This window comes from Corynebacterium sp. UD i78, from assembly GCF_056280545.1.
Map to the genome: position 1 here is coordinate 3197506 of NZ_JBWCED010000001.1, position 48057 is coordinate 3245562.

Annotated in this window: 47 protein-coding genes, 1 tRNA gene and 1 pseudogene; 32 read left to right on the top strand and 17 right to left on the bottom strand. The window is 67.9% G+C overall.

Features of this window, described 5'->3' with window-relative positions; genetic code table 11:
• Positions 1 to 43 precede the first annotated feature (43 nt).
• The 15 genes from hpt to ACZ9GM_RS15035 all read left to right on the top strand — a co-directional run bounded on the left by hpt (position 44) and on the right by ACZ9GM_RS15035 (position 12467).
• On the top strand, positions 44 to 646 hold the full coding sequence (gene hpt / locus ACZ9GM_RS14965) for a hypoxanthine phosphoribosyltransferase (protein WP_476038374.1): 603 nt from the start codon (positions 44 to 46) through the stop codon (positions 644 to 646).
• A 37-nt stretch (positions 647 to 683) separates the two neighbouring features.
• Positions 684 to 3095: an ATP-dependent zinc metalloprotease FtsH gene (ftsH, locus tag ACZ9GM_RS14970; protein ID WP_291476253.1), complete on the top strand. Its 2412-nt coding sequence runs from the start codon at positions 684 to 686 to the stop codon at positions 3093 to 3095.
• Complete coding sequence (gene folE / locus ACZ9GM_RS14975) at positions 3092 to 3709, top strand: GTP cyclohydrolase I FolE (RefSeq protein WP_291476252.1); 618 nt, start codon at positions 3092 to 3094, stop codon at positions 3707 to 3709. Before ftsH ends, folE begins: the two co-directional genes overlap by 4 nt.
• Complete coding sequence (gene folP / locus ACZ9GM_RS14980; protein WP_291476251.1) at positions 3709 to 4605, top strand: dihydropteroate synthase; 897 nt, start codon at positions 3709 to 3711, stop codon at positions 4603 to 4605. Before folE ends, folP begins: the two co-directional genes overlap by 1 nt.
• Complete coding sequence (gene folB, locus ACZ9GM_RS14985; protein WP_291476250.1) at positions 4598 to 4981, top strand: dihydroneopterin aldolase; 384 nt, start codon at positions 4598 to 4600, stop codon at positions 4979 to 4981. Before folP ends, folB begins: the two co-directional genes overlap by 8 nt.
• A complete protein-coding gene (gene folK / locus ACZ9GM_RS14990; RefSeq protein ID WP_291476249.1) occupies positions 4978 to 5523 on the top strand; it encodes a 2-amino-4-hydroxy-6-hydroxymethyldihydropteridine diphosphokinase in 546 nt (181 codons plus the stop codon). Before folB ends, folK begins: the two co-directional genes overlap by 4 nt.
• Entirely contained in the window at positions 5520 to 6053 is a 534-nt protein-coding gene (locus tag ACZ9GM_RS14995; protein WP_291476248.1) for a DUF3180 domain-containing protein, read from the top strand. The genes folK and ACZ9GM_RS14995 overlap by 4 nt, the downstream gene beginning before the upstream one ends.
• Before the next feature lie 10 nt (positions 6054 to 6063).
• Positions 6064 to 7212 (top strand): DUF6779 domain-containing protein, encoded by a 1149-nt coding sequence (locus tag ACZ9GM_RS15000; RefSeq protein ID WP_291476247.1) that lies wholly within the window; start codon positions 6064 to 6066, stop codon positions 7210 to 7212.
• Positions 7209 to 8144: a Rossmann-like and DUF2520 domain-containing protein gene (locus ACZ9GM_RS15005; RefSeq protein ID WP_291476246.1), complete on the top strand. Its 936-nt coding sequence runs from the start codon at positions 7209 to 7211 to the stop codon at positions 8142 to 8144. Before ACZ9GM_RS15000 ends, ACZ9GM_RS15005 begins: the two co-directional genes overlap by 4 nt.
• Before the next feature lie 42 nt (positions 8145 to 8186).
• Entirely contained in the window at positions 8187 to 9104 is a 918-nt protein-coding gene (gene panC, locus ACZ9GM_RS15010) for a pantoate--beta-alanine ligase (RefSeq protein WP_291476245.1), read from the top strand.
• Between the two features lie 10 nt (positions 9105 to 9114).
• Entirely contained in the window at positions 9115 to 9528 is a 414-nt protein-coding gene (panD, locus tag ACZ9GM_RS15015) for an aspartate 1-decarboxylase (RefSeq protein ID WP_014009032.1), read from the top strand.
• A 44-nt stretch (positions 9529 to 9572) separates the two neighbouring features.
• The gene (locus ACZ9GM_RS15020) at positions 9573 to 9869 is read left to right on the top strand and encodes a DUF503 domain-containing protein (RefSeq protein ID WP_291476244.1); all 297 of its coding nucleotides are present in this window, start codon (positions 9573 to 9575) and stop codon (positions 9867 to 9869) included.
• 278 nt (positions 9870 to 10147) lie between these two features.
• Positions 10148 to 10627: an RrF2 family transcriptional regulator gene (locus ACZ9GM_RS15025; RefSeq protein ID WP_291476243.1), complete on the top strand. Its 480-nt coding sequence runs from the start codon at positions 10148 to 10150 to the stop codon at positions 10625 to 10627.
• A gap of 54 nt (positions 10628 to 10681) precedes the next feature.
• Positions 10682 to 11890, top strand: coding sequence for a globin domain-containing protein (locus ACZ9GM_RS15030; RefSeq protein WP_291476242.1), 1209 nt, complete (start codon positions 10682 to 10684; stop codon positions 11888 to 11890).
• 13 nt (positions 11891 to 11903) lie between these two features.
• Positions 11904 to 12467 carry a GNAT family N-acetyltransferase gene (locus ACZ9GM_RS15035; protein ID WP_291476241.1) on the top strand — a complete coding sequence of 188 codons (564 nt, stop codon included), beginning with the start codon at positions 11904 to 11906 and terminating at the stop codon, positions 12465 to 12467.
• 4 nt (positions 12468 to 12471) lie between these two features.
• Here the strand turns inward: ACZ9GM_RS15035 and ACZ9GM_RS15040 are convergent, their stop codons facing one another.
• Positions 12472 to 13050 carry a HEAT repeat domain-containing protein gene (locus tag ACZ9GM_RS15040; protein WP_291476240.1) on the bottom strand — a complete coding sequence of 193 codons (579 nt, stop codon included), beginning with the start codon at positions 13048 to 13050 and terminating at the stop codon, positions 12472 to 12474.
• A gap of 35 nt (positions 13051 to 13085) precedes the next feature.
• Positions 13086 to 13370, bottom strand: a pseudogene (locus tag ACZ9GM_RS15045) (MerR family transcriptional regulator); the annotation flags it as partial.
• A 481-nt stretch (positions 13371 to 13851) separates the two neighbouring features.
• Here ACZ9GM_RS15045 and ACZ9GM_RS15050 point away from each other — a divergent pair.
• From ACZ9GM_RS15050 to ACZ9GM_RS15065, 4 genes are all read left to right on the top strand, one after another.
• Positions 13852 to 14259: a hypothetical protein gene (locus ACZ9GM_RS15050; protein WP_476038281.1), complete on the top strand. Its 408-nt coding sequence runs from the start codon at positions 13852 to 13854 to the stop codon at positions 14257 to 14259.
• A gap of 391 nt (positions 14260 to 14650) precedes the next feature.
• The gene (gene lysS / locus ACZ9GM_RS15055; protein ID WP_291476238.1) at positions 14651 to 16273 is read left to right on the top strand and encodes a lysine--tRNA ligase; all 1623 of its coding nucleotides are present in this window, start codon (positions 14651 to 14653) and stop codon (positions 16271 to 16273) included.
• A 151-nt stretch (positions 16274 to 16424) separates the two neighbouring features.
• Positions 16425 to 17843, top strand: coding sequence for an acyl-CoA dehydrogenase family protein (locus tag ACZ9GM_RS15060; protein ID WP_291476237.1), 1419 nt, complete (start codon positions 16425 to 16427; stop codon positions 17841 to 17843).
• Positions 17844 to 17871: 28 nt separating this feature from the next.
• Positions 17872 to 19077 (top strand): acyl-CoA dehydrogenase family protein, encoded by a 1206-nt coding sequence (locus tag ACZ9GM_RS15065; protein ID WP_291476236.1) that lies wholly within the window; start codon positions 17872 to 17874, stop codon positions 19075 to 19077.
• Positions 19078 to 19784: 707 nt separating this feature from the next.
• On the opposite strand, the gene ACZ9GM_RS15070 is transcribed toward ACZ9GM_RS15065, so the two are convergent.
• Positions 19785 to 21563, bottom strand: a complete 1779-nt coding sequence (locus ACZ9GM_RS15070) for an AMP-binding protein (RefSeq protein WP_291476235.1) — start codon at positions 21561 to 21563, stop codon at positions 19785 to 19787.
• A 345-nt stretch (positions 21564 to 21908) separates the two neighbouring features.
• On the opposite strand from ACZ9GM_RS15070, the gene ACZ9GM_RS15075 reads away from it, so the two are divergent.
• Positions 21909 to 24545, top strand: coding sequence for an ATP-dependent Clp protease ATP-binding subunit (locus ACZ9GM_RS15075; protein ID WP_291476234.1), 2637 nt, complete (start codon positions 21909 to 21911; stop codon positions 24543 to 24545).
• 46 nt (positions 24546 to 24591) lie between these two features.
• On the opposite strand, the gene ACZ9GM_RS15080 is transcribed toward ACZ9GM_RS15075, so the two are convergent.
• Complete coding sequence (locus ACZ9GM_RS15080; protein WP_291476232.1) at positions 24592 to 25560, bottom strand: HhH-GPD family protein; 969 nt, start codon at positions 25558 to 25560, stop codon at positions 24592 to 24594.
• Between the two features lie 92 nt (positions 25561 to 25652).
• On the opposite strand from ACZ9GM_RS15080, the gene ACZ9GM_RS15085 reads away from it, so the two are divergent.
• Both ACZ9GM_RS15085 and ACZ9GM_RS15090 read left to right on the top strand, forming a co-directional pair.
• On the top strand, positions 25653 to 26333 hold the full coding sequence (locus tag ACZ9GM_RS15085; protein WP_291476231.1) for a carbonic anhydrase: 681 nt from the start codon (positions 25653 to 25655) through the stop codon (positions 26331 to 26333).
• Positions 26334 to 26419: 86 nt separating this feature from the next.
• Positions 26420 to 27133, top strand: a complete 714-nt coding sequence (locus tag ACZ9GM_RS15090; RefSeq protein WP_291476229.1) for a hypothetical protein — start codon at positions 26420 to 26422, stop codon at positions 27131 to 27133.
• Between the two features lie 6 nt (positions 27134 to 27139).
• Here ACZ9GM_RS15090 and radA read toward each other — a convergent pair whose 3' ends face one another.
• Entirely contained in the window at positions 27140 to 28600 is a 1461-nt protein-coding gene (radA, locus tag ACZ9GM_RS15095; RefSeq protein WP_291476227.1) for a DNA repair protein RadA, read from the bottom strand.
• A gap of 97 nt (positions 28601 to 28697) precedes the next feature.
• Positions 28698 to 29303 carry a hypothetical protein gene (locus ACZ9GM_RS15100; protein WP_291476225.1) on the bottom strand — a complete coding sequence of 202 codons (606 nt, stop codon included), beginning with the start codon at positions 29301 to 29303 and terminating at the stop codon, positions 28698 to 28700.
• A 144-nt stretch (positions 29304 to 29447) separates the two neighbouring features.
• Between ACZ9GM_RS15100 and ACZ9GM_RS15105 the strand changes: the two genes are divergently transcribed.
• Positions 29448 to 30032, top strand: a complete 585-nt coding sequence (locus tag ACZ9GM_RS15105; protein WP_041629784.1) for a CarD family transcriptional regulator — start codon at positions 29448 to 29450, stop codon at positions 30030 to 30032.
• A gap of 54 nt (positions 30033 to 30086) precedes the next feature.
• On the opposite strand, the gene ACZ9GM_RS15110 is transcribed toward ACZ9GM_RS15105, so the two are convergent.
• Together ACZ9GM_RS15110 and ACZ9GM_RS15115 are read right to left on the bottom strand one after the other, a co-directional pair.
• Positions 30087 to 30689: a neocarzinostatin apoprotein domain-containing protein gene (locus ACZ9GM_RS15110; RefSeq protein ID WP_082796519.1), complete on the bottom strand. Its 603-nt coding sequence runs from the start codon at positions 30687 to 30689 to the stop codon at positions 30087 to 30089.
• 70 nt (positions 30690 to 30759) lie between these two features.
• The gene (locus tag ACZ9GM_RS15115; protein WP_073884465.1) at positions 30760 to 31626 is read right to left on the bottom strand and encodes a fumarylacetoacetate hydrolase family protein; all 867 of its coding nucleotides are present in this window, start codon (positions 31624 to 31626) and stop codon (positions 30760 to 30762) included.
• Positions 31627 to 31650: 24 nt separating this feature from the next.
• Between ACZ9GM_RS15115 and cysS the strand changes: the two genes are divergently transcribed.
• Positions 31651 to 33069, top strand: a complete 1419-nt coding sequence (gene cysS / locus ACZ9GM_RS15120) for a cysteine--tRNA ligase (RefSeq protein ID WP_476038282.1) — start codon at positions 31651 to 31653, stop codon at positions 33067 to 33069.
• Positions 33070 to 33253: 184 nt separating this feature from the next.
• Here the strand turns inward: cysS and ACZ9GM_RS15125 are convergent, their stop codons facing one another.
• Positions 33254 to 34645 carry an MFS transporter gene (locus ACZ9GM_RS15125; RefSeq protein WP_476038283.1) on the bottom strand — a complete coding sequence of 464 codons (1392 nt, stop codon included), beginning with the start codon at positions 34643 to 34645 and terminating at the stop codon, positions 33254 to 33256.
• Positions 34646 to 34728: 83 nt separating this feature from the next.
• On the opposite strand from ACZ9GM_RS15125, the gene rlmB reads away from it, so the two are divergent.
• The 4 genes from rlmB to ACZ9GM_RS15145 all read left to right on the top strand — a co-directional run bounded on the left by rlmB (position 34729) and on the right by ACZ9GM_RS15145 (position 38295).
• Positions 34729 to 35685, top strand: a complete 957-nt coding sequence (gene rlmB, locus ACZ9GM_RS15130; protein ID WP_476038284.1) for a 23S rRNA (guanosine(2251)-2'-O)-methyltransferase RlmB — start codon at positions 34729 to 34731, stop codon at positions 35683 to 35685.
• Between the two features lie 61 nt (positions 35686 to 35746).
• Entirely contained in the window at positions 35747 to 36877 is a 1131-nt protein-coding gene (locus ACZ9GM_RS15135) for an oxidoreductase (RefSeq protein ID WP_073884469.1), read from the top strand.
• A gap of 78 nt (positions 36878 to 36955) precedes the next feature.
• Positions 36956 to 37564, top strand: a complete 609-nt coding sequence (locus ACZ9GM_RS15140) for a hypothetical protein (protein WP_291476219.1) — start codon at positions 36956 to 36958, stop codon at positions 37562 to 37564.
• A gap of 68 nt (positions 37565 to 37632) precedes the next feature.
• Positions 37633 to 38295 carry a hypothetical protein gene (locus ACZ9GM_RS15145; RefSeq protein WP_476038285.1) on the top strand — a complete coding sequence of 221 codons (663 nt, stop codon included), beginning with the start codon at positions 37633 to 37635 and terminating at the stop codon, positions 38293 to 38295.
• A 6-nt stretch (positions 38296 to 38301) separates the two neighbouring features.
• Here the strand turns inward: ACZ9GM_RS15145 and ACZ9GM_RS15150 are convergent, their stop codons facing one another.
• Genes ACZ9GM_RS15150 through ACZ9GM_RS15160 form a run of 3 tightly spaced genes read right to left on the bottom strand, consistent with a single transcriptional unit; the run spans position 38302 to position 40957 of the window.
• Entirely contained in the window at positions 38302 to 39216 is a 915-nt protein-coding gene (locus ACZ9GM_RS15150) for a metal ABC transporter permease (RefSeq protein ID WP_476038286.1), read from the bottom strand.
• Entirely contained in the window at positions 39213 to 39917 is a 705-nt protein-coding gene (locus ACZ9GM_RS15155) for a metal ABC transporter ATP-binding protein (protein WP_476038287.1), read from the bottom strand. Before ACZ9GM_RS15155 ends, ACZ9GM_RS15150 begins: the two co-directional genes overlap by 4 nt.
• Positions 39914 to 40957, bottom strand: a complete 1044-nt coding sequence (locus ACZ9GM_RS15160; RefSeq protein WP_476038288.1) for a metal ABC transporter solute-binding protein, Zn/Mn family — start codon at positions 40955 to 40957, stop codon at positions 39914 to 39916. Before ACZ9GM_RS15160 ends, ACZ9GM_RS15155 begins: the two co-directional genes overlap by 4 nt.
• Before the next feature lie 198 nt (positions 40958 to 41155).
• On the opposite strand from ACZ9GM_RS15160, the gene ACZ9GM_RS15165 reads away from it, so the two are divergent.
• Positions 41156 to 41362 carry a hypothetical protein gene (locus tag ACZ9GM_RS15165; RefSeq protein ID WP_476038289.1) on the top strand — a complete coding sequence of 69 codons (207 nt, stop codon included), beginning with the start codon at positions 41156 to 41158 and terminating at the stop codon, positions 41360 to 41362.
• Positions 41363 to 41386: 24 nt separating this feature from the next.
• On the top strand, positions 41387 to 42562 hold the full coding sequence (locus ACZ9GM_RS15170) for a LacI family DNA-binding transcriptional regulator (protein ID WP_073884476.1): 1176 nt from the start codon (positions 41387 to 41389) through the stop codon (positions 42560 to 42562).
• On the opposite strand, the gene otsB is transcribed toward ACZ9GM_RS15170, so the two are convergent.
• Genes otsB through thrE form a run of 5 tightly spaced genes read right to left on the bottom strand, consistent with a single transcriptional unit; the run spans position 42537 to position 47193 of the window.
• On the bottom strand, positions 42537 to 43331 hold the full coding sequence (gene otsB / locus ACZ9GM_RS15175; protein WP_476038290.1) for a trehalose-phosphatase: 795 nt from the start codon (positions 43329 to 43331) through the stop codon (positions 42537 to 42539). The genes ACZ9GM_RS15170 and otsB overlap by 26 nt on opposite strands.
• A 16-nt stretch (positions 43332 to 43347) precedes the next feature.
• On the bottom strand, positions 43348 to 43803 hold the full coding sequence (locus ACZ9GM_RS15180; RefSeq protein WP_476038291.1) for a hypothetical protein: 456 nt from the start codon (positions 43801 to 43803) through the stop codon (positions 43348 to 43350).
• Positions 43800 to 45338 (bottom strand): alpha,alpha-trehalose-phosphate synthase (UDP-forming), encoded by a 1539-nt coding sequence (locus ACZ9GM_RS15185; protein ID WP_073884479.1) that lies wholly within the window; start codon positions 45336 to 45338, stop codon positions 43800 to 43802. Before ACZ9GM_RS15185 ends, ACZ9GM_RS15180 begins: the two co-directional genes overlap by 4 nt.
• A 7-nt stretch (positions 45339 to 45345) precedes the next feature.
• Positions 45346 to 45672 (bottom strand): hypothetical protein, encoded by a 327-nt coding sequence (locus tag ACZ9GM_RS15190; protein ID WP_073884480.1) that lies wholly within the window; start codon positions 45670 to 45672, stop codon positions 45346 to 45348.
• 45 nt (positions 45673 to 45717) lie between these two features.
• On the bottom strand, positions 45718 to 47193 hold the full coding sequence (thrE, locus tag ACZ9GM_RS15195) for a threonine/serine exporter ThrE (protein WP_291476211.1): 1476 nt from the start codon (positions 47191 to 47193) through the stop codon (positions 45718 to 45720).
• A gap of 153 nt (positions 47194 to 47346) precedes the next feature.
• Between thrE and ACZ9GM_RS15200 the strand changes: the two genes are divergently transcribed.
• Positions 47347 to 47419 (top strand) — tRNA-Thr (locus tag ACZ9GM_RS15200).
• A gap of 269 nt (positions 47420 to 47688) precedes the next feature.
• The coding region (locus tag ACZ9GM_RS15205; RefSeq protein WP_476038292.1) for an N-acetyltransferase family protein at positions 47689 to 48057 on the top strand (369 nt) is incomplete at its 3' end.

Here is a 48057-nt window from a genome sequence, read left to right on the forward strand (position 1 = left end):
ACGCAACACCCACCGACGTGTGGTCCGGCGGCGTGACGGCGCGCTGGAGACCACACACCTGAGGAGACTGGACACCGTGACCTCCGAGATTCCCGACCACCCTTTCGGCGACGATATCTCCGGGATCCTCATCGACGAGCCGACGCTGCAGCAGCGCGTCCGTGAACTCGCCGACGAGGTCAGTGACCGGTACCGGGACGCCCCGGAGGACCTCGTTCTCGTCTGCGTCCTCAAGGGTGCCGCCGTGTTCATGTCCGACTTCTCCCGCGCCCTGTCGGTGCCCGCCCAGCTGGAGTTCATGGTCGTCTCCTCCTACGGTTCGGGGGCGGAATCCTCCGGGACCGTGACCATCGTCAAGGACCTGGCTACGGACATCGCGGGCCGGGATGTGGTTATCGTAGAGGACATCATCGATTCGGGTAGGACACTGTCCTGGCTGGTCAAGGATCTGGAGGGTCGCGGACCGAAGAGTCTCGAGGTCGTCGCCCTGCTCCGTAAGCCTGACCGGGTCGTCGTCGACGTGGCGTGCTCCGCCCTGGGTTTCGAGGTTCCCGACGAGTTCATCGTCGGCTACGGGCTGGACTACGCCGAGCGCTACCGGACGCTGCCGTGGATCGGCGCACTGCGTCCCGAGGTGTACAGCTGATTCATCCGGCCCACCCCTGCGATACCCTAGGGAGACTATGACTAAGAAGAAGGTCCTGCGGATTGCCGCGGTCGTCGCCGCGATCCTCGTCGCCATCTACGCGTTCAGCGTTCTCACCGACTCCACCCGCGGGTACTCCGACGTCGACACCTCCGTCGCCGTGAAGCAGCTCGACGACAAGAACGTCAAGGAGGTGCAGATCAACGACCGGGAGCAGCAGCTCCAGATCACGTTGAAGGACACGATCAGCGTCGACGGGGACGACGACATCGAGAAGATCATCACGAAGTACCCGGCCCGTGCCGCGGAATCCATCTTCGACAAGGTCGAGGCGTCGGATGCCGAGTCCTACCAGACCAGGGTATCCGAGGATTCCTTCCTCGGCTCACTGCTGGTCATGCTGCTGCCGATCCTCATCATCGGTGGTCTGCTGCTCTTCTTCCTCACCCGTATGCAGGGTGGCCCCGGCGGTGCCTTCGGCATCGGCAAGTCGAAGGCCAAGGAACTCAACGTCGACAATCCGGACACGACCTTCGACGACGTCGCCGGCGCCGACGAGGCTGTCGAGGAGCTCGACGAGATCCGCGACTTCCTGCAGAACCCGGGACGTTATGAGGAGCTCGGGGCGAAGGTTCCACGCGGCGTCCTGCTCTACGGTCCGCCCGGTACCGGTAAGACGCTGCTGGCACGCGCCGTCGCCGGTGAGGCCGGTGTCCCCTTCTACACGATCTCCGGTTCGGACTTCGTCGAGATGTTCGTCGGCGTCGGTGCCTCGCGCGTGCGCGACCTGTTCAAGACCGCCAAGGAGAACAGCCCCTGCATCATCTTCGTCGATGAGATCGACGCGGTCGGTCGCCAGCGTGGCGCCGGCATGGGTGGCGGTCACGACGAGCGCGAGCAGACCCTCAACCAGCTCCTCGTCGAGATGGACGGCTTCGACGACCGTGAGGGCGTCATCCTCATGGCCGCGACGAACCGGCCCGACATCCTCGACCCTGCGCTGCTGCGCCCCGGCCGCTTCGACCGGCAGATCCCGGTCGGCAACCCGGACCTGGCCGGCCGCGAGCAGATCCTGCGTGTCCACGCGAAGAACAAGCCCCTGGCCCCCGACGTGGACCTGAAGTCCCTGGCCAAGCGGACCGTCGGTATGTCCGGTGCGGACCTGGCGAACGTCCTCAACGAGGCCGCGTTGCTCACCGCCCGCGTCGACGGCAATGTCATCACCGGCGATGCACTGGAGGAGGCGACCGACCGCGTGATCGGTGGTCCGCGCCGCACCTCGAAGATCATCTCCGAGCACGAGAAGAAGGTCACCGCCTACCACGAGGGCGGCCACACCCTCGCCGCCTGGGGCATCAAGGACATCGAACGGGTCTACAAGGTCACGATCCTGGCCCGTGGCAAGACCGGCGGTCACGCCATGGCCGTGCCCGAGGACGACAAGGGCATGTACACCCGCTCCGAGCTCTTCGCCCGACTGGTCTTCGCCATGGGCGGACGCTCCGCCGAGGAGCTGGTCTTCGGAAGCCCGACCACGGGTGCCTCCGCCGACATCGAGCAGGCGACCAAGATCGCCCGCGGCATGGTCACCGAGTACGGCATGAGCCCGCAGCTCGGCGCGGTGAAGTACGGCGAGGAACAGGGCGATCCGTTCGCCGGACGCCCCGGCCAGGGCACCCTGGACTACTCGCCGGCCGTCGCTGCGACGATCGACGACCAGGTCCGGATGCTCATCGAGAAGGCCCACGTCGTCGCCTACCGCATCCTGCGTGAGAACCGGGACTACCTCGACACCCTGGCGACCAAGCTCCTGGAAAAGGAGACGCTGCGTCGTCCGGACCTGGAGGCCATCTTCGGCGAGATGCCCTCGGTCGAGGTCAACGACATCTTCGACGGCCAGGACGTCGAGTTCCCGAAGGATTTCCGTGAACCGGTGAAGACCCCCAACGAACTCGCCAAGGAACGTGGCGAGGAGCCGCCGGTGCGTCCCGATTTCTACTCCGAGGCGCGCAAGGCCCGGATGGAGCGTCGCAGGGCGGCTCAGGAGGCCAAGCGTGCTGAGCAGCTTGAACAGACCCAGCAGCGGCAGCAGGGGGGCGACCGGGTGCCGCCGAAGTTGCCCGGTTTCCCGCCGCAGCAGCAGGGACAGCAGGTCCAGCAGCCCGGTCAACCCCGCCAGGACCACCTCTGGGGTGGTCAGGACCGGACCAACCCGCCCGGCGATCCGCTGAACAACCCCTCCGGCCAGGCCACCCCGCGTCACCCCGGTGAGCAGAACTACGGGTCCGGCCCCGAACGGGCAACCGGCCAGGGCGAGATGCGTGGTTTCCGTCTGCCGGACAATGAGCAGCCCGACCACCCGTGGGCCACCGACGACGCCCCCACCGGACGCCACCACCGGGTTGCCCCGGAGCAGAACACCGACGACACGACCGAGGACGACCGTTGAGTAACACTGAATCCACCGACCAGCCGGTCTCCCAGATCACCGGTCGCCCCTTCGACCGGGAGCGGGCGGAAGCAGCCGTGCGCGAGCTGCTGTTCGCCGTCGGTGCGGACCCCGACCGCGAGGGTCTGCAGGAGACCCCGGCACGGGTCGCCCGCGCCTACCGTGAGATCTTCGACGGTCTCTTCCGTGACCCGGCGGAGGTCCTCGACAAGACCTTCAACGAGGACCACCGCGAACTCGTCCTGGTCAAGGACATCCCGATCTACTCGACCTGTGAGCATCACCTGGTGCCCTTCTACGGTCACGCCCACATCGGCTACATCCCCGGCGAGGACGGCACCGTCACCGGACTGTCGAAGCTCGCCCGCCTCGTCGACGGCTTCGCGAAGCGTCCCCAGGTCCAGGAACGCCTCACCAGTCAGGTCGCCGACGCCGTCGCCACCCGTCTCAACGCGTCCGCCGTCATCGTCGTCCTCGAGTGCGAGCACCTGTGCATGGCTATGCGCGGTATCCGCAAACCCGGCGCGACGACCGTGACCTCGGCCGTGCGCGGTGGCTTCCGGGACGATGCCCGCACCCGTGCCGAGGCCTTTGCCCTGATCCGGGGGAACTGATGCCCCGCACGCTCGTGATGGGGATCCTCAACGTCACCGAGGACTCCTTCTCCGACGGTGGTGAGTGGAACTCCACGGAGCGTGCGCTCGCCCACGCCCGCGAGATGGTCGACGCCGGTGCGGACATCATCGACATCGGCGGGGAATCCACCCGTCCCGGAGCCACCCGCGTCGACCCGGACGTCGAGCGTGACCGGGTCGTCCCGGTCATCGCCGCCCTGCACGCCGACGGCATCACCACCAGCGTGGACACGATGCGCGCCGCCACTGCGGGCGCCGCGGTCGCCGCCGGTGTCGACATCGTCAACGATGTCTCCGGTGGGCTGGCGGACCCCGGGATGTACCGGGTCATCGCCGACGCCGACCGGACACGGCCGGTGGGGCGGCCGGTGGACTACTGTCTCATGCACTGGCGGACCGGGCGCTTCGCCTCCGCCGAAGGACGTGCCGACCACGGGGGAGATGTCGTCGCCGACGTCACCGGGCTGCTCGGTGACCTGACGGAGGCCGCCCGGGACGCGGGTATCCCCGCCGATCGGCTGATCCTGGACCCCGGTATCGGGTTCGCCAAGGACGCCGACGACAACTGGGCACTGCTGCACGACATGCCCGGCTACACCGCGACCTGGGCGGAGCAGGGGTACCGCACCCTCATCGGGGCGTCCCGCAAGCGGTTCCTCACGGCTCTGAGACCGGGTCCGGACGGGGAACCCGGCACCCCGACCTCCGCCGATGACGCCACCGCGGCGGTCTCGGCACTGGCCGCACAGGCAGGCGTGTGGGCCGTGAGGGTCCATGACGTCGCCGCGACCCGGGCGGCCGTCGATGTCGCCCATGCGGTGGCACTGGCACACGGACCGGCGCTGCCGGAAGGATGGAGGGCCCGACGTGGCTGACCGTATTGAACTCGACGGACTGGAAGCCTACGGCTACCACGGTGTCTACGACTTCGAGAAGGACAAGGGCCAGAAGTTCATCACCGATCTCGTGGTGTGGACCGACTTCTCGGCCGCCACCGCGTCCGACGAGATCGCCCAGACGATCTCCTACGTCGACCTCGCCGATATCGCCGTGGGGGTCATCGAGGGGCCGTCACTCGACCTCATCGAGACCCTGGCGGCCACTGTCGCCGACCGGATCAACGACCTGACCGGGGTGATCGCGGTCGAGGTGACCGTCCACAAGCCGGACGCCCCGATCCACCACCCCTTCACCGATGTTCGTGTCGTCGCCCGACGGTCCCAGAAGTCCGCTCCGAGGACGGGGAAGTGAGGGCCGTCCTCGCCTTCGGTGCGAACCTGCCCGGTGACCTCGGGGACCCGGCGGCACAGATCGCCCACGCGGCGGCGTCACTGGCGTCCACCGCGGGGATCCGCGTCCTCGCGTCGTCCCGGATGTTCGCCACCCCGCCGTGGGGTGTGGCCGACCAGGCCGAGTTCCGCAACTGTGTCCTCATCGCAGATGTGGAGGACGCCCTGTTCACCCCACTGGATCTGCTGCACCGCTGCCAGGCGGAGGAGCAGGCCGCCCACCGGGTCCGTGCCCGGCACTGGGGACCGCGCACACTGGACGTCGACCTGGTCGCGCTGTACTCGGACACGGGGGAGGAGATCCGCAGCGACGGCCGGTGGGGTGAGGAGCTCGTCGTGCCCCATGCGTGGGCCCATGCGCGCGCCTTCGTCCTGGTCCCCTGGCAGGACGCTGACCCTTCGTCCACGCTCGGTGGAACACCCCTGGCGGACCTCATCGCCGCCTGTCCTGAGGAGGATGTGTCCGGAGTGCGTGCGCTGCCCGACGTAGCATGGGCTCCATGAAGCAGAAGAACGGACAACCGGGTCAGTCGGGCGGACCCGGCATGTCGCTGACCCCGGTCAGTGCCCTGCTCGTCGCGGCCGGTGCCTCGGCACTGGTCGTCGGGGTGGCCGCGGTCTACTTCTACGGGGACTTTCCGCCGGCCCGGGTCCGGAATTCCGTGGCGATGTGGATCATCGCCGGTGTCGCGGCGGTGACCGCGGTGGCGGTGCGGCGGCGGATCGCCGACGGTGAGGTGGGTCAGGACCGCAGCCAGATGGCTCCTGTCTTCATTGCCCGGGCGGCGGTGCTGGGCAAGGCCTGCTCGTGGTTGGGGGCGTTCGTCGGTGGCGGTTACCTGGGGCTGACGGTCTACGTCGTCGTCGAGTACTCCTCGTTGCTGGCGGCCCAGGAAGACACTCCCGGGGCGGTGACCTGTGTGGCCGCCGGGGCTGCTGTGGCGGTCGCCGGCGTGGTCCTGGAGCGCTGTTGTCTGGTTCCGCCGGGCGACGCGGATCCGGATGGACGCCGGTCAGGGGCACAGGCAATGTAGTGTGGGCGACATGAGTTCCGCGTATCCGTCTCCTGATCCGCACCGACTCCCGGATCCGTCGAGCGCACGGCCCACCCGGGCACCGGGTGGTGTCTCGAAACTGCTGATGTACTTCCTCTTCGTCCTGGCACTGTTCGCGACGGTGATCATGTTCTTCGTCGACAGTGACGTGTGGATGAACATCGCGGTCATCGCAGCGCTGTGGGCGGCGTTCATCGGTGCCGTCCTCGTGTCCCGGTACTCGGGTGCGCTGGGGGAGGAATCCTCCCGCAACCGGGAGCGGGACGCCCGACGTGTCGCCGAGTTGGACGCCGAGCGTGCCGAGCACCGGCGTCGTGAGGCGGAACTGGAGAAGTCCTACGCGGACCGTGGTGACACGGGACGCGACGAGACACTCGAGTCCATCCGCCTCGAGCTCGCCGCACTGCGGGAGCAGCTCTCGGACCTGTCCGGACTGGATCTCACCGAGGACCAGGTGGCCGTCCGCGCCCGTGCCGAACGGATCATCGAGCTGGAGCGTCATTCCACGCCGCCGACGGCCGCGAACACCGCGAAGGCCGGGGGCACCGACACATCGTCCGATGCGTCGGGTCGGTCCCCGTTCGCGTCACGCTCCCCGTTCCAGCGTGAGCAGGAGGAGTCGGAGGCGGCCCCGGAGACCGGTCGTACGCACCAGGCGCCGGAGTCCCACCAGGGTGGACGCCGTGGCGGCTTCGCCACCGGTACCTTCTCCGCGGTGAACTGGTCCGGTACCGATTCCGAGGAGACCAGCATGCTCCCGCTGGTCGTGGACACCCGGGACAGCCGGTACAGCGACGCTGGAGAGTCTGCTCCGGAGCCCGTGACGGAGAAGCCCGCTGAGCGGACCTGGGCCCCACGGCAGCCGGAGAAGGCGGCCCCCGAAGCGACGGCTGCAGAGGCTGCAGAGGCTGCAGAAGCGGAGCCGGAGGAGTCCGCCCCGTCCTTCACCGCTCCCACTGCCGGCCATCACGAGGCTCCCGAGGAGGAGATCGGCCACCACCGTCGCCGTCGGGCCGAGTCTCCGGCCGTTACGGAGGATTCCCATGGACGCCGTCGCGCCGATGAACGTCCGGAAGACGGAAACAGCTCCGTCACTGTCGCGCAGCTCATGGCGCAGCTGAAGAAGAACGCCAAGTGACCGGAGGCGACGTCAGCGCACCCCACCCCGACCGACAGGAACCGCGCCTGTCGGTCGGGGTCATTTCTGCCGGTTCCGTGGGGACTGCGGTGGCCTCGGTTCTCCAGCGGGCCGGGCACCACATCCACGGTGTCGTCGCCCGCTCCGACGTCTCCGCTGCCCGGGCCGCCGAGCGGTTGCCCGGTGTGCCGGTGACCGACATCGCGGATGCGGCGCAGGCGGCACTGGTCGTCCTCGCCGTGCCGGATCCGCAGTTGCCCGCAGTCGTGGAGCAGGTCGCCGAGGTGACCCGTCCCGGCCAGATCGTGGTCCACACCGCCGGGGCCCTGGGCTGCAGCGTCCTGCAACCGGTGACGGACACCGGGGCGCTGCCCCTGGCACTGCACCCGGCGATGACTTTCACCGGGCGTCCGGAGGACACCGGCAATCTCGCGGGCTGCGCCTGGGGCGTCACCGCGGACTCGGACACCGGGGCCGCGGTCGCGGAACTGCTCGTCGGTGCCTGCGGTGGTATCGCCGTACCGGTCGCCGAGGAACACCGGACGCTCTACCACGCTGCGATGGCGCACGGCTCGAACCACCTGGTCACCCTGGTCAGCGAGGCATTGCGCGTCCTCGACCACGCGCTGGCGGATCCGGGGGAGGGACAGTCGGGTGTCCCGGTGGCGGAGGATCCGGACTCGGCGGTGCTGCTGCGCAGGATCCTGCCCGCGACACTCGCCGGAGTGCTCGACCGTCGGACGGCCGCACTGACCGGCCCGACCGCCCGTGACGACGCCGCCACCGTGCTGCGTCACCTCGACGCGCTCGGTGCGGTGGACGACGAGGGGCAGACGCTCGCGGCGTCCTACCGGGCGGCGGCACTGCGCACCGCGCGGTCCGTAGGGTCCCTCAATGTGGAGCGGGCACTGGACGGGGACTACTCTTATTGATCCGTTACAGCATCACACTCTGATCGCGAAGGAGCGGCAACGGTGAGTTTCACCCCCGGACAGGCCACGGTCTACACCGGCATCGAGGAGATCGGGGAGCTGACCCGGGCGATCCGCAAGGTCGGGCGTCCGGTCGTGCTCGTGCCCACGATGGGTGCGCTGCACGAAGGCCACCTGTCACTGGTGCGCAACGCCCAGCGCATCCCCGGGGCCCTTGTCGTCGTGTCGGTCTTCGTCAACCCGCTGCAGTTCGGCGAGGGTGAGGACCTGGACGCCTACCCGCGTACCCTCGACGCCGACGTCGAGAAGCTGCGCGCGGTCGGGGTGGACGCCGTGTTCGCGCCCAGCGTCCGCGAGATGTACCCCAACGGACCGCGGACCACGGTGCATCCCGGCCCGGTCGGTGAGATCCTCGAGGGTCGCACCCGGCCGATCCACTTCGCCGGGATGCTCACCGTGGTGCAGAAACTCATGCACATCACGAGCTGCTCGGACGCCTTCTTCGGTGAGAAGGACTACCAGCAGCTGGTCCTCATCCAGCAGATGGTGACCGACCTCAACCTCGGTGTGCAGGTCCACGGGGTCCCGATCGTCCGCGAGGCCGACGGCCTGGCGAAGTCCTCGCGCAACATCTACCTCGCCGAGACCGAGCGTGAACTGGCGCTGACCCTGTCGGCGGCCCTGACCGCCGGCGCCCATGTCGCCGAGGACGGTGCGGAGGCTGTGCTGTCCACCGCCCGGGCGATCCTGGACTCCGTCCCGGAGATCGAGGTCGATTACCTGGAGCTGCGCGGCGCGGACCTCGGGGACGCCCCGGAGACCGGTGACGCCCGACTGCTGGTCGCGGCGAAGATCGGCGACACCCGCCTGATCGACAACGTCGGCGTGCCTGTGGGGATCGGGTTCCGGAACCTGGGCGACGATCCCGTTGCGGCCACGGACGCCGCAGCAGCGCAGTAAGGTTGTCCGCGTGTTGAGAACCATGATGAAGTCCAAGATCCACCGGGCGACGGTCACCCAGGCTGACCTGCACTACGTGGGTTCCTGCACGATCGACGCCGATCTCATGGAGTCCGCCGACATCCTCGAGGGTGAGCAGATCGACATCGTCGACGTCGACAACGGCGCCCGGCTGACCACCTACGCCATCACCGGTGAGCGGGGCTCGGGGATGATCTCGATCAACGGCGCCGCCGCCCATCTGGTGCACCCCGGCGAACTTGTGATCATCATCGGCTACGGCCAGTACACCGCCGAGGAGCTCAAGGACTACAACCCGCGGGTCGTCTTCGTCGACGGGGAGAACCGCCAGGTGTCGCTGGGGGACGATCCGGCGGACGTGCCGGTGGGATCCGGCCTGATGAACCCCCGGTTCCCGGCGTAGGTCCCTGTTCACCGGTCCCCGGGTGCGCTGGGCTTTCCGCCCATATGTGGACCGGAACCTGTGAACTCGATGTTCTCCTCGGGGATGTGCATTCCCTCAAACAGAAGCGCTCGGTGGTGCGCCCGCTCGTCGCGGAGATCCGCCGGAAGTCCGATGTCTCGGTGGCCGAGGTGGACCACCGTGATCTGCACCGTCGGACGATGATCGGGGTATCCGTGGTCAGTGGGGACCGGGAGCGCGTCGTCGAGGTACTGGACGCGGTGGAACGGCTCGTGGCGTCCCACCCGGAGGTGCAGCTGCTGTCGGGGCGTCCCCGCTACCTCTCCTCGGATGACCTGTAGGGGGCGGTGCCTTGTCCGGTCCCGCCCGACTAACCCGACCGGGGGTGGCAGGGAGAAGGGGCGGGGGAGCCCCGGAAAATGTGACGTAGATCAATCGGTGGCGTCCTGTCGGACTGCACGGCCGGACGGTCTGTCCTGACGCCGCACGCCACAGGGCAGATAGTCCGGAACAGGTCAGGTAAACGTACCCTGACCTGTGGTTTCGCGTGAGACCACCGTGAACTTATATGGGGTATCTGAGATGTCCCTTTTACGGCGACCGGCCTAGCGTGGAGTCCATGCACCTCACCAAGTTCGCTGACCTGGGACTCCGGTCCCTCATGATCCTCGGGGACACCGGCGCCGCCGGTGCCACCGACCCGGCTCAGCGACGCACCGTCGGAGAACTCGCGGTCCAGACCGCGGCCCCGGCGTCCCACGTCAAGAAGGTCGTCGCCCGGCTCACCGGGCTGGGCGTCCTGGCGTCCGTCCGCGGACGCAGCGGTGGGGTGTACCTCGCGGACGGCGCACGGGAGACAGACATCGGACTCCTGCTCCGCCAACTCGAAGGCAACCACGAGGTCGTCGACTGTGACGGGGACGCCCCGTGTCCGCTCGCCGCGCGGGACTGTTCCCTGCGGCACCTGCTGGCACAGGCGCAGGAGAACTTCTTCGCCACGTTCGACGGCATGACCCTCGGCGAGCTCATCGACCGGAGCGACCAGGCGTCATCCGGACCTGTATCCATCGGGCTGCCCGGGCTACCCGCCCTGCACTGAACTCGAGAACCCCTACTCCACTCCACAACCACACTTCCCATGGAGGTAACGACCATGTTCACCGCAACCGAACCCCTGCGCGAGGCCGCCCGCACCGCCCACCTCAGCCCGGCCCACGAGGTGACCGTCAAGGCCACCCTCCCGGTCATCGGGGAGAATATCGGGGAGATCGCGAAGACCTTCTATGCCGGCATGTTCGCCGAGAACCCGGACCTGCTCGCCAACACCTTCAACCGTGAAAACCAGAAGACCGGCGCCCAGCAGAAGGCCCTCGCCGCTTCCGTCGCCACCTTCGCCACCATGCTCGTCAACCCTGACGGCCCGGACGCGGTCGACATGCTCTCCCGCATCGCCCACAAGCACGTCTCGCTCGGCATCACCGAGGACCAGTACAAGATCGTCTACCACTACCTTTTCGCTGCGATCGGCAAGGTCCTCGGCGAGGCTGTGACCCCTGAGGTCGCCGAAGCCTGGACCGAGGTCTACTGGCTGATGGCCCGGGTCCTCATCGACGCGGAGAAGGATCTCTACGCCACCGCCGAGGTGACCCCCGGTGATGTCTTCCGGGATGCCGTTCTCGTGGCCCGACGTGACCTGTCCGACCGGGTCACCGAGTTCACCTTCGAGGTGCCGGACGCTCCGGGTGCCTTCACCGCCACGAAGGCCGGCCAGTACACCTCCCTCGGCGTGACCCTGGGCGACGGCGCCCGTCAGCTGCGTCAGTACTCCCTGGTCAACTGGGACGACAAGGGCTTCACCATCGCCGTGCAGCGCGACGGTGAGGTCTCCTCCACGCTGCTGGACACCACCGCCGTGGGTGACCGGGTGGAGGCCACCCTGCCCGCCGGTGACCTCGTGCTCGGTGACTCGGATACCACCCCGGTGGTGCTCGTCAGCTCCGGTATCGGCTCGACCCCGATGGTCGGTATGCTCTCCGCGCTCGTCGCCGGGGCGGGTGCCCGCGACATCACCGTCATCCACTCGGACGTCTCCGAGGAAGCCTACGCTCAGCGCGAGGTCACCAAGGGGCTGCTGGATGCGCTGGACTCCCAGGGCTCCACGGTCCGCCGCTACCGCAGCTACACCGGCGCCGGCGAGCGTGTCTCCCTGGCAGATCTGGACATCCCCGCCGGTGCCGACTGGTACCTGTGCGGCGGCAACGGCTTCCTGCAGGACATCCGCGCCCAGATCGCGGCGTCCTCGCTGGAACCGGTCGGTGTGCACTTCGAGCTGTTCTCCCCGAACGACTGGCTGCTGGGATAGTAACCTCGGGAGGATGACAGGTTTCGCGTGGCCGCTGCCGTCCTCCGATGTCGTCGGCGATCTGCCCGACGGGGGGACGCTCCGGCTGCGCGCGCCGATTGACGCCGACCTGGACGGTCTCGTGACCTCGTCACGGGACGCCGGGTCGATCGAGTTCACCCACCTTCCGGAGAACTACTCCCGGGAGGACGCCGCCCTGTTCCTCCGCTCCATGCTCTACAACCCGGAGGCGATGCTCTGGATCGTCGATGACCCGGACAATGCCCGGCACTTCGGCGGCACCCTGGAGGTCCGACTGGTCAACCGGGCCGGAGCGGTCGTCGAACTCGGGTACACGACTGCACCGCACCTGCGCGGCCGTGGACTGATGACCGCGGTGGTCGCGTTGATCAGCGAGTTCCTCTTCGACTACGGGGTACACCGGGTGCAGATCAAGGCGAATCCGGAGAACGTGGCGTCCTGCAGGGTGGCGTTGACCGCCGGCTTCCAGCGTGAGGGGACGCTGCGGGACGCCGAGTACCTGCGAGGTCAGTGGAACGACCTCGACATCTTCTCGCGTCTCGACGGGGACGACTGACCGGTCACCGGTCCAGCAGATAGCGGGCGGTGCCGGCGATGCTGCTGTCCGGATCTTCGGTGAAGCGGCCCGGCGCCGTGCCCGCGTCGGGAAGGTCGCCGAGCGACTGGACGATGCGGAGGCGTACCGGGGTGGGGGAGTCCTCCGCCGCAGTGAGCAGCGCAGAGCCGACCCTGCCCGTTGAGGCATACTCCGTGGCGATCACGCCGAGGACCTCGACGATACGACGCCGCGCCACCTGCGGTCCGTCGGCACGGTTGACGAGTGCGGGTACGGCGTCCTTCCCCACACGGGCCAGCGCCCAGCGCAGTGCGCCGGCAGCGTTCTCGTCCGGTTCCTCCAGGTAGGACGCCACCAGTGCGGCGACCGGTTGCTGGTCCGGGGACTGGGATGCGGTGGCCTGGAGAACAGCCGCCTGACGCTGCCGTGATGAGCCCTCACGGAGAGCAGTGAGCATCGCGGTGACGCGCAGGGCGTCCTCCCATGTCTCAGATCCGGTGTCACTGACCTCGGTGAGGTGGGTAAGCAGGTCCTGCTCAGTGCGGATCCGGTCGCGGGTCTCCTGCCGGAGCCGGTCGAGCACGGTGCGGCGTCCATCGTGGGGTCGTCGAGGGCGTCGCCGACCTCGGCGAGGGTGAGGCCGAGCGAGCGCAACGCCTCGATCCGGAACAGACGGCCGAGGTCGGCGGGGGAGTAGTCGCGGTAGTCTGTCGAGGTCCGGTGGGAGGGGCTGAGCAGACCGGCCCGGTCGTAGTGCCGCAGCATGCGCACGCTGACACCGGAGAGGTCAGAGACTTCGCCGATACGCATGGTGCCGAGGTTGGTGTGCCGCGAACTCGGCGGCGTCAAAACCCAGGTCCGGGTCGTCGAGCATGAGCAGGGTGGCGCGTGCATGGATGCCATCGTGGACCCCACCGTGGACACCACCGTGCTCCTCGGGTGCGGGCCGCGCGCTCTACCCGAGCTGCAGGAATGCCCGCGAGAGACTGCGACGCATCTCCCGGTCGCCGTGATCCATTTGGGAGGTCGTCCGGCTGTGGATCGGTGCCGGCAGCGAGTGTGGCGCGCAGGCGGGTGTCGGCGTCCTCGGCGGTGTAGGCCCTGGTCAGGCGGTTCATGGTCGTGGTCAAGACCGGGGTGCGTGGGTTCCGGTCTTTCTCCGCCATTGACTAGACAGCCTGGTCTAGGTGGTGCTAGTGTCGTCGACGTCAGATCAAGAAGCTCACTGAGCGGCGCGCCTGACCCGGGCCGGAAACCCGGGGCGCCGCCCGGCTCCGGACGGATTCAGTGACTGGCAACCGTGTCGCGTGCATCGGTGCCCCCGAGAGAGATCGGCCCCGCAGGGCAGAAGTCCTGTGAGGAAACCGCGATGCACAGGAATATCATGCGCACGACGCACTGCACCCTGCACACCCCCGGACACAGTGTCCACTACATCCAGGGCCGTCGGATCACCGACTTCGCCCGCCACTACCCCGAGCGCTGCCACACGGTGACGGTCACCGACCTCGGCGCCGGCTGGTTCGAGACGGAGATCGACGGGGAGAGCGGTACCGTTCGACTCGGCTGGAACCACGACCACGATCTTGTCACCGAGATCGCCCGTGACTCGGTGCTGGGGGAGGTCGTCCACGTCCCCGACTTCGGCGCCCTCGTCCGCTGGGTCGGACGCAACAGGGCCGTCGGCCCCGTCGAAGGCTCCGGCACGGTGCTTCTCCCCACCTGGGGTAAGGCGGGGTCCTGTGTGACCACCGACTCCTTCGTCTACCGGGAGGTGCGCGATGAGCAGTGATTCCGTGAACAGCTACATGCCGCCCTGCTCCTCAAGTGCTCCGGGCCACGACATCAACATGATGTGGGCCTGGAAGTCGGCTGCCGGTACATCCGGGAGCATCCGGAAGAGTGTGTTCCCGTCCGTGTCGAGGATGTCGGAGACGGCGGATTCGGCGAGGTTCTTTTCGACGGTACGGCGACAAGCACTCTGCAGGTCATCCGACCGGCCTGGGGCGGTGGAGCACCCTGCCCCCCCCCCGAGGCCACGGCAATCCGGAGGTCCGGGCCCGGGACTACGGCCACGGACGGGCGGTCCCGCGCGGGTGACCGTAGTCAGCGGTCAGATACCCGTGCCGCCGACGGGTCATCGAGTGCCGTTCCGGCGCCCTACCTGCCATGCAGTAGGCTGGATGACCGTGACTGACCAGAAGCAGAATCCCCAGACCACAGACGCCACAGCCTCCGACGACCTCCCGGAGCAGCTGAAGATCCGCCGCGAGAAGCGGGAGCGCCTGCTGGCCGAGGGGAAGGACGCCTACCCGGTCGTCGTCGACCGCACCCGCACCCTCTCCGAGATCCTCGCGTCCTACGCGGTTCTCCCGAAGGACGAGGAGGAGGCCGTCGCTGTCGAGCGCGTCGAGGGCGTCACCTACCTCGCGCCGGGCGACGAGACCGATGACGTAGTCGGCGTCGCCGGCCGCGTCATCTTCGTGCGCAACACCGGCAAGCTCGCCTTCGCCCGCCTGCAGGAGGGCGACGGCACCCAGATGCAGGCCATGCTGTCCCTGGCCGAGGTGGGGGAGGACGCCCTGGCGTCCTGGAAGGCCGACGTCGACCTCGGTGACATCGTCTTCGTCCACGGACGCGTCGTCGCCTCGAAGCGTGGCGAGCTTTCCGTCATGGCGGACGCCTGGTCCATGGCCTCCAAGTCGCTGCGTCCGCTCCCGGTCGCGCACAAGGAGATGAGCGAGGATTCCCGGATCCGTCACCGCTACACCGACCTCATCATGCGCGAGCAGGCCCGGACCAACGCCCTGACCCGCATCAAGGTCATGCGTGCACTGCGCAATGCCCTGGAGCGCCGTGGTTTCCTCGAGGTCGAGACCCCGATGCTGCAGACCCTGCACGGCGGCGCCGCTGCCCGCCCCTTCGAGACGCACTCCAACGCACTCGACATCGACCTGTACCTGCGTATCGCCCCGGAGCTCTACCTCAAGCGCTGCGTCGTCGGCGGTATCGACAAGGTCTTCGAGGTCAACCGCAACTTCCGTAACGAGGGTGTGGACTCCTCCCACTCCCCGGAGTTCGCCATGTTGGAGACCTACCAGGCCTACGGCACCTACGACACCGGTGCGCAGCTGATCCACGACATCATCCAGGAGATCGCGGTCGAGGTCTTCGGTTCCACCACCGTCACGCTCGTCGACGGCACCGGATACGACTTCGGCGGCGAGTGGCGTGTCATGGAGATGTACCCCTCCCTCAACGAGGCGCTGGGCCGGAAGTTCCCGGAGCAGACCGCGGTCGCTGAAGTCACCATCGATTCCACCGTCGAGGAGCTCAAGGCACTGGCCGCGGACATCGGCCTGGATGTCCCGGTGAAGGGTGGCTGGGGACACGGCAAGCTCGTCGAGGAGATCTGGGAGTACCTGTGCGAGGACCAGCTTTACGGGCCCGTCTTCGTCCGCGACTTCCCGGTGGAGACCTCCCCGCTGACCCGTCAGCACCGTTCCAAGCCCGGTGTGGCCGAGAAGTGGGACCTCTACGTCCGTGGCTTCGAGCTGGCCACCGGCTACTCCGAGCTCGTCGACCCGGTCATCCAGCGTGAGCGCTTCGAGGACCAGGCCCGCCTGGCCGCCGACGGCGATGATGAGGCCATGGTGCTCGACGAGGACTTCCTCGCCGCGATGGAGCAGGGAATGCCGCCTACCTCCGGCAACGGCATGGGCATCGACCGACTTCTCATGGCCCTGACCGGCCTCGGAATCCGTGAGACCGTGCTCTTCCCGATGGTCAAGCCGGAACGTTCCTGACGAAATATTTTCCCCCGGGCGGGGGTACCTTTCGCGATGTGATCTCCGGCACTGCCGGAAGAAATGTGACGCGGGTCATGGCACATGGCTATGATGAAATCATCATTATTCATCCGTCACTGTCCCAGACAGCGAAAGGTAGCTGCCCGCCATGAGCGACCGAAGCAAGCGGAACGACTCCACGCCCGGCCTGAACACCATCAAGCGCGACGCCACCGGCGCCGTGATGCGGGTGCTGACCCGTTTCACCGGTTCCGACCTCGCGCAGAAGTACGGTCTCGGTGAAAAGGTCGACCGCGTGGCCTACGAGTCCACCAAGGGTGGAATGCGCACCCTCGGTGCCATCAACCGCCAGTTCAAGAAGTCCAAGGGCTCCGGCAAGCCGGTCCGCCTGGAGAACCAGCCCACCGACGCCGCTGAGGGGGACGCCGCCGCTGAGTCCTCCAAGCCGGCGAAGGTCCTTTTCGACCTCACTCCGTCCGAGGACCAGGAGATGCTCGTCGGCGCTGTCCGCGAGTTCGCCGAGGACCAGCTCCGCCCTGTCGCAGCCGACGCCAACGAGGCCGCCGTCACCTCCGCCGAGGTGCTCGCCGCCGCCGCCGAGCTCGGTATCTCCCTGATCAACCTCCCGGAGGAGTACGAGGGACTCGCCACCGAGTCCGCCGCCACCACCGGTGCCATGGTCGCCGAGGCCCTGGCCTTCGGTGACATGGGCCAGGCTGTCGCGATCCTCGCTCCGGCCGGTGTCGCGAACACCATCACCAACTACGGTGACGACGCCCAGCAGAAGACCTACCTCCCGGAGTTCTCCGGCGAGAACGTCCCGGTCTCCGCGGTCATCGTCAACGAGCAGCGTGCACTGTTCGACCCCTTCGTCCTGCAGACCACCGCCAAGCGCGAGGGCGACGACATCGTCATCAACGGTGTGAAGACCATGGTCCCCAACGCGGGTTCCGCCGAGCTCTTCGTCATCGCTGTCGACCTCGACGGTGTGAACACCTTCGCCATCGTCGAGTCCTCCACCGAGGGCGTCGTCGTCGAGGCTGACCCGTCCATGGGTCTGCGCGCCGCGTCCCTGGGCCGCGTCCTGCTGAAGGACGTCAAGGTCCCGGCCTCCAACCTCCTGGGTGGTGCCGACCTCGACGCCGACACCCGTGGCGAGAACTACACCGAGATCATCCGCCGCGCCCGCCTCGGCTGGGCTGCGCTGGCCACCGGCACCTCCGAGGCCGTTCTCGAGTACGTCAAGCCCTACGTCCTGGAGCGCACCGCCTTCGGCGAGCCGATCGCCAACCGCCAGGCCGTCGCCTTCATGGTCGCCAACATCCGCATCGAACTCGATGCCCTCCAGCTGATCACCTACCGTGGCGTCTCCCGCCTCGACCAGGGCCGCTCCTTCAACCGTGAGGCCGGGCTCGCCCGCCGCTTCGCCGCTGACAAGGGCATGCAGATCGGTTCCGACGGCGTCCAGCTGCTCGGCGGCCACGGCTTCACCAAGGAGCACCCGGTCGAGCGGTGGTACCGCGACCTGCGTGCCGTCGGTGTCGCCGAGGGCGTCGTCGTCCTCTAGTCCGCAACCACTCGAAGGAGCATAAGAAATGATCAACCTCGAACTCCCGAAGAAGCTGCGGGCGACTGCCAACCAGGCGCACCAGGCCGCAGCCCAGATCTTCCGCCCGATTTCCCGCAAGTACGATCTCGCCGAGCACGAGCGCCCCGTCGAGCTCGACACCATGGCATCCCTCGTCGAGGGCATGACTGACGGTGGCGGCGACATGGCCGGCGCCTCCGGTGGCCGCGGTGACAAGAAGAAGGACCAGGGTGTCCGCAACGGCGGCAACATGGCGTCCCTCGTCAACGTCATCGAGACCTGCTGGGGCGACGTGGGACTGACCCTGTCTCTCCCGTACCAGGGCCTCGGCAACGCCGCCGTCGCCGCCGTCGCCTCCGATGAGCAGCTCGAGCGCTTCGGCAAGGTCTGGGCCGCGATGGCCATCACCGAGCCGCAGTTCGGTTCCGACTCCGCCGCCGTAGCCACCACCGCCAAGGAGGACGGTGACGACTACATTCTCAACGGTGAGAAGATCTTCGTGACCGCCGGTGAGCGTTGCGACCACGTCGTCGTGTGGGCGTCCCTCGACAAGTCCGCCGGCCGCGCCGCCATCAAGTCCTTCCTTGTCCCGCGCGACACCCCGGGCTTCGACCTGGTCCGCCTGGAACACAAGCTGGGCATCCGTTCCTCGGACACCGCCCACTTCATCCTGGACAACGTCCGTGTGCCGAAGGCGAACCTCCTGGGCACCCCGGAGATCGACACCAAGAAGTCCTTCGCCGGTGCCATGGCGACCTTCGACAACACCCGTCCGCTGGTCGCCGGTATGGCCATCGGTGTCGCCCGCGCCTCCCTCGAGAAGCTGCGTGAGATCCTCACCGAGGCCGGCGTCGAGATCGACTACGACGCCCCGGCCTGGAACCAGACCGCCGCCGCCTCCGAGTACATCCGCCTCGAGGCTGACTGGGAAGCGGCCTACCTGCTCACCCTGAAGGCCGCCTGGATGGCAGACAACAAGCAGCCGAACAACAAGGAAGCTTCCGAGTGCAAGGCGAAGGCCGGTCGCATGGCGACCGAGCTGACCCTGCGCGCGGTCGAGCTCGCCGGTTCCTTCGGCTACTCCGAGCGCTCCCTGCTCGAGAAGTGGGCCCGTGACTCCAAGATCCTCGACATCTTCGAGGGTACCCAGCAGATCCAGCAGCTCGTCGTCGCCCGTCGCGAACTGAACCTGTCCTCCAGCCAGCTGAAGTAGCAGCAGGACGCAGGACGCACCACACGCAGCAGCGGCCCCCGGTCATCATGACCGGGGGCCGCTGCTGTGATGTATCAGCACACTGACGACGCTTCCCCGAGGCCCGGGGCGCCCCTGGTGTGTAACCCAACCCCGTAGTTCCGGTGTCGGAACGCGGTGGTTCGCCGGCAACCACACCCGGGTGGGGAGCCGTGTGGACCTGGGGGACGCGTTCCGTGGGCAGACGGGCTCGGGCGCGAGGGACTGTCGCCCCAGGCCTACGGGAGTGTCGCCCGGGCCTACGGGCGGTTACGGTGGCAGACCAGAATGTCGCGCGGACCGGGAGACCCCGACATTCTTGTCTGACATCCGGCGCTCTCGTCTGTCAGCAGAGACCACAGCCCACCGGTGACGATCCGTGCCGGGGAACCACGTTGCAGCACAACTGCGGCAGGCAGGAATCCAGGAATCTGTGGCACGGAAGTACGGATCTGTGCCTGACGCAGATCTGAAGCCCTGGGTGCGGCTGCGGAGAGACGCCTGCCCGGGAGAATCCTGCCGTCAGCCGTTTGCCCGGGTGCTGGTACGGGTGTGCGGGCCGGGAGAGTTGCGCATTGCGTCCCTGGAGGAGCCGGAGCAGCTGTCCGGTCTGAACAGAGAACACCCCGGTGGCCTGCTCGGAGCAGACCGCCGGGGCGCTGTGGTGATGAAGCGGGAGGGTTAACGCCTTAGGCGGCGTCCTCGTCCTCCATGCCGTTGTCGACCTTCGGCAGCTCACGCGGGACGATCTTGCCGACCGCGTTGCGGGGCAGGACATCCATGAACACGAAGTAGCGGGGGACGTTGTGGCGGGCCAGCCTGGCCTTCACCGCGAGCTTCGCCTTCTCGGCGAAGCCTTCCTCGGACTCGCCCTCGTTGAGGACGACGTAGCAGGCCAGGGCCTGGCCGAAGTCCGGATCGGAGACACCGTGGACGGCGACCTCGTAGACCTCCGGCATATCCGAGATGACGTCCTCGGCCTCCAGCGGGTAGACGTTCTCGCCACCGGAGACGATCATGTCGTCGCTGCGTCCGGCCAGGTAGAACAGGCCGTCCTTGAAGTAGCCGAGGTCGCCGGTGGAGACCAGACCGTGCAGGTTCTCCTTGTCTACGCCGGGGCGGGTGTAGCCGTCGAAGAGCAGGTCGTTGCCGACGAAGACACGTCCGATCTCGCCCTCGGGGAGGTCGTTGCCGTCATCGTCGACGACCTTGAGGATGGTGGCCATCGGGGCCTTTCCGGCGGTCGTCGGGTGCGCCTCCAGCTCGTGGGGCTGGGCGATGGACGCCCAGGACACCTCGGTGGAGCCGTAGAGGTTGTAGAGGACCTGGCCGAACTTCTCGTGGGTGTCGCGGATGACGCGGGCCGGCAGTGCCTCACCGCAGGCGACGATGTTGCGGACGCCGGGGGAGAAGTTCTCCGGCACAGCCTCGAGCAGGCGACGCAGCTGCGTCGGGACGATAGCGATGGTGTCCGGACGGTTGGCCTCGATGAGCTTCACGGCGTCCCGCGGGTTGAACTTGCGCTGCAGGATGAATGTGGCGCGCAGTGCCAGGCCCAGCTGGATCTGGCAGAAGCCCCAGAGGTGGAACATCGGCGCCGGCACGTAGTAGCCGCGGTGGTGCTTCAGCGGGATGCGGGACATGATCGAGGAAGCCGGCAGGTAGGTCTTCGGCTCCGGGCGGCGCGCACCCTTCGGGGTGCCGGTGGTGCCGGAGGTCAGGATGATGGTCCGGCCGCGACGTGGGTGGCCCGGGATCTTCTCGGTGCCGGGGGAGGTGCGCAGGACCTCGGTGAGCGTCGGCCACTGCGGATTGCGCACCGCGTGGTCCTCGGATTCGGTGGCCTCGGCGACGTTGGAGGCGTACTCGATGACGTCGTAGCCGAGGGTGGACTTGCGCTCCTTCTCCTCGTCGGTGAGGGGAGCCGCGGCGGTATCCTGGTTCTCTTCCCAGTTGATGATGACGGGGCACTCGTCGAAGCCCTTGGGCAGCAGCGGGATGAACTCCTCGTCGATGAAGAGCAGGTCGATCTTCTGCTCCTTCATCACCGCACGGGTCTGGGACGCGGAGGCGCCGGTGTTGAACAGCACGATGTCGGTGCCGAGTCGACCGTGGGCGCACAGCGTCATGAGGAAGCCGCGGTGGTTGCGGCTCAGCATGCCGATCTTGTCGCGCTCGCGGACGCCGGTGCGGTACAGGGCCTGGGCCAGCTTGTTCGTCTGGTCGTGGAGCTCGCTGTAGGTGATCGAGCCGGCGTCGTCGATGATGGCGGTGTGGTACGGATCCTGGGCGGCGCCGAGGGACAGGAGACCGGCAGGGGTGAAGGACCACTGGTAGATGGACTTCAGTGCCTTGCCCATCGCCAGCGGTCCCATCAGTCCGAGGACGCCGGACTTGAACAGGGGCAGGGTTCCTTCAGCGAGCTTCGGGAGTTCCTTGAGGGTGACGGCGGGATCGGATCCGCTCATGGTGGTCCTTCTCTCTGGTGTTGCGGGGTGTGCCCGGTGGTCAATGGTGACGGGCGGCTGCTGGGACGCCCTCGTGTAATGCAGGTTACAGATAAAAATGTCCGGATTCCCGGGATTACTTGTTTTTGTGGAAGTGAGGACCGGTCAGCCCTGTTCGCTGACGGCGTACAGCCTCCTCCGGGAGGGAAAAAAGTGGCATTGACCTGCCGATATGTGTAGCGCAGGGGGGTGGTCGGCTCCGGGAACACCCGGCAGGAGCCGGGCGTTGTCCATAGTGAGTCAACGGCGGGTCGTGAAGTCACTAAGGTGGTGCCCATATCCGACCCCGCGAGTAAGGGAGAGCTCATGTTCGAGAGGTTCACTGACCGGGCGCGGCGCGTCGTCGTGCTGGCGCAGGAGGAAGCCCGCGCGCTCAACCACAACTACATCGGCACCGAGCACATCCTGCTCGGCCTGATCCATGAGGGGGAGGGTGTCGCCGCCAAGGCCCTGGAATCCATGGGGATTTCCCTGGAGGCTGTCCGTACCGAGGTTGAGGACATCATCGGTACCGGTGGCCACCCGCCGAGCGGCTACATCCCCTTCACCCCGCGCGCCAAGAAGGTGCTGGAACTCGCCCTGCGCGAGGCCCTGCAGCTCGGCCACAAGTACATCGGTACCGAGCACATCCTGCTCGGTCTGATCCGTGAAGGCGAGGGTGTCGCCGCCCAGGTCCTGGTCAAGCTCGGTGCTGACCTGTCCCGCGTCCGCCAGCAGGTCATCCAGCTGCTGTCCGGCTACGAGGGTGGCGAGCCCGAGAGCGAGCAGGCGTCCGATGAGCCGGCCGGTGCCGGCGTCGGTCCCGGCGACGGTGCTCCTTCCGCCCCGACCGGCAAGCCCGGTCAGAAGTCGAATTCCCTGGTCCTCGACCAGTTCGGCCGCAACCTGACCCAGGCTGCCAAGGACGGCAAGCTGGATCCGGTGGTCGGTCGCGGCAAGGAGATCGAGCGCATCATGCAGGTGCTCTCGCGCCGCACCAAGAACAACCCCGTGCTCATCGGTGAGCCCGGCGTCGGTAAGACCGCGGTCGTCGAAGGCCTGGCCCTCGACATCGTCAACGGCAAGGTCCCGGAAACCCTGAAGGACAAGCAGCTCTACTCGCTGGACCTGGGCTCCCTCGTCGCCGGTTCCCGCTACCGCGGTGACTTCGAAGAGCGTCTGAAGAAGGTTCTCAAGGAGATCAACCAGCGCGGCGACATCATCCTGTTCATCGACGAGATCCACACCCTCGTCGGTGCGGGTGCCGCCGAGGGCGCGATCGACGCCGCCAGCATCCTCAAGCCGAAGCTGGCACGTGGCGAGCTGCAGACCATCGGTGCGACCACGCTCGACGAGTACCGCAAGCACATCGAGAAGGACGCCGCCCTCGAGCGTCGTTTCCAGCCCGTCCAGGTGCCGGAGCCGAGCGTCGAGATGACCGTCGAGATCCTCAAGGGTCTGCGCGACCGCTACGAGGCACACCACCGCGTGTCCATCACCGACGGTGCCCTCGCCGCTGCCGCACGTCTGTCCGACCGGTACATCAACGACCGTTTCCTGCCGGACAAGGCCGTCGACCTCATCGACGAGGCCGGTGCCCGCATGCGCATCAAGCGGATGACCGCGCCGAAGGCCATCCAGGACGTCGACGACAAGATCGCCGAGGTCCGCCGGGCCAAGGAAGCCGCGATCGACGACCAGGACTTCGAGAAGGCCGCGTCCCTCCGCGACGACGAGCGTCAGCTCTCCGAGGAGCGCGCCGACAAGGAGAAGCAGTGGCGCGCCGGTGAGCTCGACGACGTCGCCGAGATCGGTGAGCAGGAGATCGCCGAGGTCCTCGGTGCCTGGACCGGTATCCCCGTCGTGCAGCTCACCGAGGAGGAGACCACCCGTCTGCTCCACATGGAGGACGAGCTGCACAAGCGGATCATCGGCCAGGAGGACGCTGTCAAGGCGGTCTCCCGCGCGATCCGTCGTACCCGTGCCGGCCTGAAGGACCCGAAGCGTCCCTCCGGTTCCTTCATCTTCGCCGGCCCGTCCGGTGTCGGTAAGACGGAGCTGTCCAAGGCGCTCGCGGAGTTCCTCTTCGGCGACGAGGACTCGCTCATCTCCATCGACATGGGTGAGTTCCACGACAAGTTCACGGCGTCCCGCCTCTTCGGTGCTCCCCCCGGATACGTCGGCTATGACGAGGGTGGCCAGCTCACCGAGAAGGTGCGCCGCAAGCCGTTCTCCGTGGTCCTGTTCGACGAGATCGAGAAGGCGCACTCCGAGATCTACAACACCCTGCTGCAGGTACTCGAGGAAGGCCGTCTCACCGACGGTCAGGGTCGGGTCGTGGACTTCAAGAACACGGTCCTCATCTTCACCTCGAACCTCGGTACCAGGGACATCTCGAAGGCCGTCGGCATGGGCTTCTCCTCGACCGGTGAGACGGACGAGAAGGGTCAGTACGACCGGATGAAGTCGAAGGTCAACGACGAGCTGAAGAAGCACTTCCGCCCGGAGTTCCTCAACCGTATCGACGACATCGTGGTCTTCCACCAGCTCACCCAGAAGCAGATCGTCGAGATGGTCGACCTGCTGCTCGGCCGGCTGCGCAAGGCCCTGTCCGACAAGGACATGGACCTGGAGGTCTCCGACAAGGCGAAGGACCTGCTGGCGAAGCGCGGCTTCGACCCGGTGCTCGGTGCCCGTCCGCTGCGTCGTACGATCCAGCGCGAGATCGAGGACCACCTGTCAGAGGAGATCCTCTTCGGCAACGTGGCCTCCGGTGAGATCGTCACGGTCGACGTGGAGAACTGGGACGGCGGAACCCGCACCGAGGGTGCATCCTTCGTCTTCGGCTCCAAGCCGAAGCCTGCCCCGGTGGTCATCCCCGAGGTCGAGGACGACACCGAAGGCGGTTCCGAGACCGCCGACGCCACGGCAGATGCCGGTGCAGATGTCGGTGACGTCCAGTAGCGTCACCCCGGGGCCGTCATCCTGACGGCACCACCGGCGACGGGGGCTACCGCGGTAAGCGGTAGCCCCCGTCGTGCTGTTCAACCAGGCCGTCGGCCAGGAGGGACGCCAGGGCACGGTCGCGCTGGGCGGCGTCCGGGCCCGCGTCCGGGAAGCTCTCCGCAGCGCCCTGCTCGCGGAGCACCGCCATGATCCGGCCACGGACCTGACGGTCGGTACCCTCGAACTTCTGTACCCTGCGCTTCGCCTCCGCCTTCGCGGCATCAGAGGGCTCAGGGCGTCCCAGCGCCAGCCACCGGCAGCGGGACGAGACCGGACAGTCGTCGCAACGCGGGGACCGCGCCGTGCAGACCACCGCGCCGAGTTCCATGAGAGAAGAACACATCCCCAACGCCTCGTCGCGACGTGACCGGTCGTGCAGGGGACTGGAGTAACCCCGTTTGGTCAGGTCAGGATCATCGTCGACCCAGGGCATCAGGTCGGCGACGTCGGCAAGATCGCGGGCCTTCGCCGGTCCCTGCAGGTACTCACCCTGGACGATACGACGCTGGACGCGGCGGACGTTCGTGTCCACCACCGGGACCACCGTGCCGAAAGCGAAGGCGGCGACGGCCCGGGCGGTGTATCCGCCGATACCGGGCAGGGCCAGCAGTTCAGAGACATCCGAGGGGACCTCGCCGTCGTGACGTTCCACGATCGCCCGGGCACAGTCGCGCAACCGCAGGGCCCTGCGTGGGTAGCCGAGGTTCGCCCAGGCGCGCAGCACCTCGTCGACCGGGGCGTCCGCGAGATCTGCGGGAGTGGGCCAGCGTTCCATCCACTGCCGCCACAGTGGTTCCACCCGGGCGACGGGGGTCTGCTGAGACATGATCTCACTGAGCAGGATCGCCCACGGGGTGGTGCCGGGCTCGCGCCAGGGCAACGGACGTGCCGTGCGGTGGAACCAGCCGTTGAGGAGCGACCCGAGGCTGGTGTGCCCGGTGTGCTCGCGGTTGACGGATACAGGTGCAGTCATGATCGTTCTACTGTGCCGCACCACGGGTGTGCGGGCCAACCTGCCGTGGAGCGGGTACTCCCGGTCAGCGTATGACGTCGTGCGGTGGCAGAATGGTTTTCATGCCCATCGAACAGACACCTACGAGCTTCGACTCCCGCTACATCCCGCAGGGGGCTCTCGAGACTCTTCAGCGCGGGAACGCCCGGTTCATGACCGAGGATCCCGCCCACCCCCGCCAGGACCACGACCGGCGCGAACTGATGACCTCCGGTCAGCGCCCCTTCGCCGTGGTGCTGGCCTGTTCGGACTCCCGGGTCCCCGTCGAGATCATCTTCGACCAGGGCCTCGGCGACCTCTTCGTCATCCGAACCGCGGGTGAGATCACTGACCTCTCCGTGCTGGCGTCCCTCGAGTTCGCCGTCGTCGGTCTGGGCGTCCCGCTGGTCGTGGTGCTCGGCCACGAGAGCTGCGGTGCAGTGGGAGCGGCACAGAAGGCGCTGGAGACCGGTGAAATGCCCGCCGGCTTCCAGCGCGTCCTCGTCGAGAAGGTCACCCCCTCGCTGCTCGCTGCCCGTGCCGAGGGCCGGGACACCACCGAGGACTTCGAGAAGCACCACGTCGTGGAGATCGCCGAGCACGTCGTGGACCGTTCGCCGCAGATCGTCCAGCGACTCAAGGACGGCACCGTGGGTGTCGTCGGTATGCGCTACCGGCTGTCCGACGGGCTCACCGAGCCGGTCGTGAACTACGGACTGGAGATCGACGGGCTTCCCGCCCGGCCTCTCGACTGAGCGGGACCGGGCGGGACTGAGGATGAACTGAGTCCGACCCGTGTCGTGACAGGGTTCCCGGTCCCCCGCTGGATACACTGGGTTCCGTGAGTCAGCCCTCGAACCAGTACAACCGCCCTCTGCCCCCGGAGATCTACCGTCGCCGACGTATCGCCGCCGGTGTGGGGCTGCTGGTGCTTGTCCTGGTGCTGGTGCTGATCGTCCGGGCCATCACCGGTGGGGGCGGTGACAGTACGGAGACCGCTGCGGACAGTTCGACGAGTTCGGCGTCCGCCGCGCCGTCGGAGTCCGCTACCGGATCCGCCGGTGCATCCGAGAGTGCGTCGGGGGAGGCGTCCGCCAGCGGTTCCGCTGAGGAGAGCGAGGGCGCTGATACCTCCAGAACCTCCGACGCTGAGCCGTCCGGCGCCTGCAACCTCGATGACCTGCAGCTGGAGGTCCGCTCCGGTGCGCCGACCTATGCCGGTGGTCAGTTGCCGGACTTCATCATGTCGGTCTCCAACACCTCCGACGAGGACTGCACGGTCGATCTCGAGGCGAATCCCATGAGCTTCGAGGTCTTCAACCTCACCAGCTACGAACGGATCTGGGGAGACACCGACTGCAACGAGCCGACCGCCACCGAGAACATCGACCTGGCCGCGGGCGAGTCCCGGAACTTCGCCCTCAACGGCTGGTCCCGCACCACCTCCGCCCCCGACCAGTGCAGCGACCGGGCGGACGCCGGTACCGGTGCCTTCCTGCTCTACGGGCACCTCGGTGACAGGGTCTCCGAGCCCGGCACCTTCAACCTCGGCTGACGGCGCTCAGTCGCGGTCCTTCTTCCGTCGCTCCGGGTACTTCCGCCGGGCCTCTTTCGCCAGGCCGAGCTGTTCCAGAGCCTCTCCCAGCGTCCTCACGGGAATGATGCGCAGTCCTTTCACCCGTACCCGGTCCGCGTCCCTGGTGGACGCCGGGACGATCGCGGAGGTGAATCCCAGCCGGGCAGCCTCGGACAGACGCAGCCGCAGATCCGGGACGCGTCGGACCTCACCACCCAGCCCGAGCTCGCCCACGGCGACCAGTCCGTCCGGCAACACCTTGTCGTGCCGTGTGGACGCCAGCGCCAGCGCGGTCGCCAGGTCTGCGGCAGGTTCACTGATCTTCATGCCGCCGACTGTCGCCGCATAGACCTCATGGCCCATCAGGTCGATACCGGCGCGGCGGGTGAGGACGGCGAGAATGGTGGCGACGCGCCCGGTGTCGATACCGGTGACCACGCGCCGCGGGTTGCTCATCTCCGTCTCCATGGCGAGTGTCTGGATCTCACCGGGCATGGCGCGACGTCCGTCCATGATCACGGTGACCGCCGTACCGGAGACCGGTTCGTCCCGCTGGTTGAGGAAGAGGCCGGAAGGGTCGGGGACCTCACGGATCCCCTCGGCGGCCTGCTCGAAGCAGCCGACCTCGTCGGTGGCGCCGAAGCGGTTCTTCTGCCCCCGGAGGAAACGCAGTGCACTGTGCCGGTCGCCCTCGAACTGGAGCACCACGTCCACCAGGTGCTCGACGGTGCGTGGGCCGGCGACAGCCCCGTCCTTGGTGACGTGACCGACGAGCAGTACCGGGATGCCGGTGGTCTTGGCGAACGTGGTGAGCGTGGCGGCGACCGCGCGGGTCTGCGCCACACCGCCGGCCACACCCTCCACCCCGGTGGCGTTCAGGGTCTGCAGGGAATCGACGATGACGAGCTCCGGGCGGGTCACCTCGATCTGTCCCAGGGCGGTCTCCAGGTCGTGCTCAGCGGCGAGCCAGAGATTCGCGGTCAGCGCATCGGTGCGTCCTGCACGCTGGCGGACCTGCCCGACGGACTCCTCGGCGGTGATGTAGAGGACGCTTCGGTCCTGTCTGGCCCACCGGTTCGCGACCTCCAGCAGGAGCGTCGACTTGCCGACACCGGGCTCGCCGGCGAGCAGGACCGCACTGCCGGGCACAACACCGCCACCGAGGACGCGGTCGAGTTCACCGATGCCACTGGGCCGGTGCACCGCCCCGGAGGGGTCGATGTCGGTGACCTTCCGTGCCGGTGAGGTAGGGGTCAGACCGGACAGAGAAACTGCCCCGCTCTTTCCGGACCGGCCGGCGGCCGCGGTTGTCCCCGCCACGGCTGCGGCAGCGGGGGAGAGCTCCTCGACGCTGCCCCATTCACCGCAGGACGGACACCTGCCCACCCACTTGGACACACGGTGGCCGCAGGAGGAGCATTCGTAGCCGGGAGACTTCTTCGCCATGGACGACAGCCTATAGGGGACCAGGACGCCGAAAACGCGCACCACCCGCCAAGGGGGAACGCGCGTTCGGGAACCGGGTGGTCGTCCCGGTGGAGGATCAGTGGTGCTCGGGCAGGTCGGCGATCTCGTCGCCGGCCTTGGTGATGCCGTCCTGGTCGCGGTGCAGGGAACCGGCCTCGGCGTAGTAGGAGACGATGGGGGCGTTGATCTCGATGTCACCCTCGTCGAAGGAGAAGGTGACGGTGCGGGACGCACCCGGGAAGAAGTCCTCACCCTCGACCGTGGTCGTCAGGTACTCGGTGCAGGAACCCTCGCCGAGGGCCTTCTCGGCGTCATCGGCGCGCATGTCTTGCAGGCCCTGCTCGGAGTCAGCCACCAGGTTGCAGCGCCCGTCGATGGTCCGGGAACCACCGAGGTTGAAGTCCGCGTCCTCGACGGTCACGTCGGACAGTGTGACGGGGTTGTCCTGGATGGCCTGGTTGGAGGCGTTGAACTTCAGCGCCACCGAGTTGTCCTCCTGGATGATCAGGCTGACGTCGCGGACGACGGCGTCGCCGATCTCTCCGTTGGTGCCGTTCACGGCGGGGACCTGGTTCGCGGTCTGCGAGATCTGGCCGGCACCGCAGGCGGTGAGGGTCAGTGCCGCGGAACCGGCGACCAGGGCAAGCGCGCCGCGGGCGGCGGGGGACTTCAGGTGCTTCACTGTCTTCTCCTCCGTTGAGGCATACGTCGTACTGCAGTCGGCGTCCAGAATAGCCCCTGCGGACCACGGGTACCTACTCAGTACCCCACTGAAGCAGCCCTGGAGGGGGAGGGAGGGGGGAGTGCGGTGGTAGACTTACCCGTCATGGAGTTCAACATCGGGGACGTTGTCGTCTACCCCCACCACGGTGCCGCAGAGGTCAAGGGAATCGAGCAGCGGGAGTTCAAGGGTCAGAGCGTCGACTACCTCGTCCTCCGGATCCTCCAGGGTGATCTCCTGGTGAAGGTCCCGGCCGCCAACGCGGAGCTCGTCGGCGTGCGCGATGTCGTCGGCGAAGAGGGCCTGCAGAAGGTCTTCTCGGTCCTGCGCGAGACCGACGTCGAGGAGGCCGGCAACTGGTCCCGCCGTTACAAGGCCAACCAGGAGCGTCTCGCCTCCGGCGACGTCAACCGCGTCGCCGAGGTCGTCCGTGATCTGTGGCGCCGCGACCAGGACCGCGGTCTGTCCGCCGGCGAGAAGCGCATGCTCGCCAAGGCCCGTCAGGTCCTCGTCGGTGAGCTCGCGCTCGCCGAGGGCGTCGACGACAAGAAGTCCGATGAGGTCATCGGCTGGCTCGAGACTGCGGTGATCCGCCACCGCGAGGCCGCTGCCGCCAAGCGTGCCGCGGAGGCCGCCGGTGAGGACCCGAAGCACACCGTCGACCTCGATGACGAGCTCGACGAGGACTGACCTGACAGAAAGCCCCGGGCACAGGGCCCCGGCGTGGGGGAAGATCCGGGGGGATCAGGACGCGAAGGTGACCGGCGCCTCGGCCACGGCGTTGAAGCCGTTGGTGTGGTCGCCGAAGACCTTGATGATGCACTTGTCGGTGGAGCAGTCCACCGCGTCGCCCTGTTCGGCGACGGTGAGTTCGACTTCCGCGGTGCCGTCGGCCTTGACGTGGTCGGTGCCCTGGTCGGAGCCCTCGGCGGTGATCCACTTCGAGTCCTCGCGGCCGCCGGTGCAGTCGGGGGCACCGCCCTCACCCGCGGCGTCTGCCCCGGTACCGGCCTTGCAGATGCCCAGGTAGTAGCCGCCCTCGGCATCGAGACCACGGACGGTGACGGTGATCGTGTCGCCGTCGGAGAGATCCTGGGTCTTGTCCGCGGTGATCTGCGGTTCTCCCGGGTCGTTGGCGGGAGTGTCTTCGGCATCGTCGGCGTCGGCGTCCTCCTCCGGCTGGTTGAGTTCGGAGAGCGCCTCCTCGGCAGCCTGCGCGGCACGCTCGTTGGCGTCCTCGGAGCTTTCGTCGTCTGAGCAGGCGGTGAGTCCGAGGCTGAGGGCGGCCGCGGCAGCGACCGCAGCGGAGCGGCGGACGAGGGTCGAGCGGAGGGTCAGGATAGTCATCGGCATTCTCCTTGGAAAGGATGTCAGGTGATCGACGGTCAACGTCAGTTCTTAGCTGACCCTAGCAAAATCATCCGATGCGGACCGTCGTCTTGACGGAACCCAGCCCGTCGATCTCCACGGTGACCTCGTCGCCGTCGGCGAGGAAACGGTCGGAACCGGCACCCACGCCTTCGGGGGTGCCGGTGATGATGACGTCTCCGGGCTCCAGAGTGGTGAACTCGGAGATGTAACGCACCAGGTCCACCGGCTTGAACACAAGGTCTGCGGTGGAGTGCTCCTGACGGAGCTCCCCGTTGACCCAGGTACGCAGCACCGCATCCTCGGCCACCGGGTCGACGTCCGTGGTCAGCCACGGACCGAGACCGGAGGACGCGTCGAGGTTCTTGCCCTGCAGCCACTGCTGGGTGCGGTACTGCCAGTCGCGCTGCGAGAAGTCGTTGCCGACGGCGTAGCCGGCGATGGCGTCCCGGGCCTCGTCCTCGGAGGCTCCGCCGACCGCGCCGGGCAGGCGGCGTCCGATGACGACCACCAGCTCACCCTCGTAGTCCGCTTTCTCCGCCAGGTTCTCCGGCACGGTCACCTCGGCGAACGGTCCGGTGAGGGCTGTGGCGAACTTGGCGAACAGGGTCGGGTGGTCCGGGACCGGATGCCCCATCTCCACGATGTGCTCCCGGTAGTTCAGTCCGACGCACAGCGCCTTGCCGGGCCGGGGGATCAGCGGGAGAAGGTCCGCGGGATCCATGGTGAGCTCTTCGCCGTCGCGGCGCAGTCCGGTGTCCACCTTCGCGGTGAGGTCGCCGGGTGTCTTCGCGAGCAGGGTGCCGAGATCGCAGCGCTCCACGATACGTCCGGTGACGGAGGTGGCGTCCGCGTGGTCGACGAGGACGGTGGCGACGGTTCCTGCGTCGTCGATCCGGGCTGTGGCAAGTTTCATCGGCTTCTCTCCTACAATGACGGTGTGACTCTGCGCATCTTCGATACCGCGACCCGTGAACTCCGTGACTTCGTTCCGCTGCTGGAGGGGCATGCCTCGGTCTACCTGTGTGGTGCGACCGTGCAGTCCATCCCGCACATCGGGCACGTGCGTTCCGGCGTCGCCTTCGACATCCTGCGCAACTGGCTCGAGGCCAAGGGGCTCGACGTCGCTTTCGTCCGCAATGTTACCGACATCGACGACAAGATCCTCGCCAAGTCCGCCGAGAACAACCGCCCCTGGTGGGAGTGGGCCGCGACCCATGAGCGCGCGTTCACCCGCGCCTACGACCTGCTCGGCGTCACCCCGCCGTCGATCGAACCGCGCGCGACCGGGCACATCCCGGAGATGATCGCCTACATCCAACGGATCATCGACAACGGTCTCGGCTACGCCACCGAAGACGGTTCGGTGTACTGCCGGACCGCGCAGGTGCCGGACTACGGCTTCCTGTCCCACCAGAAGCTCGACGAGCTCGACCAGGGTGAGGACGCCGCCCCCGGCAAGGAGGACCCGCGCGACTTCGCCATGTGGAAGGCCGCGAAGTCCGGCGAACCCGGCTGGCAGACCCCGTGGGGCTTCGGTCGCCCCGGCTGGCACATCGAGTGCTCGGCGATGTCGCAGAAGTACCTCGGTGGTTCCTTCGACATCCACGCCGGTGGCATGGATCTGCAGTTCCCGCACCACGAGAACGAGGCCGCCCAGGCGCACGCCGCCGGGGACTCCTTCGCCAACCACTGGATGCACAACGGCTGGGTGACCATGTCGGGGGAGAAGATGTCCAAGTCCCTGGGCAACGTGCTCTCCGTGCCGAACGTGCTGACCAAGGTCCGTCCCATCGAACTGCGCTGGTACCTCGGCTCTGCGCACTACCGTTCCATGCTGGAGTACTCGGAGAAGGCGCTGCAGGACGCCGCCGCGGGTTTCCGGAAGATCGAGAAGTTCCTTGACCGGGCCGTGGAGCTGCTGGGTTCCGTCGAGACAGGCTCCCGGCGTCCTGCCTTCGGGGAGGCACTCGACGATGACCTCGGAGTGCCGGCCGCACTCGCCGTCATCCAGGACGCCGTGCGTGAAGGAAATACTGCGCTGGACGCCGGTGACCCGGACATCGTGGCGCGGATCGCCGGCGAGGTGCGCGCGATGACGGGCGTCCTCGGGGTGGATCCGCTGTCGGACACCTGGGCCGGTGAGGACTCGAAGGGCCGTGGTCAGGGCATCGGTGCCGGGGCGTCCTCCGAAGCGCTCGAGGCACTCGACGTGCTCGTGAAGTCCGAGCTGGAGCGTCGGGCTACCGCCCGTGCCGACAAGGACTGGGCCACCGCGGACGCTGTGCGTGACCGCCTGAAGGCCGCCGGTGTCACAGTCGCGGACTCCGCGGACGGCGCCACCTGGTCGCTGGGGTGATCCGGCGGTTCTGCTCAGTCCCGTTCTTTTTCCGCTGAGCCCCTCCCCACCACCGTGCGAGGCGGGGCTTCAGATCTGCGTCAGGCAGGAATCCGGGCTTTCGTGGCAGAGAATCCGGGATTCCTGCCTGACGCAGATCTGCTGCACGGGGCGGGGGCGCTGAGCAGGCGGCCGGTCAGAACCTCTACTTCTCCGCCAAGGCCGTGCCCTTGAGCTCCGGCAGGGTGAACGCGGCCGCAGCGGCTATGGCGAAGGCCACGCCGAACAGGGCGAAGAGAATGCCCGTGCCGCCGAAGACCAGTAGCGGCGGCACGATGAGCGGCGCGATGATCGAGGCGATGCGCCCGAAGCCGGTCGCCGCACCGGTACCCGTCGCCCGCAGCGGGGTCGGGTACAGCTCCGGTCCGACGGCGTACAGCGCGCCCCACGCGCCGAGGTTGAAGAAGGACAGCAGGCAGCCGGCGGCGATGATCGCCCATTCCACGTCCGCCAGGCCGTAGAGACCGGCGGCACACGCAGAGCCGACGAGGAAGGCCGAGAGCGTGACGCGGCGTCCCCACTTCTCGATGAGCCACGCCGCACAGGCGTAGCCGGGCAGCTGCGCGATGGTGATGATCAGGGTGAAGGTGAAGGACTTCACCAGGGAGTACCCGTTGGACGCCAGGATCGACGGGATCCACGTGAACGCCCCGTAGTAGCTGAGGTTGATGCAGAACCAGACAGTCCAGAATGCAGCGGTGCGCTTACGCATCGAGGGCGCCCAGATGGAGGTCACGGGTTCGGTGGAACCGGTGATCGCGGCGTCCTGCTGGGATTCGTCGAGGACGCGGTCCTGTGAGGATGCTGCGGACGCCTGAAGGAATCCTGCGGTCGGCTCGCTCGCCTCGAACTCGCGGACCGTGGTCTCCGCCTCCTCGTGGCGTCCCTTCGATTCGAGGTAGCGCACCGACTCCGGCAGGGTCAGGCGCACCACCAGCGCATAGGCGGCGGGGACGACACCCACCGCGAAGGCCCAGCGCCAGCCGTTGTCGCCCAGCGGCACCAGCACCGTGCCGATGATCGCCGCGGCGATCCAGCCGACCGCCCAGAACGCCTCGAGCAGCACGACCATGCGGCCCCGGATCGCCCGCGGGGAGAACTCCGAGACCAGGGTGGACGCCACGGGCAGTTCCGCACCCAGGCCCAGACCGATGATGAAACGCAGGATCAGCAGCATGACCAGGCCGGTGGACAGTGCCGCGGCACCGGTCGCAAGGCCGTAGACCAGCAGGGTGAGGGCGAAGATGTGGCGTCGGCCGAACCTGTCGGCCAGCAGGCCGCCGAAGGTCGCGCCCAGGGCCATACCGACGAAGCCGATGGAGGCGATCCAGGAGGTCTCGGTCTGGGAGAGGTCCCAGTGCACGGTCAGGGCGGCCATGATGAAGCCGATGAGTCCGACGTCCATGGCGTCCAGTGCCCAGCCGATGCCGGAGCCGGTGAGCAGTTTGGTGTGCTTCTTCGTCACCGGCAGCCGGTCGAGGCGTTCGGTGCGGGTGAGTGATCCGGTGGAGACTGAAGATGGCGGAGTCGTTTCCATGACGGATCAGAGTACCCTGACCGCCGCGTGAGGAACAGATCAGGAATAGAGGTTGACCGGTACAGACCGTTAGGATGGCCCCCATGGCAGGAAACGACAAGCGCCGCGGTGCGGTGCGCAAGACCGAACGCAAGGGATCGACGAAGGGGTCCGGCGGTCAGGTCCGACGGGGGCTCAAGGGCAAGAAGGCCACTCCGAAGGCGGAGGACCGCGTCTACCACGCGAAGTACAAGGCGAAGAAGGCCGCTGAGCGGCGGGATTCCGGACGCCAGGCGAAGAAGGACCCGGACACCACTCCGGAGCTGGTGGTCGGGCGCAACCCGGTCATCGAGTGCCTCCACGCCTACGTCCCCTCGACCGCCCTCTACGTGGCCCTGGGGACCAGCAATGACGACCGGCTCTCCGAGGCCGTGCACACCGCCGCCGAGCGTGGCATCCCGGTGCTCGAGGTCGCCCGCGAGGAGATGGACCGGATGACCGGCAACGGCATGCACCAGGGCATCGGCCTGCAGGTTCCGCCGTACAAGTACGCCACCGACGACGATCTCATCGAGCAGGCGAAGGATTCGGGACGCCCCGGGCTCATCGTCGTGCTCGACAACATCACCGACCCCCGCAACCTCGGCGCGGTCATCCGCTCCGTCGCCGCGTTCGGGGGTCACGGTGTGGTCATCCCGGAGCGTCGTTCGGCCTCCGTGACCGCGGTGACCTGGCGGACCTCCGCCGGTACCGCCGCCCGGCTGCCCGTCGCCCGTGCGACGAACCTGGTGCGCTCACTGAAGAAGTTCCAGCAGTCCGGCTACCAGGTCGTCGGCCTCGACGCCGGTGGCAGCCACACCCTGGACACCTACGACGGCACCGATCCGGTGGTCGTCGTGGTCGGTTCCGAGGGCAAGGGTCTGTCGCGTCTGGTGGGGGAGACCTGCGACGACATCCTCTCGATCCCGATGACCTCGACGGTCGAGTCGCTCAACGCCTCAGTCGCCGCGGGCGTGGTGCTCAGTGAGTTCGCCCGGCAGCGCCGGGTACGGGACCGCTAGGGACACACCTGCGCTGCCACCCCCGGGAATCAACGGCGATCGCGGAGCGTTGCAGCCCGGTATGAGTCACCTCCTCTTCACTCCCGTCACCCTGCCCACGCCCGACGGTCACGGACTGGAGGTGGGAAACCGTGCCTTCGTCGCCCCGATGTGCCAGTACGCCGTGGACGCCACCGACGGTGTGCCCACCGACTGGCACCTCTCGCATCTCGGCGCCCTGGCTGCCGGTGGGTTCGGTCTGGTTGTCGCTGAGGCGACAGGTGTAGAGGCCCGCGGGCGGATTTCTCCGCAGGACCTGGGGTTGTGGGAGGACGGTCAGGTGTCGGCGCATGCACGCCTCGTCGACTTCATCCACGGGCAGGACCGGGTGGCCGGAGTGCAGCTCGCCCACGCCGGCGGCAAGGCGTCCACCTGGCCGATGCTCCCCGGGTTCTCCGATGTGACGGTGCCTGCCGCCGAGGGTGGCTGGCAGACCGTCAGCGCCGTCGACGGCCCGGTGCTCCCGGACCTCGACGCTGCCGCGGGGTTGACCGAGGATGGCATCGCGCAGGTCGTGGCGTCCTTCGCGGAGGCGGCGCGTCGGGCGGACGCCGCGGGCTATGACGTGGTGCAGATCCACGCGGCCCACGGGTACCTGGTCCATCAGTTCCTCTCACCGCTGACGAACACCCGTACCGACGGCTACGGCGGGGACCTCGACGGGCGCTCCCGGCTGCTGCGTGAGATCGTGGCGGCGGTCCGTGAGGTGTGGCCTGACTCGAAGCCGCTCGGTGTCCGGGTCTCCGGCACTGACTGGGTCGACGACGGACTGCAGGTCGGCGAGGTGGCGTCCGTGCTGCGTGATCTGGTGGATGCGGGACAGATCAGCTGGATCGACGTCTCCTCCGGTGGCCTCACCGATGGCTCGACCATTCCGGTCGGCCCCGGCTACCAGGTGCCGCTGGCCGTCTCCGTCACGGATACCCTGGCCGAGGCGGGTCTCGGGCAGGATGCCGCGGTCGTCTCCGCCGTGGGACTCATCGAGGACGCACTGCAGGCGGAGACGGTGCTGGCCACCGGACAGGCCCACGCGGTCTCCATCGGTCGTGCGGCGCTGGTCAACCCGCACTGGGCTGCGCAGGCCGCCGCTGAGCTGCGTGTTCCGCGGTCTGAGCTGCCACATGCCCCGCAGTTCTTCCGCGCGAGGTTCTGACAGCGACTCCGGGCCGGGGGTAGAGAAGGGGAGTGAACGATAGGTAAAACAGGGAGACCTCCAGGAAAGGGGTCCCTCATGTTCACCAGAGCGTTCGGCCGGAGTACGGTCCTCGCCGGCGCGGTCCTGTTCGCGGCGGCACTGTCCGCATGCTCGGACGACGGCTCGGACGCCGATGCCTCGACGAGTGCGACCACGTCCGGTACCGCTGCGTCAACGACGTCAGCTACGTCCTCTGTACCGTCCGATGCGGACCAGGGGAGCACCGGTGGCTCCGACGGCATTGCTGTGGGGGAACCGACGCCCGGTGGTGGCTCCGGAGATGACGGCGGTGACGGGGGCGACGGAAGTGACGGGGGCGGTGGCCCGGTGGACGACCGGTGTTCCGTCGAGGCGCTCCAGCAGGCCTACGGGGGAGAGGTGACGCAGGTAGGCAGTGTCGGCTACTGCGACGGAGACTGGGCGGTCTCCGGAAACGCGCCGAACTACCTCAACCAGCCGTTCATGCACCGGGAACACGGCTGGGTCGTCTTCGTCGCCGACAGCTCGAACCCCGGCGTCGGTCACGAATGTTACACCGCCGACTACCTCGACCAGCTCGGGGTGCCGGATGAAGCGCGGTCACTGCTGACAGCCTGCTACGCCCCGGAACCGTCCGGGACGATCACCGCCACGCCGCAGGAATGACACCGGGGGTGATGCACGGGAGGGCGTGCTGACGATGGTCAGGACGAGAGCAGCTGAAGGAGGCTGTCATGTCCACCACATCCGGCACAAACCCAGCTCCGGCGACGACGGGCAGCACCACAGGAGCAGGAACCGGGGGCGGTGGCGGCAACGGAGGCGACGGGGACCCCGTCGATGACCGCTGCAGCCTCGAGGCACTGTCCCAGGCCTACGGCGACGGTCCCGGAGACATCGTCGGGGTCGCGCACTGTGACGGGGACTGGGCCGTCTCCCAGGGCAGTGATGATTCCCTCAACCGCGTCTTCATGCACCGTGACCACGGCTGGATCGGCTTCGCCGCAGACAGTATGAACCCCACTACCGGCACCGCGTGCTACTCCACAGACCGGCTGCAGCAGGTCGGTGTGCCGGCCGGTGTCCGGGCACTGCTGCCCTGGTGCGACCGGGGTCAGCCGTCCGAGCCCTGTTCCATCGACGCCCTGCACCGCACCGGGGGCACCGGGGACCTCGACACCCTCATCTGGTGCGACGGGTTGTGGATGCGCGCCGGGCAGGGGCAGACGGACAACGTCCGCACCTTCAACCTCGGCGGCCACCTGTGGCGGGACTTCCCCGCAGACGGCGCCTCGGAGGCCACCGGCTACCCCTGCTACACGCAGGGACGGCTCGACCGTGAGGATGTTCCCGCTGGACCGCGCGCCTACCTCATGGTCTGCGAGGACGCCCGGTGAGCAGGCTCAGTGATGGTGCGAGCCGGCGCCGGGCTCCGCCTCGGCGGGCTCCGGCGGAAGGTCAGCGGAGTCCCGGGTGGCGTCCCGTGAGGTGTCCCGTGAGGTGTCCCGGGAGACACGGCGTCCCCGTAGGTGGCCGATGATGCGGCACACCAGGTAGATCGCGAAACTGATCGAGGTGACGAAGGGGCTCACCGGCAGTCCCGGCCCCAGTGACAGCACCAGTCCACCGGCGGCGGAGACCACCGCGAAGCACGCCGAGAGCACCACGGCCAGGGCCGGATTCGCGGTCACTTTCACCGCGGCGGCACCCGGGGTGATGAGCAGTGCGAGCAGCAACAGCGCACCGACGATCTGCACACCCTGCGAGGCGACCACGCCGATGATCACGGCGAAGACCGCGGCGAGGAGCTTCACCTTCACACCGGACGCCGCGGCGAGCACCGGGTCGACCGTGGAGAACAGCAGTGGCCGCCACAGCACCCCGACGACCACGACGACGACCGCGGTGACCACGGCCAGCGTCCCCAATGATGCCCCGGACACCCCGACGATCTGTCCGGTGAGCAGGGCGTAGGCCTCGGAAGTGCGCCCCGGGTAGAGGTAGATGAACAACACGGACAGGCCCATGCCGAAGGCGAGGACGACGCCGGTGGTGGAATCCTGCTCGCGCATGCCGAGCAGGGCCAGGACCAGGGACGCCAGGACCGCGCCCGCCACCGCACCGACCGTCACGCTGACACCGAGCAGCAGTGCGGCAGCCGCACCCATCAGCGCCAGCTCGCCGGTGGCGTGGGCCGCGAAACTCATCTTGCGCATGACGATGAGCGGGGCGACGGCACCGGAGACGATCCCGAGCAGCAGTGACGCCCACAGGGCGTTCTGCACGAAATCGACCTGGAGAAGATCCCAGGTACTCACACGACCACCAGCTTCCCGTTGACCTCGGCGACCTCGACCCGGGTACCGTACAGCGCCGACAGGACGTCGCTGCGCATGACCTCCCCGACAGTGCCGGTGATGTGGTCGTTCGGGCCCAGGTAGAGGATCCGGTCGGTGACGTCGAGGACCGGGTTGACGGAGTGGGTGACGAAGACGACGGCCGTGTCGTGCTCGCGGCGCCGACGGTCGAGCAGGTCGACGGCGGCACGCTGGGTGCGCAGGTCGAGGCTGAGCAGCGGCTCGTCACAGAGCAGGAGCTCCGGATCACCGGCCAGCGCCTGGGCCTGGCGCACCAGCTGCTGCTGACCACCGGACAGCGTGCCGACCCGGCGGTCGGCCAGCCCCGCGGCACCGACCTGGTCCAGCGCCTCGTTGACCACGAAACGGGAGGGGCGCCGGTTCCGCCACGTCCCGTGGCCGATGGACAGTCCGACGAGGTCACGGACACGGACCGGCAGATCCGGGTCGACCATGCGCTGCTGGGGGATGTAGCCGATGCGATCCGGGGCGTCGACCCGGCCCGCGGTGAGTCTCCGGGTGCCGAGGACGGTCCCGAGCAGCGTCGACTTGCCGACGCCGTTGGGTCCCAGCACGGTGAGGAACTCGCCGGGTTCCACGGCGAGGTCGAGGTGACTCCACAGTGGATCGACCGCGGCGTCGGTGAAGGTCAGGACGCTCACGCGGCGTCCTCTGCCTCATCGTCGGCGCCGGCGGTCTTCTCAGTGGCCTTCTCCAGGTCGGAGACGACCTTGTCGAGGTAGTCCATGTAGCTCTGATTGTTGTCCGGGGACTCGTTGACGTTGATCACGGCATCGATCTTCGTGAGACCGGCGTCCTCCGCGGCATTGACGAGCTGGGTGGACCCGGCGGTCTGTGACTGGGAGTTGGTGACGAGGACATCCACCCCACCGTCGGCGACGAGGTCGCGGGCGGCGGCGAGGTCGGCGGCGGAGGGCTCGGACTCGGTGAGTACGGCGTCCGCGAAACCCTCGGGGGTGACGTCGGTCAGCGCGGTGCCGGCGATGAGGTCGAGGGCGACAGGCTCGGTGAACAGCAGCTTCGCGGCAGGCAGCTTGTCGAGGCGTGCGGACACCTCGTCGAGGTCCTCGGTCACACCGGTGGCGGAGTCAGGGAAGGACTCGTCGACGCTGTGCAGGTAGGACGCCAGGTTGTCGGCGAACTCGCGGACGGTGTCCAGGTTGAACCAGACGTGAGGGTTGGTGTCGCCGTGATCGTGATCGTGGTCGGCGTCCTCGTCGGTACCGTGGTCGTGGTCGTGGTCGTGCGCCTCGCCGGGCTCGGCGGCGGTGATGACCTCGGCGTCGGAGGCGGCGTTGTCGGTGAGCCAGTTGTCGTAGCCGGCTCCGTTGCCGAGGACGACGTCGGCGTCCCGGATGTCGGCGATGTCACGGGCCGTGGCCTCGTACTCGTGCGGATCGCCGTCGGTGCCGGAGAGGATGGTCGAGACCGAGACATCGAGAGTGGATCCGGCATCGGTGGCGTCGTCCACGACCTGTTCAGCGATCGAGCCCCACACGGTGGTGGAGGCGACGATCTTCAGGTCGGCATTGTCCGCGTCGGCGTCGGTGGAGCCGCCGGAACAGGAGGTGATACCGAGAGCCAGGGTGACGGCGGCGGCGCCGGCGAGAGTGGCGCGCAGAGTGCGCTGGGTGCGCTGGGTGTGCTGGGTGCGGCGCGGAGCGAGGCGGGGGCTTCTCATGGTGAGCCAACCTAGTTGTTGTTGAGAATGATTGTCAATTGGGACAGAGTCGGGGACTGTGTCCTGCTAGGATCGCCTGGCAGGGGCCCGGATGGTTGGTTTGACAACCTCTGACCGACCGTTCGGGTCGGACCTGGAACGGATCAGTGGATGACCAGAGGATGACCAGAGGATGACCAGAGGATGTGGAGGCGCAGAATGTTCCGCAGCATCCTCGACATGGGCCGGGAGGGGGCGGATCCGGAGAACATCGGTCCACCCGACCGGCGCCGGGAGGCATCACTGGGAGCATGGCCCCTCGTGGTCCTGGTGCTCCTCTCAACCGGTGTGGTGGCGGTCTGCCCGGGGGCCCGGAAGCTGACCATGTGGCTCTTCGCCGACGCAGCGGGACTGCCGCCGAACTGACCTACCCCGGTACAGTGGTCATCTGTGAACCGAACAAGTGGGCAGAACGGCGCGTCCCGGCAGGGCCGTCAGGGCAGACGCGGCACTCTCGCATCCATCGCCGCCGAGCTCGGCGTGTCCCGGACCACCGTGTCCAATGCCTATAACCGCCCCGAGCAGCTGTCCGCTGACCTGCGTGAGAAGATCCTGCGCACCGCCGAGGCCATGGGCTACGCCGGACCTGACCCGATGGCACGGTCGCTGCGGACCCGTCACGCCGGCGCGATCGGCGTCCTGCTCACCGACGACATGACCTACGCCTTCGAGGACCAGGCGTCCCTGGAGTTCATGTCCGGCATCTCCGAGGCGTGCGTAGGCATGGACACCTCCATGCTGCTGATCCCCGCCGGTGCGGAGACCAGTGAGGAGGACCGGCCCGCGAGCCTGGTCAACCAGGCCGTCGTCGACGGATTCATCGTCTACTCCGTCGCCTCCGACGATCCCTTCCTCACCTCCGTCACGGCACGCAGCATCCCCACGGTCATCTGTGACCAGCCCGCCGACGACCACGGGGTGAACTTCGTCGGCATCGACGACGCCCGTGCGATCCGTCCGGCCGCCCAGGCGCTGGTGGACGCCGGCCACACCCGCATCGGCATCCTCTGCATCCGACTGGACCGCGTCCCCAACAACGGCCCCGTCTCCGCGGAACGTCTCGCGGGTGCACACCTGCATGTCCAGCGCGACCGCGTGACCGGCGCCCTCGGCGTCCTGGAGGACGCCGGGATCGACCGGTCCACCGTGCCGGTCATCGAACGACACCTCAACACCCCGGAGACCAGCGCCTCGGCCGCCGCCGAACTCCTGGAGAACCACCCCGACCTCACCGCCGTGATCTGTACGACGGACTCGATGGCCCTCGGCGTGCTGGACTACGCCGAGCGGATGGGCATCAGCATCCCGGACGACGTCTCCGTCACCGGCTTCGACGGTATCCCCCGCGCTCTCGACCGGGGACTGTCGACCGTCGTGCAGCCCAACCGGGAGAAGGGCTTCACCAGCGGCAACGTCCTCGCCGCCCTGATCCGGCGCCGCGAGGCCGCGCTGCGCCCCAGTCACCGGCGGACCGAGGCGGACACCTCCTGGTCTGAGCCGGACGGGCGCATTGTGCTGGCGACCCACTGGCACGAGGGAGTCACTGTCGCGCCGCCGCGATCCTGAGCAGCACCTCGGCGACTTCCCGCGTGTCCGCCACCCGGCGGGACGCCGCGGTCTCACCCTCGCCGACCTTCACTCCGAGATCCTGGGGCCGCAGGATCTTCAGTGCGGTCTCGTCGGTGGTGTCGTCGCCCATGAACAGCACCATGTCCGGCACAGTCGCGCCGATGAACCACTCCAGGTAGCGGCCCTTGGTCATGTCGGTCACCGCGATCTCGAGGATGTCCTTGCCGTCGGTGAGGTGCACCCCCTCCAACTGCCCGACAGCCTCCCGCAGCTCCGCCATCGCCGCCTCGGCGACCGGACGGTTGAGCGTTCCCCGGCAGTGCAGACTGCGGGAGAAGGGCTTGTACTCCACCCAGAGCCTGTCCTCCCGGGTGGCGTAGTCCTCGGCGAGTGCGGTAACGCGGTCCAGGAGGTCCTTCTGCTCCGAGGTGAGGACATCGGCGGCACCGTCGGAATCCGCGTCCGCCTCGGCCGGCTCTGCGCCGTGGGATCCGACCAGGCGCACATCATCCGGTCCCGGGGTGGCGACCGGCCCGTACGGCGTGATGATCTGCAGCTGCTTCAGGTCACGTCCGGACAGCAGCATCACGGTCGTGTCCGGGAGCGTCCGCAATGTCTCGACCGCTGTCGCCGACTCCGGCACCAGCCGGACGGACAGCGGGTCCGTGGAGAATCCGGCGAGGGTGCCGTCGACGTCGAGGGCGAGCAGGAGGGAACCGGCGGATGCCAGGGCGTCGATGTCGGCGTCGGAGACAGGAGAAGTCATGGGCACCAGCATAGCGTCACCCGGAGAAGGTGATGCCGTTCTCCGGGGCGTCCGTGACCCACAGCCGGAAATCGCGCAGGGCGTTGCTGTCGTCGAAACGCCAGCGCAGTTCAGGTGTCTCCAGAAGTCCGGTGAGTTGCCCGGCCAGGTACTCGTCGCCGGGGCGGCAGTCGTCGTCGGTGCGGGTGTCGGTGTCGGAGAAGGTCACCGTCGCGTCGTCTCCCGATCCGTTCCAGTCCACCGAGCCGGTGATCTGTTCGCAGCCGACGGTGGCGGTGAAGGTGTCCGCTCCGGCGGCGAAAGAGGTGCGGGCCTGGGTCGCGACGTCCGTCCCGGCGTCCCCTACGGCAGTGATCTGCCAGCGGACATTGACGACGTCGTCGGGTGCGTCATCGGAGCCGCAGGCGGCCAGCGCGAGCAGCCCCGCCACCGCGGTCGTACCGGCGAGCGTCCGGCGGACGGCCGTTCTCACTTCACGTCCGCCAGGGTCTTGAGGAAGCGGCGAGCCCAGGTGTGGACGTCGTGGGCGCGCACCTCGTCCCACATCGAGGTCATCCGCTCACGGCGGTCGTCCTCCGGCGACTCGATCGCCTTCATGATGGCGTTCGCCGTCGACTCCACATCATAGGGGTTGCACAGGTATCCCTCGGTGAGCTGCGTGGCGGCACCGGTGAACTCGGAGAGCACCAGCGCGCCCGAGCCGTCGGAGTGGGAGGCGACGTACTCCTTCGCCACCAGGTTCATGCCGTCCTTCAGTGCGGTGACCAGCATGACGTCGGCCGCCGCGTACAGTGCCACGACCTCGTCGAAGGGCAGGCTGGCGTGCGTGTAGTGCACCACCGTGTGGCCCAGACTGCCGTGGCGTCCGTTGATCCGCGAGACCGCCAGCTCCACGTCGTTGCGGGTCCGCTGGTACGAGTCGATCCGCTCCCGCGAGGGGGTGGCGACCTGGATCAGGCAGACATTGTCCGCATCCAACTGGCCGCGGTCGAGCAACTGCTCCAGGGCCTTGAGCCGCTGCAGGATGCCCTTCGTGTAGTCCAGCCGGTCCACGCCGGCCAGCAGGATCCCGGGCGAGCCGACCCGGCGTCGCAGGGCGGACGCCGCGGCGATGGTCTCCGGGGTGGACGCCTTCTCCGCCACGCCCGCGGAGTCGATGGAGATCGGGAAGACCCCCACCTGCACATCGCGGACGGAACCGTCCGGGTCCTGGACATGGACCGTGCCGGCCACGGCGTCCCGGCGGGGCAGTCGCGCGCCACGGATGTAGGAGACACCCTCCTCGTCAGTGCCTGCGGCGCCGGTGTCGGCGCCGCAGGCGTCGCCCGTGCCGACCTTCGCGAAGGAGACGTCCGCGCCGAGCGCGCGCAGGGTGTACAGGAAGTTCCACGCCGAGTCCGGGGTGTGGAAACCGATGAGATCGGAGCCCAGCGTCCCGAGCAGGACGTCCCAGCGCCACGGGAGCTGACGGAACAGTTCCGGGGTGGGGAAAGGGATGTGCAGGAAGAACCCGATCCTCAGATCAGGACGCAGCTCCCGCAGCATGCCGGGCACCAGGTGGAGCTGGTAGTCCTGTACCCACACAGTCGCGCCCTCGGCGGCGGCCTCGGAGGCAGCCTCGGCGAAGCGCCGGTTGACCGTCACATAGGAACGCCACCAGGACCGGTGGAACTCCGGGTGGACGATGACGTCGTGGTACAGCGGCCAGAGGGTGTCATTGGAGAATCCCTCGTAGTAGGTCGTGAACTCCTCCGCCGACATGTTCACCGGCAGGAGGCTGATGGCCCCCTCCGGCATGTCCGAGACGTGGATCTCCTCGTCGGGGGTGTCCGCCGTGGTACCGGGCCACCCGACCCAGCAGCCCTGCGAACTCTCGAGCACCGGACGCAGTGCGGTGACAAGGCCACCGGGGCTGGTCGTCCAGACGGTCTCGCCGTTGCGGTCCGTGGTCCGGTCCACCGGGAGGCGGTTGGCGACCACGACCATGTCGCTGGGGGTGACGGCCATGTGGGTATCAGTCCTTGTCGGCGGTCTTCTTGGCGGCGGCCTTCTTGGTCGTCTTCTTCGCCGCGGCCTTCTTCGTGGTCTTCTTGGCGGCGGCCTTCTTCGTCGACTTCTTCCGGCTCTTCTTCTCCGGCTCCGGCTCGGCGAACTCGGCGGCGACCTTGCGGTGGATCAGCCCCTCCGGCTCGACACCCAGCATGCACATCAGGGTGGCGGCGTCGAGATGGTCCTTGGCGTAGGTGGCGACGATCCGCTGGGCTGCGGCGGCGGTGTCCCCCTCCACGGTGTGCAGGGATTCTGCGCTGGTGGTCTGGTTGTCGGTGACCTTCGGCGGCACTGGTGCTCCCTCTAGAGATGATCGTGCGGTTGCAAGGCTCCCATCTTACCTGCGACGTCGGCGGCCCGCACGTTCCACCCGGAGTTTCCAGTGCCGCGGCGCACGGCGTGCACGGGGCCGTCGCAGACCCAGGTCGCGGTGCAGGATCCGGGGTTTACGCAGGCGTCGGGCGATCCACTCGCCGAAGGTCACACCGGCCGCCAGGGCGGTCGCCGTGGCCAGGGCGATACCGAGACTGGACAGGCCCAGGACCAGCTGGTCGGAGAGCAGCGAGTACATGCCGCGGTAGAGCGACAGACCCGGCAGTAGCGGGGTGATGCCCGCGATAGCGGTGATCTGCGGGGGAATGAGGAAGCGGCGGGAGAGCAGACCGCCGGCCAGGCCGATGAGCACGGCGACCGCCCCGACGGCGGTCACCGAATCCATCCCGATGAGCGGCATCGCCAACTGGTGGAAGGTGAAGACGACGAAGGTGGTGAATGTCGCGACGATGAGAGCGCGACGGTCGCAGAACTCGGCGATACAGAAGAACATCGCCGCACCGACGCCACCGAGAATCCGTAGCGCCACCCCGCTCACACCGCCGAGGTCCGAGGTGGAGGTGTCCAACGGAGGCAGCGTCATTCCCAGGCGGCTCATCAACTGGATACCGATCGCCACACCGGCGATGATGCCGCCGGTCATGAGGACGGTCTCGAAGAACCGGGCCGACGCAGTCACCGGCGCACCTGTCACCCCGTCCTGCAGTGCCTGGACCAGCGTCAGGCCGGCGAGCATGGCGACGATACAGGATGCGATGACGATCGACGGCGAGACATGGACGTGCAGGTCCCGGGCGAAACTGTAGGTCAGGGCCGCGGGGATCGTCGCGATGACGCCGCCGATGAGGTTCTGGAAGAACAGCGGCAGTCGCTTCCCGCTGAGCCAGAGGGTCACCGACATGATGATGGTGGTGGTGACCAGTGCGATCAGTGAAATTACGGGTCCGCCGCCGAGGAGCAGTCCGACGGAGCCGGCGAAGCCGCCCCAGGCCGGGGGGATCCAGCGCATCCGGTAGGGCAGCGGACGCCGTTCGAGCTCCGTGACGATGTCGGTGGCCATCTCCACCGGGGTGGCGCCGTTGACGATGGAGCGGATCAGACGGTCAACCTCGGTCAGCCGGGAGAAGTCAGTGTTCAACGCGTTGACGACCCGGAAGGTGATGACCGGAGGATCGGAGTGGTCCGTGGTGCGGGTGTAGATCGTGATCGTGTTCAGTGTGATGTCCACATGGCAGCCGTAGAGGCCGTAGGACGAGGTCACGGCGAGGATCTGCGCCTTGGTGTCCGAGTTGCCGGTACCGGAGGAGAGCAGGAGGTCACCGATCCGGGCGGCGACGTCGGTGACGCGGTGGATGGCCAGGGGGTCGGTGAGATCCACCGGCGCCAGCGGCGAGGGTGGCGGCGCCATGCGGATCGTGTCGATGGTCGACCGGTTTCCGCCGAAGAGCAGGTCGGATGCCCGGTGCCGCAGATTCGTCATCTGTGTTCGCGTCCGTGTCGCGATGCCACCCATGAGACGTTTCCCTCCGACGTCGGTTCTGTCAGTCGTCACCCTACGACACTGCAGGACAGTGGGCGAAACCGCGGATCGGCGCCGGGCCTGATAGAGTCTCCGGCGGTGTATTTCACGCCCGCTGGAGTGGCGCAATCGGTAGCGCAACGGTCTTGTAAACCGTAGGTTGCGAGTTCAAGTCTCGTCTCCAGCTCTCTGACCAGGTAAAACCCGGTTCAAGTTCCAGACTTGGACCGGGTTCGGTTGTTGCGGCGTTCCCGGGATCCGGAGGACGCCGAACTGCCGGAGCTTCCCGAGGTACCGCTGCGGCCCCTGCCACCCGAGGATCCGGTACCGCTGAGGGGCGGGTCCACCGCCGGTCCGGCCGGGGAGTCCGCGGTGGCGCCAGCAGAGGAGACGGTCATGGTGGCGACCACTGCGCCGACGACCGTGCCGCCCCTGGATGGTGGATATACTTCGTCTGTGACCGACAACAGCATCAGTGTCCGTGATACCTGCGACACGGACCTCCCCGCCATCACCGAGATCTACAACGACGCGGTCGTCAACACGGTCGCCGTGTGGAACGACGACACCGTCGATGTCGACAACCGTCGCGACTGGCTCCGCGCGCACCGGGTGCCCGGCACGGTCGCGCTCACCGCCGTCGACGCCGGAGATCGTGTCCTCGGCTACGCCACCTACGGGGACTTCCGGAGCTACGACGGGTTCCGCGACACCGTCGAGAACTCGGTCTACGTCTCCTCGGACGCGCGTACCGGTGGCGTCGGTACCGCGCTGATGACCGAACTCCTCATCCGTGCGAGGGCTGAGGGCAAGCACGTCATGGTC

Coding starts and splice junctions, on each gene's coding strand:
- ftsH (WP_291476253.1), top strand. CDS start 684: ATGACTAAGAAGAAGGTCCTGCGGATTGCCGCGGTCGTCGCCGCGATC.
- folP (WP_291476251.1), top strand. CDS start 3,709: ATGCCCCGCACGCTCGTGATGGGGATCCTCAACGTCACCGAGGACTCC.
- ACZ9GM_RS14995 (WP_291476248.1), top strand. CDS start 5,520: ATGAAGCAGAAGAACGGACAACCGGGTCAGTCGGGCGGACCCGGCATG.
- ACZ9GM_RS15000 (WP_291476247.1), top strand. CDS start 6,064: ATGAGTTCCGCGTATCCGTCTCCTGATCCGCACCGACTCCCGGATCCG.
- ACZ9GM_RS15020 (WP_291476244.1), top strand. CDS start 9,573: ATGTGGACCGGAACCTGTGAACTCGATGTTCTCCTCGGGGATGTGCAT.
- ACZ9GM_RS15025 (WP_291476243.1), top strand. CDS start 10,148: ATGCACCTCACCAAGTTCGCTGACCTGGGACTCCGGTCCCTCATGATC.
- ACZ9GM_RS15030 (WP_291476242.1), top strand. CDS start 10,682: ATGTTCACCGCAACCGAACCCCTGCGCGAGGCCGCCCGCACCGCCCAC.
- ACZ9GM_RS15035 (WP_291476241.1), top strand. CDS start 11,904: ATGACAGGTTTCGCGTGGCCGCTGCCGTCCTCCGATGTCGTCGGCGAT.
- ACZ9GM_RS15050 (WP_476038281.1), top strand. CDS start 13,852: ATGCGCACGACGCACTGCACCCTGCACACCCCCGGACACAGTGTCCAC.
- lysS (WP_291476238.1), top strand. CDS start 14,651: ATGACCGTGACTGACCAGAAGCAGAATCCCCAGACCACAGACGCCACA.
- ACZ9GM_RS15060 (WP_291476237.1), top strand. CDS start 16,425: ATGAGCGACCGAAGCAAGCGGAACGACTCCACGCCCGGCCTGAACACC.
- ACZ9GM_RS15065 (WP_291476236.1), top strand. CDS start 17,872: ATGATCAACCTCGAACTCCCGAAGAAGCTGCGGGCGACTGCCAACCAG.
- ACZ9GM_RS15070 (WP_291476235.1), bottom strand. CDS start 21,563: ATGAGCGGATCCGATCCCGCCGTCACCCTCAAGGAACTCCCGAAGCTC.
- ACZ9GM_RS15075 (WP_291476234.1), top strand. CDS start 21,909: ATGTTCGAGAGGTTCACTGACCGGGCGCGGCGCGTCGTCGTGCTGGCG.
- ACZ9GM_RS15080 (WP_291476232.1), bottom strand. CDS start 25,560: ATGACTGCACCTGTATCCGTCAACCGCGAGCACACCGGGCACACCAGC.
- ACZ9GM_RS15085 (WP_291476231.1), top strand. CDS start 25,653: ATGGTTTTCATGCCCATCGAACAGACACCTACGAGCTTCGACTCCCGC.
- radA (WP_291476227.1), bottom strand. CDS start 28,600: ATGGCGAAGAAGTCTCCCGGCTACGAATGCTCCTCCTGCGGCCACCGT.
- ACZ9GM_RS15105 (WP_041629784.1), top strand. CDS start 29,448: ATGGAGTTCAACATCGGGGACGTTGTCGTCTACCCCCACCACGGTGCC.
- ACZ9GM_RS15110 (WP_082796519.1), bottom strand. CDS start 30,689: ATGACTATCCTGACCCTCCGCTCGACCCTCGTCCGCCGCTCCGCTGCG.
- ACZ9GM_RS15115 (WP_073884465.1), bottom strand. CDS start 31,626: ATGAAACTTGCCACAGCCCGGATCGACGACGCAGGAACCGTCGCCACC.
- ACZ9GM_RS15125 (WP_476038283.1), bottom strand. CDS start 34,645: ATGGAAACGACTCCGCCATCTTCAGTCTCCACCGGATCACTCACCCGC.
- rlmB (WP_476038284.1), top strand. CDS start 34,729: ATGGCAGGAAACGACAAGCGCCGCGGTGCGGTGCGCAAGACCGAACGC.
- ACZ9GM_RS15135 (WP_073884469.1), top strand. CDS start 35,747: ATGAGTCACCTCCTCTTCACTCCCGTCACCCTGCCCACGCCCGACGGT.
- ACZ9GM_RS15140 (WP_291476219.1), top strand. CDS start 36,956: ATGTTCACCAGAGCGTTCGGCCGGAGTACGGTCCTCGCCGGCGCGGTC.
- ACZ9GM_RS15145 (WP_476038285.1), top strand. CDS start 37,633: ATGTCCACCACATCCGGCACAAACCCAGCTCCGGCGACGACGGGCAGC.
- ACZ9GM_RS15160 (WP_476038288.1), bottom strand. CDS start 40,957: ATGAGAAGCCCCCGCCTCGCTCCGCGCCGCACCCAGCACACCCAGCGC.
- ACZ9GM_RS15165 (WP_476038289.1), top strand. CDS start 41,156: ATGTTCCGCAGCATCCTCGACATGGGCCGGGAGGGGGCGGATCCGGAG.
- otsB (WP_476038290.1), bottom strand. CDS start 43,331: ATGACTTCTCCTGTCTCCGACGCCGACATCGACGCCCTGGCATCCGCC.
- ACZ9GM_RS15185 (WP_073884479.1), bottom strand. CDS start 45,338: ATGGCCGTCACCCCCAGCGACATGGTCGTGGTCGCCAACCGCCTCCCG.
- thrE (WP_291476211.1), bottom strand. CDS start 47,193: ATGACGAATCTGCGGCACCGGGCATCCGACCTGCTCTTCGGCGGAAAC.